Origin of the sequence: Streptomyces sp. NPDC002209 (assembly GCF_042890265.1) — a bacterium.
GTDB lineage: Bacteria > Actinomycetota > Actinomycetes > Streptomycetales > Streptomycetaceae > Streptomyces.
In genome coordinates this window covers 842,509-900,179 of the sequence record NZ_JBIARX010000001.1, presented here as the reverse complement: position 1 = coordinate 900,179, position 57,671 = coordinate 842,509, and the positions used below count along the sequence as shown (strand labels likewise).

The 57,671-nt window shown below is 72.8% G+C and carries 45 protein-coding genes and 1 pseudogene (1 of these 46 running past the window's edge); 19 read left to right on the top strand and 27 right to left on the bottom strand.

What is annotated here, in order from left to right; all coding sequences use genetic code 11:
• The 5 genes from ACFYXK_RS04160 to ACFYXK_RS04140 form a co-directional block, all read left to right on the top strand.
• On the top strand, positions 1-192 hold the final stretch of the coding sequence (locus ACFYXK_RS04160; RefSeq protein WP_389409712.1) for a bifunctional phosphatase PAP2/diacylglycerol kinase family protein. 1,293 nt of this gene lie to the left of the window's left edge; 192 of the gene's 1,485 nt are visible here — the last part of the coding sequence; its start codon lies off the left edge, out of view; the stop codon is at positions 190-192.
• A gap of 38 nt (positions 193-230) precedes the next feature.
• Positions 231-551, top strand: a complete 321-nt coding sequence (locus tag ACFYXK_RS04155) for a barnase inhibitor (RefSeq protein ID WP_389409711.1) — start codon at positions 231-233, stop codon at positions 549-551.
• A 130-nt stretch (positions 552-681) separates the two neighbouring features.
• Positions 682-2,346: an energy-dependent translational throttle protein EttA gene (ettA, locus tag ACFYXK_RS04150; protein ID WP_383513224.1), complete on the top strand. Its 1,665-nt coding sequence runs from the start codon at positions 682-684 to the stop codon at positions 2,344-2,346.
• 12 nt (positions 2,347-2,358) lie between these two features.
• A complete protein-coding gene (locus ACFYXK_RS04145) occupies positions 2,359-2,835 on the top strand; it encodes an acyl-CoA thioesterase (RefSeq protein ID WP_389409710.1) in 477 nt (158 codons plus the stop codon).
• On the top strand, positions 2,832-3,554 hold the full coding sequence (locus ACFYXK_RS04140; protein ID WP_389409709.1) for a hypothetical protein: 723 nt from the start codon (positions 2,832-2,834) through the stop codon (positions 3,552-3,554). The genes ACFYXK_RS04145 and ACFYXK_RS04140 overlap by 4 nt, the downstream gene beginning before the upstream one ends.
• Positions 3,555-3,605: 51 nt before the next feature.
• On the opposite strand, the gene ACFYXK_RS04135 is transcribed toward ACFYXK_RS04140, so the two are convergent.
• Positions 3,606-4,010, bottom strand: a complete 405-nt coding sequence (locus ACFYXK_RS04135; protein ID WP_266629170.1) for a globin — start codon at positions 4,008-4,010, stop codon at positions 3,606-3,608.
• Between the two features lie 122 nt (positions 4,011-4,132).
• On the opposite strand from ACFYXK_RS04135, the gene ACFYXK_RS04130 reads away from it, so the two are divergent.
• Positions 4,133-5,149, top strand: a complete 1,017-nt coding sequence (locus tag ACFYXK_RS04130) for a methyltransferase domain-containing protein (protein WP_389409708.1) — start codon at positions 4,133-4,135, stop codon at positions 5,147-5,149.
• A gap of 15 nt (positions 5,150-5,164) precedes the next feature.
• Here ACFYXK_RS04130 and ACFYXK_RS04125 read toward each other — a convergent pair whose 3' ends face one another.
• The 14 genes from ACFYXK_RS04125 to ACFYXK_RS04060 all read right to left on the bottom strand — a co-directional run bounded on the left by ACFYXK_RS04125 (position 5,165) and on the right by ACFYXK_RS04060 (position 24,060).
• On the bottom strand, positions 5,165-6,217 hold the full coding sequence (locus ACFYXK_RS04125) for an FHA domain-containing protein (protein WP_389409707.1): 1,053 nt from the start codon (positions 6,215-6,217) through the stop codon (positions 5,165-5,167).
• Positions 6,218-6,270: 53 nt separating this feature from the next.
• Positions 6,271-7,596 carry a VWA domain-containing protein gene (locus ACFYXK_RS04120; protein ID WP_389409706.1) on the bottom strand — a complete coding sequence of 442 codons (1,326 nt, stop codon included), beginning with the start codon at positions 7,594-7,596 and terminating at the stop codon, positions 6,271-6,273.
• Positions 7,597-7,639: 43 nt separating this feature from the next.
• Entirely contained in the window at positions 7,640-9,250 is a 1,611-nt protein-coding gene (locus ACFYXK_RS04115) for a protein phosphatase 2C domain-containing protein (protein ID WP_389409705.1), read from the bottom strand.
• A gap of 3 nt (positions 9,251-9,253) precedes the next feature.
• Positions 9,254-12,016 carry a tetratricopeptide repeat protein gene (locus ACFYXK_RS04110; RefSeq protein WP_389409704.1) on the bottom strand — a complete coding sequence of 921 codons (2,763 nt, stop codon included), beginning with the start codon at positions 12,014-12,016 and terminating at the stop codon, positions 9,254-9,256.
• Positions 12,013-13,278 carry a hypothetical protein gene (locus ACFYXK_RS04105; protein ID WP_389409703.1) on the bottom strand — a complete coding sequence of 422 codons (1,266 nt, stop codon included), beginning with the start codon at positions 13,276-13,278 and terminating at the stop codon, positions 12,013-12,015. Before ACFYXK_RS04105 ends, ACFYXK_RS04110 begins: the two co-directional genes overlap by 4 nt.
• A gap of 71 nt (positions 13,279-13,349) precedes the next feature.
• Positions 13,350-14,294 carry a glutamate ABC transporter substrate-binding protein gene (locus tag ACFYXK_RS04100; RefSeq protein WP_389409846.1) on the bottom strand — a complete coding sequence of 315 codons (945 nt, stop codon included), beginning with the start codon at positions 14,292-14,294 and terminating at the stop codon, positions 13,350-13,352.
• A 116-nt stretch (positions 14,295-14,410) separates the two neighbouring features.
• The gene (locus tag ACFYXK_RS04095; RefSeq protein WP_389409702.1) at positions 14,411-15,811 is read right to left on the bottom strand and encodes a hypothetical protein; all 1,401 of its coding nucleotides are present in this window, start codon (positions 15,809-15,811) and stop codon (positions 14,411-14,413) included.
• Positions 15,812-15,987: 176 nt separating this feature from the next.
• Positions 15,988-17,007: an N-acetylglucosamine kinase gene (locus ACFYXK_RS04090; protein ID WP_389409701.1), complete on the bottom strand. Its 1,020-nt coding sequence runs from the start codon at positions 17,005-17,007 to the stop codon at positions 15,988-15,990.
• Entirely contained in the window at positions 16,998-18,272 is a 1,275-nt protein-coding gene (locus ACFYXK_RS04085) for a 6-phospho-beta-glucosidase (protein WP_389409700.1), read from the bottom strand. Before ACFYXK_RS04085 ends, ACFYXK_RS04090 begins: the two co-directional genes overlap by 10 nt.
• Positions 18,273-18,277: 5 nt before the next feature.
• A complete protein-coding gene (locus tag ACFYXK_RS04080; protein WP_389409699.1) occupies positions 18,278-19,114 on the bottom strand; it encodes a carbohydrate ABC transporter permease in 837 nt (278 codons plus the stop codon).
• Between the two features lie 2 nt (positions 19,115-19,116).
• On the bottom strand, positions 19,117-20,091 hold the full coding sequence (locus tag ACFYXK_RS04075; RefSeq protein WP_383513198.1) for a carbohydrate ABC transporter permease: 975 nt from the start codon (positions 20,089-20,091) through the stop codon (positions 19,117-19,119).
• Positions 20,092-20,097: 6 nt separating this feature from the next.
• The gene (locus ACFYXK_RS04070) at positions 20,098-21,432 is read right to left on the bottom strand and encodes an ABC transporter substrate-binding protein (RefSeq protein WP_389409698.1); all 1,335 of its coding nucleotides are present in this window, start codon (positions 21,430-21,432) and stop codon (positions 20,098-20,100) included.
• A gap of 173 nt (positions 21,433-21,605) precedes the next feature.
• Positions 21,606-22,817 (bottom strand): ROK family protein, encoded by a 1,212-nt coding sequence (locus ACFYXK_RS04065; RefSeq protein WP_389409697.1) that lies wholly within the window; start codon positions 22,815-22,817, stop codon positions 21,606-21,608.
• Positions 22,818-22,968: 151 nt separating this feature from the next.
• On the bottom strand, positions 22,969-24,060 hold the full coding sequence (locus ACFYXK_RS04060; protein ID WP_389409696.1) for a mechanosensitive ion channel family protein: 1,092 nt from the start codon (positions 24,058-24,060) through the stop codon (positions 22,969-22,971).
• A gap of 261 nt (positions 24,061-24,321) precedes the next feature.
• Here ACFYXK_RS04060 and ACFYXK_RS04055 point away from each other — a divergent pair, with 261 nt between their 5' ends.
• On the top strand, positions 24,322-24,858 hold the full coding sequence (locus tag ACFYXK_RS04055) for an HNH endonuclease (protein ID WP_030297339.1): 537 nt from the start codon (positions 24,322-24,324) through the stop codon (positions 24,856-24,858).
• A gap of 42 nt (positions 24,859-24,900) precedes the next feature.
• On the opposite strand, the gene ACFYXK_RS04050 is transcribed toward ACFYXK_RS04055, so the two are convergent.
• Positions 24,901-27,996, bottom strand: coding sequence for a beta-N-acetylglucosaminidase domain-containing protein (locus ACFYXK_RS04050; RefSeq protein WP_389409695.1), 3,096 nt, complete (start codon positions 27,994-27,996; stop codon positions 24,901-24,903).
• 211 nt (positions 27,997-28,207) lie between these two features.
• Between ACFYXK_RS04050 and ACFYXK_RS04045 the strand changes: the two genes are divergently transcribed.
• From ACFYXK_RS04045 to ACFYXK_RS04035, 3 genes are read left to right on the top strand one after another with little or no spacing between them, the layout of a single operon-like run.
• Positions 28,208-28,435, top strand: coding sequence for a hypothetical protein (locus tag ACFYXK_RS04045; RefSeq protein WP_266667005.1), 228 nt, complete (start codon positions 28,208-28,210; stop codon positions 28,433-28,435).
• Between the two features lie 22 nt (positions 28,436-28,457).
• Entirely contained in the window at positions 28,458-30,452 is a 1,995-nt protein-coding gene (locus ACFYXK_RS04040; RefSeq protein ID WP_389409694.1) for a 4-alpha-glucanotransferase, read from the top strand.
• A 20-nt stretch (positions 30,453-30,472) separates the two neighbouring features.
• Positions 30,473-30,712, top strand: coding sequence for a hypothetical protein (locus ACFYXK_RS04035; protein ID WP_389409693.1), 240 nt, complete (start codon positions 30,473-30,475; stop codon positions 30,710-30,712).
• A gap of 200 nt (positions 30,713-30,912) precedes the next feature.
• Here ACFYXK_RS04035 and ACFYXK_RS04030 read toward each other — a convergent pair whose 3' ends face one another.
• Complete coding sequence (locus ACFYXK_RS04030; RefSeq protein WP_389409692.1) at positions 30,913-31,407, bottom strand: MarR family winged helix-turn-helix transcriptional regulator; 495 nt, start codon at positions 31,405-31,407, stop codon at positions 30,913-30,915.
• A gap of 110 nt (positions 31,408-31,517) precedes the next feature.
• Here ACFYXK_RS04030 and ACFYXK_RS04025 point away from each other — a divergent pair, with 110 nt between their 5' ends.
• The 4 genes from ACFYXK_RS04025 to ACFYXK_RS04010 all read left to right on the top strand — a co-directional run bounded on the left by ACFYXK_RS04025 (position 31,518) and on the right by ACFYXK_RS04010 (position 35,716).
• Positions 31,518-32,807, top strand: a complete 1,290-nt coding sequence (locus tag ACFYXK_RS04025; protein WP_389409691.1) for an MFS transporter — start codon at positions 31,518-31,520, stop codon at positions 32,805-32,807.
• 71 nt (positions 32,808-32,878) lie between these two features.
• Positions 32,879-33,817: an EamA family transporter gene (locus ACFYXK_RS04020; RefSeq protein WP_389409690.1), complete on the top strand. Its 939-nt coding sequence runs from the start codon at positions 32,879-32,881 to the stop codon at positions 33,815-33,817.
• Positions 33,818-33,870: 53 nt separating this feature from the next.
• Complete coding sequence (locus ACFYXK_RS04015) at positions 33,871-34,797, top strand: DMT family transporter (protein ID WP_389409689.1); 927 nt, start codon at positions 33,871-33,873, stop codon at positions 34,795-34,797.
• 10 nt (positions 34,798-34,807) lie between these two features.
• The gene (locus ACFYXK_RS04010; protein WP_389409688.1) at positions 34,808-35,716 is read left to right on the top strand and encodes a LysR family transcriptional regulator; all 909 of its coding nucleotides are present in this window, start codon (positions 34,808-34,810) and stop codon (positions 35,714-35,716) included.
• Positions 35,717-35,765: 49 nt separating this feature from the next.
• On the opposite strand, the gene pepN (ACFYXK_RS04005) is transcribed toward ACFYXK_RS04010, so the two are convergent.
• Entirely contained in the window at positions 35,766-38,345 is a 2,580-nt protein-coding gene (pepN, locus tag ACFYXK_RS04005) for an aminopeptidase N (protein WP_389409687.1), read from the bottom strand.
• A gap of 140 nt (positions 38,346-38,485) precedes the next feature.
• On the opposite strand from pepN (ACFYXK_RS04005), the gene ACFYXK_RS04000 reads away from it, so the two are divergent.
• Positions 38,486-39,007, top strand: a complete 522-nt coding sequence (locus ACFYXK_RS04000; protein WP_389409686.1) for a DUF1203 domain-containing protein — start codon at positions 38,486-38,488, stop codon at positions 39,005-39,007.
• Positions 39,008-39,073: 66 nt separating this feature from the next.
• Here the strand turns inward: ACFYXK_RS04000 and ACFYXK_RS03995 are convergent, their stop codons facing one another.
• Positions 39,074-40,102, bottom strand: a complete 1,029-nt coding sequence (locus ACFYXK_RS03995) for an aspartate-semialdehyde dehydrogenase (RefSeq protein WP_389409685.1) — start codon at positions 40,100-40,102, stop codon at positions 39,074-39,076.
• Positions 40,103-40,352: 250 nt separating this feature from the next.
• Here ACFYXK_RS03995 and ACFYXK_RS03990 point away from each other — a divergent pair, with 250 nt between their 5' ends.
• Positions 40,353-41,846 carry a M28 family metallopeptidase gene (locus tag ACFYXK_RS03990; RefSeq protein WP_389409684.1) on the top strand — a complete coding sequence of 498 codons (1,494 nt, stop codon included), beginning with the start codon at positions 40,353-40,355 and terminating at the stop codon, positions 41,844-41,846.
• Positions 41,847-41,932: 86 nt separating this feature from the next.
• Here the strand turns inward: ACFYXK_RS03990 and ACFYXK_RS03985 are convergent, their stop codons facing one another.
• The 4 genes and pseudogenes from ACFYXK_RS03985 to pepN (ACFYXK_RS03970) form a co-directional block, all read right to left on the bottom strand.
• A complete protein-coding gene (locus ACFYXK_RS03985; protein WP_389409683.1) occupies positions 41,933-45,262 on the bottom strand; it encodes a S8 family serine peptidase in 3,330 nt (1,109 codons plus the stop codon).
• A gap of 303 nt (positions 45,263-45,565) precedes the next feature.
• Positions 45,566-45,997, bottom strand: a pseudogene (locus ACFYXK_RS03980) (ABATE domain-containing protein); the annotation flags it as partial.
• Between the two features lie 68 nt (positions 45,998-46,065).
• Positions 46,066-47,025, bottom strand: coding sequence for a hypothetical protein (locus tag ACFYXK_RS03975; RefSeq protein WP_389409682.1), 960 nt, complete (start codon positions 47,023-47,025; stop codon positions 46,066-46,068).
• A 157-nt stretch (positions 47,026-47,182) separates the two neighbouring features.
• A complete protein-coding gene (pepN, locus tag ACFYXK_RS03970; RefSeq protein WP_389409681.1) occupies positions 47,183-49,768 on the bottom strand; it encodes an aminopeptidase N in 2,586 nt (861 codons plus the stop codon).
• Positions 49,769-49,892: 124 nt separating this feature from the next.
• Here pepN (ACFYXK_RS03970) and ACFYXK_RS03965 point away from each other — a divergent pair, with 124 nt between their 5' ends.
• A complete protein-coding gene (locus tag ACFYXK_RS03965; protein WP_389409680.1) occupies positions 49,893-50,540 on the top strand; it encodes a DsbA family protein in 648 nt (215 codons plus the stop codon).
• 150 nt (positions 50,541-50,690) lie between these two features.
• Here the strand turns inward: ACFYXK_RS03965 and ACFYXK_RS03960 are convergent, their stop codons facing one another.
• The 3 genes from ACFYXK_RS03960 to ACFYXK_RS03950 all read right to left on the bottom strand — a co-directional run bounded on the left by ACFYXK_RS03960 (position 50,691) and on the right by ACFYXK_RS03950 (position 54,382).
• Positions 50,691-51,347 (bottom strand): superoxide dismutase, encoded by a 657-nt coding sequence (locus ACFYXK_RS03960; protein ID WP_389409679.1) that lies wholly within the window; start codon positions 51,345-51,347, stop codon positions 50,691-50,693.
• Positions 51,348-51,531: 184 nt separating this feature from the next.
• A complete protein-coding gene (locus ACFYXK_RS03955) occupies positions 51,532-52,947 on the bottom strand; it encodes an amino acid permease (protein WP_389409678.1) in 1,416 nt (471 codons plus the stop codon).
• 79 nt (positions 52,948-53,026) lie between these two features.
• Positions 53,027-54,382: an amino acid permease gene (locus ACFYXK_RS03950; protein WP_389409845.1), complete on the bottom strand. Its 1,356-nt coding sequence runs from the start codon at positions 54,380-54,382 to the stop codon at positions 53,027-53,029.
• A gap of 345 nt (positions 54,383-54,727) precedes the next feature.
• Between ACFYXK_RS03950 and ACFYXK_RS03945 the strand changes: the two genes are divergently transcribed.
• Positions 54,728-55,309: a biotin transporter BioY gene (locus ACFYXK_RS03945; RefSeq protein ID WP_389409677.1), complete on the top strand. Its 582-nt coding sequence runs from the start codon at positions 54,728-54,730 to the stop codon at positions 55,307-55,309.
• An 84-nt stretch (positions 55,310-55,393) separates the two neighbouring features.
• Here the strand turns inward: ACFYXK_RS03945 and ACFYXK_RS03940 are convergent, their stop codons facing one another.
• Positions 55,394-56,827, bottom strand: coding sequence for an amino acid permease (locus ACFYXK_RS03940; protein ID WP_389409676.1), 1,434 nt, complete (start codon positions 56,825-56,827; stop codon positions 55,394-55,396).
• Between the two features lie 219 nt (positions 56,828-57,046).
• Between ACFYXK_RS03940 and ACFYXK_RS03935 the strand changes: the two genes are divergently transcribed.
• Complete coding sequence (locus ACFYXK_RS03935) at positions 57,047-57,532, top strand: ribose-5-phosphate isomerase (protein ID WP_389409675.1); 486 nt, start codon at positions 57,047-57,049, stop codon at positions 57,530-57,532.
• The last annotated feature ends 139 nt before the right edge of the window (positions 57,533-57,671 follow it).

The window sequence follows — 57,671 nt, the reverse complement described above, 5'->3', positions numbered from 1 at the left end:
CTGCTCGCCGCCGCGCTCACGGGCCCGCTGAGCCGTTCCCCCGTTCACACGGCCACCCGCCTGCGCAGCCTGCGCGTTGCGGAGATCCCCGCCGGCACCCCGCTGGCGTACGACGGGGAGTACGCCCACGCCCCCGCCGCGCTGGTCCTCGACACCCTCCCGAACGCCCTGACCGTCTACCGCCCCCGCTGAGGGAGCCCCCAAGGCCCCGCCTCCCCGCGCCCCGCCCCGTGACTGCCCGCCCCCCCGCGCCCCGCCCGCCACCCCCGTGCCTCCCCGCCCTCGACGACTGCCTCCGCGGCGGCTTCGGAACCCGTGACGACGGCGACTTCGTGATCGAGTGGCGCGACCACGAGGTGTCCCGGCGGGCCCTCGGCCACCCCGAGACCGCGCGCTACCTCGAAGGAGTGCTCACGCGCTGTCACCCGACGAACCGCGAGCGCGTCGCCGGCGAGCCGGCACGGGCGCGCGCCGGCTGCGGCCCCACCCTGTTCGACTTCCTGACGGAGATCTTCGAGGGGCAGGTCCCGGGCGCCCTCCGCCTCCGCTGACCTGCCCGAAGTCCCTCCGAGAGGCCGCCTGCGCCGGGGTCCCGGGGACCATACGGGTTTCCCCCGGGGGATGGACGTACGGCAAGATGGGGTGTATCTGCCCACCCATCGATCTGCCGGACGGTTTCTCTTGGCTGAGTTCATCTACACCATGCGCAAGACGCGCAAGGCGCACGGCGACAAGGTGATTCTTGATGACGTCTCCTTGAACTTCCTGCCCGGCGCGAAGATCGGTGTGGTCGGCCCGAACGGTGCCGGTAAGTCCACCGTTCTGAAGATCATGGCTGGCCTGGAGCAGCCGTCCAACGGTGACGCGTTCCTGTCGCCCGGCTTCAGCGTCGGCATCCTCATGCAGGAGCCCAAGCTCGACGAGTCGAAGACGGTCCTGGAGAACGTCCAGGACGGCGCCGCCGAGATCATGAAGAAGCTCAAGCGCTTCAACGAGGTCGCCGAGCTCATGGCGACCGACTACACCGACGCCCTCATGGACGAGATGGGCAAGCTCCAGGAGGACCTGGACCACGCCAACGCGTGGGACCTGGACGCCCAGCTGGAGCAGGCCATGGACGCCCTGGGCTGCCCGCCCGGCGACTGGGCCGTCACCACCCTCTCCGGTGGCGAGAAGCGCCGCGTGGCACTGTGCAAGCTGCTGATCGAGGCCCCGGACCTGCTCCTCCTCGACGAGCCCACCAACCACCTCGACGCCGAGTCGGTGAACTGGCTGGAGCAGCACCTCTCGAAGTACTCGGGTGCCGTCGTCGCCGTCACCCACGACCGCTACTTCCTGAACAACGTCGCCGAGTGGATCCTCGAGCTCGACCGCGGCCGCGCGCACCCCTACGAGGGCAACTACTCCACCTACCTGGAGAAGAAGGCCGCCCGCCTCAAGGTCGAGGGCCGCAAGGACGAGAAGCGCCAGAAGCGCCTCAAGGAAGAGCTGGAGTGGGTCCGCTCCAACGCCAAGGGCCGCCAGACCAAGTCCAAGGCCCGTCTCGCCCGCTACGAGGAGATGGCGGCCGAGGCGGACAAGATGCGGAAGCTGGACTTCGAGGAGATCCAGATCCCGCCGGGCCCGCGTCTGGGCTCGATCGTGGTCGAGGTCAACAACCTCTCGAAGGCGTTCGGCGACAAGGTCCTCATCGACGACCTGTCGTTCACGCTGCCGCGCAACGGCATCGTCGGCATCATCGGCCCGAACGGCGCCGGCAAGACCACGCTCTTCAAGATGATCCAGGGCCTGGAGGCGCCGGACTCCGGCTCCGTCAAGGTCGGCGAGACCGTCAAGATCAGCTACGTCGACCAGTCCCGCGCCAACATCGACCCCAAGAAGACCCTCTGGGCGGTCGTGTCGGACGAGCTGGACTACATCAACGTCGGCCAGGTCGAGATGCCGTCCCGCGCGTACGTCAGCGCCTTCGGCTTCAAGGGTCCGGACCAGCAGAAGCCGGCCGGCGTCCTGTCCGGTGGTGAGCGCAACCGCCTCAACCTGGCGCTGACGCTCAAGGAGGGCGGCAACCTGCTGCTCCTCGACGAGCCCACCAACGACCTCGACGTCGAGACCCTGTCGTCGCTCGAGAACGCGCTGCTGGAGTTCCCCGGTGCGGCCGTGGTCATCTCCCACGACCGCTGGTTCCTCGACCGCGTCGCCACGCACATCCTGGCGTACGAGGGCGAGTCCAAGTGGTACTGGTTCGAGGGCAACTTCGAGTCGTACGAGAAGAACAAGATCGAGCGTCTCGGCCCGGACGCGGCCCGTCCGCACCGTGCCACCTACAAGAAGCTCACTCGAGGCTGAGGCTGACGAGCAATGGCCAGACACCTCTACCGGTGCCCCTTGCGCTGGTCGGACATGGATGCCTTCGGGCACGTCAACAACGTCGTCTTCATCCGCTATCTGGAGGAGGCACGGATCGACTTCATGTTCCGGCTGGCGCCCGGGGAGGGCAGTGACTCCTTCACGGGCGGCTCCGTCGTGGCCCGCCACGAGATCGACTACAAGCTGCCCCTCGTGCACCGCCACGAGCCGGTCCTCATCGAGTCCTGGGTGACCCGGATCGGCGCCGCGTCCCTGACCATCGGCTACGAGGTCAAGGACGAGGCGACCGAGGACGCACCCGAGACGGTGTACGTGCGCGCCGAGACGGTGGTCGTGCCGTACAACCTCGCCGAGGGGCGGCCCCGCCGCATCACGGCCGAGGAGAGGCACTTCCTCGAGAAGTACCTCGACGAGCCGGCCAAGCAGGCCGGCAAGGCCAAGCCCGCCGAAAGGCGCCTGGCGGCATGACCGAGCAGCTGCGCTTCGCCGATTCCGGGGAGGCGGCGGACCTCGCCGCCTTCCTGGGCCGGCTGGTGCACTACGACCGCGCCGCCGCGGTCCGCCTGCAGGCGCAGGCGGGCGGCGGCGCGCTCGCCGTCTTCGGACGGCCGGCGTCCTTCGAGGTGCTGGCCATCCGCACGGTACGGCTCGCCGTGCCCGTTCCCCGGCCGCTGGACGTGACCGTGTCCGCCGGCGAGCTGCTGGAATCCGTCGACGAGGCCACCGCGGGCGCCGCCGTGCCCGGGCCGGTCACCGGCCCGCCCTGGACCGGGGTGCTCCCGCCCCGGGGCGGCTGGCGGCAGCTGCCCGGGCTGCCCGGCCCCGACGAGGTCCGGGCCGCCGTGGCGGCCTCCGTCGCCGAGTTCCGGGCCCGTGACGAGGCCCTGCCCCCGCAGCACCGGACCCGGTCCGAGCGGGACCGCATCGGCCGTGAGATCTGGTCCCGGACGCTGGGCGACACCGAGCTCCCGCTGCGCGCCGTGCATGCCGCGCAGTCCCTGGGCTTCCTGCGGCCGATCCGGTCGGCCGTGCCGAGCGGTGGCGCCCCCGCGCCCGGCGCCCCCGAGCCGGTGGCCCTGCTCGCCTCGGGCGGCTGGCTCCGGCTGCGTACCCCGTACGGCTCGATCGCGATGCGCCGCCCCGGCGGCAACGGCGGCCTGGGCGCCCTCCAGGTCCGGCCGGTCTAGGCTTCCGCTCGGGGTTCCGCGTGCGGGCGCCCGTACGCGGCCTCCTGCGGACTAGCCCGCGGTGTTGATCATCGATGCGGCGGCGTACGTCAGGTACCGCCACAGCTGCGCCTCGTGCTCCGGCGCCAGGCCCAGCTCGTCCACCGCCACGCGCATGTGCCCCAGCCACGCGTCGTGCGCCGCCGCGTCCACCTGGAACGGGGCGTGCCGCATCCGCAGGCGCGGGTGGCCGCGGTTCTCGCTGTACGTGTTCGGGCCGCCCCAGTACTGCATCAGGAAAAGGGCGAACCGCTCCTCGGCGGGGCCGAGGTCCTCCTCCGGGTACATCGGGCGCAGCAGCGGGTCCTCCGCAACCCCCTGGTAGAAGCGCCGCACCAGGCGGCGGAACGTCTCCTCGCCGCCCACCTGCTCGTAAAACGTCTGCTCCTGAAGCGTGCCCCGCGGAATCTCATTCACCCGACCATCGTCTCAGACGCCCGGACGGAGGACCGGGGACTTAGGACCACCGCCTCCCGCGACGGCCCGGGCCGCCACGGCCACCGCTCGCCTCCCGGGCCCGGCCGCAGGACAGTGGAGCCATGGGTGCACACGCCGCACGCTCCGCACGCCCCGCACACGCCGCGGACGCCGGCCACGGCGAGACGCGGGACCTGAGGGACGCTGCCCACGCCGCGCAGGTGCGGGAGCTGACCGCTGCCGGAGTGCTGCAGGATCCCGCCTGGCGCTCGGCCTTCGCGGCGGTGCCCCGGCACGTCTTCGTCCCGTACTTCTTCACCGGCCGCGGCGCCGGCCACGAGCGGCTGTGGGGCGAGGACCCGGACCCGGCCCACCGCGCCCGCTGGCTGCGCGGGGTCTACACGGACGGCCCGCTCGCCACCCGGCTGCGCGACGGCGAACTGGTCTCCTCCAGCAGCCAGCCGTCCCTGATGGCGAAGATGCTGCACGCGCTGGACGTCCGCGACGGGGACGACGTGCTGGAGATCGGGGCGGGCACCGGTTACAACGCCGCGCTGCTGTGCCACCGGCTCGGCGACGAGCACGTCACCACGGTGGACCTGGACGAGGAGATCACCGAGTCCGCGCGGGCGCACCTGGCCCGGCTCGGCTACCGGCCGACCGTGGTCACCGGGGACGGGGCGCGCGGCTGCCCCTCCCGGGCCCCGTTCGACCGGATCCTGGTGACCTGCACGCTGCCGCTGATCCCGCACGCCTGGCTCGGCCAGTGCCGGCCCGGGGCGCGCATCCTGGCCCCGCTGTCGACCGGGCTGATCGCGCTCACGGTCCGGGACGCCGGCCTCGCGGAGGGCCGCTTCCTGCGCACCCCGGCGTACTTCGTCCCGCTGCGCGGGGCCAAGGCGTCGCCGACGGCGCCCGGGCTGCCGTACGGGCTCCCGTACGAGCTGGTGGAGAACGAGCGCTTCCAGTTCATGCTCGTGCTGACGGCGGGCGCGCTGCACCCGCGCGAGGCCCTGGACCTGTGGCGCGGCGAGGGCAGGCCCGGCCGCGAGCGGTTCGGGGTGACGGTCAGCACGGAGGGCCAGTGGTCCTGGCTCGACGACCCCCAGGGCCCGTACGTATGGCCCCTGGGGGAGTAGGGCAGCAGCTCGGGATCAGCCCCGGCGGATGGTGATGGTGGTCCAGGCGCCCACGTGGACCTGGTCGCCGTCGGTGAGGGGGACCGGGACGTAGGGCTGGATCGGCTCCTCGCCGCCGTTGATGGTGGTGCCGTTGGTGGAGTTCTGGTCCACCACCGCCCAGCTGAGGTCGGGCTGCTGCACGAGCACCGCGTGCTGGTGGGAGACGCCCGGGTCCTCCGGGGGCACCGACAGGTCGATGTCCGGGGACTCGCCCGTCGAGGCGCGGCGGCGGCCGATGGTGATCTGGCCGCCGGAGAGCGGGAGATGCTGCTCCGGGGAGTACGCGGGCAGGTTGAGCCCGGCCGCCTCGGGGCCGCTGCGCTGCATCATCGCCATGAAGTACGAGCGGTCGGGGCCGATCGTCGCGCTCCACGCGCCGGTGCTCTGCGGCGGAAACGGCTGCTGCGGCTGGGGCTGCTGCGGCTGGGCCTGGTGCTGCTGAGGGTGCTGCTGAGGCTGGTGGGCCTGCTGGTACTCGTGCTGCTGCGGGTACTCCGGCTGCCGGTACTCCTGCTGCGGCGCGGGCTGCTGCCGGTACTGCTGCTGCGGCTGCGCCTGGTGCTGCTCGTGCGCCGGGGGCGGCAGCAGCCAGTCGTCCTCGCGCTGCAGCGGCTCCGCCGGCCGGTTGACCCGGGACGGCCGGGAGCCCTGGTACTCGAAGTGGTCCTGGGAGAACGGCGCCGGGGCAGGAGCCGGCGGCGCGGGAGGCGGGGGCGGAGGCGGCGGGGTCGCCCCGGCGCCGGTCCCGCCGACGGCTCCCGCATCCGTGCCGAGCGGCGCGTACGAGGTCGCCGAGCGCGTCAGGAAGTTGTACCGGCACTCCTCGCAGAACGGGGCCATGGCCTCGCGCGGGGTCCGGCACTGCGGGCAGAGCTCCGCCTGGGCGGTCGGCTCACCGGCGGTGGGAGGGTAGCCGTAGCCGTAGGAGGGCGCCGCGGGCGCACCCGTGGCGGCAGCCATGCGGTGGCCGCAGACCTCGCACCAGTCGTCGGAGGCGGACTGGTGCCCGTTCGGGCAGGTCGGCATGGCGGCTCTTCCCCCTTCAGCCTGCGTCATCGCGTCAGGTCTTCTCAGGTCTCTCAGGTCTTCTTCACTCGGACGGTCTGGATCGAACGCGTTTCGAGGGTCATCTCGTCGGCATCCGCGACCTTCGCCTTCAGCCGCACAGTACCCGCCGCGGCATCGACGACATCCACCACCTTCGCGAGCAGCTTGGCCGTGTCTGCGTTTCCGGAGGCACTGGCCAGCTGCACGGCACGGCCGAGCTTGGCCGTGGCGCCGTCGACATCGCCCAGTTTGCGGGCTTCCAGGCCCTGTTGGATAGCCTGCGCGAGTTCCGCCTGTCCCGTGTAGTGGGCGACCTGCGGGTTGATGGCGGTGGAGGCGGCCAGATCGTCCGTCCACACGGCACGGACCAGACCCTGCGCGAGCGTGGCCGGCGGTTCGCCCGGCGCGCCGGGGAGGAGCAGCGTGACCCGTGCGGCCAGCATCTCCTGGCCGACGGAGGCGGCCGGGACCCGGACGCACACGTGGTATTCGCGGGACTCGTCGCCCCACGACCCGGTCGGGTAGTCGCCGGCCCGCGGGCCCGCCCCGGTGCGGCGGTCGCTGAGGTCCTGCACGGTGGGCGCGACCTGCTTGACGTACTGGATCTCCACGCCGACCGGGGTCCACAGGCGCAGCGCGACGTCCGCGACCTCCTTGCCCATGGCGTTCTCCATCATGCGCGTGAAGTCCTCGGCGAGGTGCGCCGGATCGGCCACGATGTCGGCCGAGCCGAGCAGAGCGCTCGCGATGCCGGTGACCTCCTTGACCTCCCAGTCGGTCCCCACCCCGCGCGCGTCGCAGGTGAAGCGGCCCGCGCAGGCCTCGAGGGTGGCGCGGAGCACGGCCGGGTCCTCGTGCTCGTTGCGGCCGTCGGTGAGCAGGATGCCGTGCCGTATGGCGGCCGGGGACTGGCGCAGCAGGCCGTCGGCCAGGCGCAGCCAGGTGCCGATGGCGGTGCCGCCGCCCGGACTCAGCGACCGCAGGGCCTCCTTGGCCTGGGCGCGGGTGGCCGGGTCGGCGACGGCGAGGCGGCCCTGGCCGGGGTAGACCTCCTTGGCCACGTGCGTCCCGGCGATGACGGCGAACGCGGTGCCGTCGCGCAGGGTGTCGATCGCGGCGGCGGTGGCCTCCCGGGCGCCGCGCATCTTGTCCGGCGGATACTCCATGGACCCCGAGCAGTCCACCATGATCACGACGGCGGCCGAGCCGTGGGCGGCCGCCGCGCGGGTTGCGGTGGCTCCGCCGGTGGACGTCACCGTGACGATGGCGTGGACGTCCCTCCCGCCCTCGGGGAGGAACTCGTTCTGGTACACCTCCACGCTGAAGCGCGGGGCGCTCGGCTTGGCGAAGTTCGCCATCGGCTGGACTCCTAGGAGAGGGACGGGGGACGGGGCGGACGGATCAGCCCTGAGGGCGTACTTCCGCTTCCGTTTCCGATTCCGCTTGCGCTGGGGGCTGCTGCGGCCCGGGCGCAGCAGCCGCTGCCCCGGCGCCCGCCTCCGCCGCTCCCGGCCCGGTCGGCGCGGCGAACGGGACGACGGCGACCGTGACGTTGTCGTGCCCGCCCCCGTCGAGGGCGTGCCCCACCAGGACCTGAGCGCTGTGCAGGGGCCGGGCGGCGGCGTCCGCGGGCAGCACCTGGGCCATGTCCTGGGCGGACTCGGCGTAGTTCCACAGGCCGTCGGTGCAGACGACCACGACGCCCGCGTGGTCCGGCTTGAACGTGGCCGTGTGCGGCTCCAGGTCGTACGCGTCGGCCCCGAGCCAGCCGGTGATGGCGTGGGCGCGGACGTCGGCGTAGGCCTCGGCCTCGCCCATCAGCCCGGCCGCGACCATCTGGGCCGCCCAGGAGTCGTCCTCGGTGAGCCGACGCGGCAGGGCGTCGCGGTCGTCGGGGACCCAGTACGCGCGGCTGTCACCGACCCAGCCGATGGTCAGCAGGCCGCCGCTGACGACGGCGCCGACCAGGGTGCAGGCGGGGGCGTTCTGCGCGCCGGGGACCTCCGGGGCCAGGGCGTTCACGGCGGCGGCCGCGGCCAGGATGGCGTCGTGCATGGCCTCCTGGGGGTGGGCGCCGCGCGGGAGGGCTTCGAGCAGGGCCTCGTTGGCGGCGCCGGCCGCGGCGGCCGATGCCTCGTCGGGCCGGCTGGCGGAGGAGACGCCGTCGCAGACGATGGCCACCGTGGCGGCCGAGCCGTCGGGCAGGGCGGTGGCCGCGACCGCGAACGAGTCCTCGTTGCGGTGGTGGCGCAGCCCCCGGTCGCTGACGGCGGCGACGCTGCCGAGCTCCTCCTCGAGGTGGTCCCGCTCCCGCGGCTGGGCGTGCCCGCAGTGCTCGCAGTACCCGTCGGTGTCGACCCGTCCGGCCCGGCAGGCCACGCAGGTCTTCCCGCCGCCGTCGGCCGCGGGACCGCTGCCCTGCGCGCTGGCGGAGGCGTACGGGTCCTCGTGCCCGGGGCCGGCGGCGCCGTACGCGGCTTCGGCCGCGGCCCAGGGGGTCCCTTCGGGAGGGGTGGGGGTGCTGCCGGGCCGGTCGTGGCGGATCTCGCCGCCGGCCGCCGGATCGGGCACGCCGCCGTACGCAGGCGCGGGCGCCCCGTACGAGGACCCCTGCGGCGGTACGGGTGCGGCCCCGGCGACGGGCGGGGCGGTCGGCGGGGCGACCGGCGGTGCGGCCGGTTCCGCGACCGGCCGTGCGGCGGCAGCCGCGCCGGGCTCGGCGGCCGGCTGCGCCGGTGCGGACCACCCGACGGTGTCCCCCACCAGCGTGGGCGCCGCCCCGGCCGCGACACTGCCCCACCCGGGCGCGGGCTCCGCGAGGGCGTACCCGCCGACCGGAGCCGCCGGAGCTGCCGGAGCCGCCGGGAGCGGCGGGATCGGGAGGGTCGGATTGTCCCGGGACACGGGAGGGGGCGCGGCGGACACGGGGGAGCCGCAGACGCCGCAGAAACGGTCACCCTCCTCGAGGGGCTCCGCGCAGCTGGGGCAGCCAGACGGCCGATGCATCGACATCACTCACACCCACGTCCGGGGACGGAAACGGTTTGCCCGCTCCACCAGTTCGATCCTGTCCTCGCCCCGCTGCGCCAGCCGCGCGAGTACGCGGTACGAGCGCTCCAGGCCGAAGCGCAGGCCCCGCTCGTCCAGTTGACTGCCGAGCAGCGAGGTCCGACCGGGGTCGGAACCCCGGCTACCCGACAGTACCCAGTCCAGGGCCGAGCCCAGAACCTCGGTCGACAGCCGTTCGTGGCGCACCGCGTCCAGGCCGAACCGCTCCAGGGCCTCCACCTGCGCGGCAGCAGCCGCCAGATCCGGCAGCAGGGCCTCCTCGGGAGACCGGTCGCGCAGGCGTGCCCGTACCACCGCCACCCGTGCGGCGGTGTAGTGGATCGATGCCTCCGGCACGGACTCCAGCGTGCGCACCGCACCGGACCGGTCGCCCGCGGCGAGCTGGACGCGGGCCAGCCCGAAGGCCGCGCTCACGAATCCCGGGTCGGTGATCCAGACGAGCCGGTAGTACTCGGCGGCGTTGTCCAACTGGCCCAGGATCTCCGCGCACAGGCCCAGCGCCAGCTTCGGCGCGGGCTCGCCCGGGAAGGCGTCGTAGATGGCGTCGAAGGACAGCGCCGCTATCTCGTCGTCGCCGGTGGCCAGCGAGGCGATCCCGCGGGCCCACACCACCCGCCAGTCGTCCGGATGCCGGGCCTCCAGGTCCGTCAGGGCGCCGCAGGCCGCGGCGAGTTCGCCGAGCTCCAGGCGGGCCCGCAGCTCGCGCAGCCGCAGCTCCGCCGAGTCGGCGGGCGCCGAGCGCAGGGCGCCCAGCAGGTCACCCGGTGCGGAGGCCAGCAGTCCGGCCAGGAAGCCGGCGTTCGGGTCACCCGCGTCCACCAGCGGCACCGGCAGGGCCAGCGCCATGCCCCGGGCGTCCAGCACGGCCAGTTCGCCGGCGCGTACGGCCGGCAGGGGCACCGCCACGGGTCCGCCCGCCCCCGGCCCCGCCGCCGGGGCGGGCGGGCCGGCCGGCACCGGGGCCCGGCGCGGAGCCGGGACGCCACCTGCGGGCACCGCTCCGGCCGCCGGCCCGCCGGCCCGGTGGGTGGCCGTGGTCCCGAGCGGCGCGGAGAGGGCAGCCGCCCCCGGAGTCCCGGCGGGGGCCGCGGCCACGGCAGCCGCCGGAGCGGGCGGCGGGGCCGCCGGCCCCGGCCTGCGCCCGAGCCTGCGTCCCGCCGCGGGAGCCGGCAGCGTCCGCGCCCCGAGCCGGGACACCTCGCCCCCGGCCGCCTCGGCGAACAGCTGGGTGTCCAGCACCCGCAGCTCCGGCCCGAAGAGCGTGGAGACCTGCGGCCGCGGCCGGCCCGTCTGCAGGGCGACGACCTCCCGCAGCACGCCCGTCAGCTGGTCCGCCATCTCCTGCGCGGACGAGAACCGCCGGCCCGGATCCGGGTCGGTCGCCCGGACCAGCAGCCGGTAGAAGGACTCGTACCGCCCGAACACCTCGATGTGCTCCGGATCCGGCAGCGAATCCACGAACACGTTCGTGTAGCCCTGGAAGTCGAAGGTCAGGACGGCCAGCGTCCGCGCCACCGTGTACAGGTCGGAGGCGACCGAGGGGCCGAGCTCGGCCACCTCCGGCGCCTGGTAGCCCACCGTGCCGTAGATGGCCGACTCCTCGTCGTCCATCCGGCGCACCGCGCCCATGTCGATCAGCTTCAGCTGGTCCTGCTGCTGGATCGCGTTGTCGACCTTGAAGTCGCAGTACAGCAGGTTCCTGCTGTGCAGGTGCCCGAGCGCCTCCAGCGCCTCGATCCCGTACGCACAGGCCTGCTCCACCGGCAGCGGATCGCGGCGGCCGTCCGGCCGCCGCCGCTCGTTCGCTATCTCCTTCAGCGACTTGCCGCCGACGTACTCCATGACGATGTACCCGTCCAGCGAACCCGTCCGCTGGTCCAGGTGCTCCACGAAGTTGTAGATCCGCACGATGTTGGAGTGCTCGATCTCCGCGAGGAAGCGCCGCTCCGAGATCGCCGCGGCCATCGCGTCCTGGTCCCCGGTGTCGAGCAGGCCCTTGAGCACCACCCACCGGTCCGACACGGCCCGGTCCACCGCCAGGTACACCCAGCCCAGGCCGCCGTGCGCCAGACAGCCCGCCACCTCGTACTGGCCGTGCACGACCTCTCCCGCGCGCAGCTTGGGCACGAAGGAGTACGGGTGCCCGCACTTGGTGCAGAAGCCCTCGGTCCGGCCCGGCCGGTCCCCGCGGGCCCGGCCCACCGGAGCCCCGCAGTCCGAGCGCGAGCAGAACCGCTTGCGCTCCGGCACCTCCGGGTTCTCGAGCACCGCCGCCGAAGGGTCCGGACGCGGCACCTCCGGGACGTTGACCAGTCCGGCGCCCAGCCGGCTGCGGCCCGAGGGCCCGGTCGACGAACCCGAACTGCGCACCGACACCGAGCGGGTGGACCCGGCCCCCGACAGGGAGCGCGAGAGCCGGCCCGACACCGAGCGCCGCGAGGACGACGAACGCGAGGAGCGCGCGGAGGCCGAGGTCGACCCCGACCGGCCCGACCGGCCCGAGCCGTGAGAGCCGTGCGAGCCCTGCGAGTCGCCGTGCCGGGCCGCGCTCGTCATCCCCGTCGGCGGCGAGACCAGCTCCTCCGCACCCGCGGCGATCGCGCCGACGGGCGCCAGACCGCAGGTGTCGCAGTACAGCTCGCCGCCGCCCATGTCCTCGTACGACCCCGGGCAGCCGGGGCGAACGCACGCGGTTCCGACCAGGCTCATGCGTCCTCCCCTCCCGGCCCCTCGGGCCGGTACTGCGGCTGCGGCGGGGCCAGTGACTCGGCCGTCGCCTGTTGGTAGCGCAGCACGGCCTGCTCGGCGGCCCGCAAATCGCAGGGCGCGCTCCACAGCATCCGCCGGGCCGTGTCGTACCGCTCGATCAGCAGCGGATCCTCCGCCATCCCGTGCCGGGCCACCTTCGCCTTGTACGCGTCGAGCCGCCCGCGCAGTTCGGCCCGTACCGCCAGGGGAGCCGTCACCGCCGTCAACGATTCGCGGGCCCGGCGCAGTTCCTCCTCGGCCCGCTCCTCCAGCGACTCCAGCAGCGGCGAGAGCCGGTGCCACTGTGCCTGGCGCCGGTACTCGGCCGCCGCCGCGAGCTGCTCCTGCAGCGCCGTCGGCGGCCCGCTGACCACCGGAACCTCCGACGCCGCGATCTTCGCCAGCACCTCGCCGCGCGCGGTCCGCGCCTCCGCCAGCGTCCGGTCGGCCCGCGAGAGCACGTCCCGCAGGCTGATCAGCCGCTGCTCGGCGTCCTGCCGTACGGCCAGGACCGCCTCGATCTCCCGGCGTACGTCCTCCAGCGCGACCGCGGCCCGGTCGTAACGGGTGGTGTCCGGACGGCCGCCGCCGGGCGCGGAACTGCCCGCCACCGGCTGCCAGAACGCCAGCGGATCCGCGATCACCTGCGCCCGCAGCCCGGTCAGCTCGGCGGTGATGTCCTCCAGGTCGTCGCCCGAGGGGTGTTCACCCGGGCGGACCCCCACCGAGTGGGCCAGCGAGCGGGTGCGGTGCAGTTCGGCCGCGAGCAGGTCGATGCGGGCGGGCAGCGCCGACCACACCGAGTCGGCGGCCACCACCACGTCCAGCGAGCCCGCGTACAGCTCGTTCATCCGGGCCACCAGCTCGGCGAGCGAGAGCCGCTCCGCCAGCCCCACGCCCTCCGCACCGGCCCCGGCGATCAGCACCCCGGGCCCGCGCAGCCGCTCGGTCAGCTCGACCAGCTCCTCGCGGCCCGGCCAGCGGCGCCGCTCGCGGATCTCCCGGGCAGCGCCCAGCGCCCCGCTGTAGGCGTCGAAGTACGTCCACAGCCGGGTGATGGCGGCATCGGCCTGCGCCCACCGCTCCTTGGTGACGCCGGTCAGCCCGGCCCCTTCCAGCAGCCGGCGCCCGGCGTGGTCCTGGAGGGCGAGCAGCGAGGTCTCGACGGCCTCGTGCTCGGCGCCGAGCCGGGCCAGGGCGCGGTCGACGTCGTCCCGGTCCATCACTGCCGACTGCGCTTCCAAAGACCCCGCCTCCGCTTTCCTGACATCGGGCTCCGACTCTGCCACCTGCCTCAGCCGTCCCGGTACTTCGGCGCGGGCGGTCCGGCCACTCCGGGCAGGACGGGCTTGAGGTGCGTCACGTAAGCCTGCATCCAGGGGCTGCCGTCGCCGCCGGCGCGGTAGTTCTCCAGCACCTTGTTGACCCGGCGCACCAGGTCGGAGGCGTCCTTGTTCATGGCCACCCCGTAGAACTCCTTGGTGAACGGGGAGCCGACGAGGCGCACCGACGGGTCCTGCGCGGCCTGGCCGGCCGCGAGCGCGTTGTCCGTGATGATGCCGTCCACCTCGCCCAGCTGGAGCCGGACCAGGCAGTCGAGCTGGTTGGGCACGCTGACCGGGACCGAGCCGTACGGCTGGGCCTTGAGCGCCGCCTCGGCCGTGGAGCCCGCCGCGGTGCAGATGCGGCGGCCCTTCAGCGAGGCGTCGTACCCGGTGATCGGCGAGCCCTTGGGGGCGAGGACCTGCTGCCCGGCCTCGAAGTAGGCCGTCGAGAAGGCGACGTCCTCCAGCCGCTTGCAGTTGATCGTCATGGTCCGCACGACGACGTCGACGCGGCCGTCCTGGAGGGCGGGGATGCGCTGGCTGGTGGGGATGGCCCGGTAGATGACCGCGTTCTCGTCGCCCAGGATGTCCTTCGCGATGGCCTTGACCAGGGCGATGTCGAACCCGTCGAGGCGGCCGTCGACCGGGTTGCGGTAGCCCCACTTGAAGCTGTTCTGGTCCACGCCCGCGACGAGTTTGCCCGCCTTGCGGATCCGCTCGATGGCCGGCCCGTCCACGCCGGACGGGCGCAGGCTGGCCTCCGGGTCCTGGCAGGTGTCGGTGAGCGACCAGGGTGCAGGGGCGGCCGCCATCGAGGCGGGCTCGCGGACCACGGCCGGGTGGCCGGTGTCCGGGGCGGCATGGGCCAGCGGCAGCAGGACGGCCGCGGCCGTCACCGCGCAGGCGGCGGCCATGGCGCTCACCCCGCCCCAGCCGCGCAGCCGCCCCGCGGGCCGGCGAGGGGCGGCTGCGCCGTCGTGGCCCTCGTCGTGGCCCTCGCCGTGGGACTTCACGCGTATCCGCATCTCTGTCACCTGTACTCCGAAAGCCGGCGCCCGATGCCGAGCAGCGCCGCCGCGGCGCCGACGACCGCGAGGGCCGCCGAACCCGTCACCAAACCGCCCAGCGCGCCGAGTCCGCCCCGGGCCGCCCGGGTGAACTCCTTCTGCTCATGGGCCACTGCCTGCTCCAGGGACGCGTCCACCGTGTCGAACGAGGCCCCGCTGCTGTCCTTGTGGTCCTTGTCCCCGATGACCTGGGGCAAAGCGTCCTGGTAGTCGCCGCGCAAGTCGGTCTCCCGGGCCGCCGCGTGCCGCTGCTTCCACTGCTTGACACCGTCCGCGGCGCGGCCGACCGGCTCCCGCCCGCTGCTGTCGTCGGCGAGCTTCAGCGCCGTCGCCAGCCCGGTGTCCAGCTCCTTCATCTCGGTCGTGAAGTCGACGTCGTACTTGTCGGACTTGTTGTCCGCGGCCAGTACGGCGCCCCGCGCGATCAGCGTCAGGTTCTCACTGGCGCGTGCCTGGAGCGAGGCGATCCGCGCGTCGTTCAGCACCTTCAGCGACTCCTGCCCGTCCGATCTGGCCTGCGCCAGCTCCGACCGGGCGACCGTGTGCCCGACGGCCAGCCACATCAGCAGCACCAGCGAGGCGGCCGTCGCCGCCACGAGGCCGTGGTTGAAGACCCGGTTCGTCCGCCGGTAGTTGCGGCGCTGCGCCCACGCCAGCGCGGCGAGCGCGAGCAGCCCCGTACCGAGCGCGGCCAGCGGCAGCGAGCGGGCGTCGTCGTAGTCCGTGTAGAGGCGGCCCGTCTCCGCCTCGTACAGCCGCTGCGCGGCCGGCAGCAGCTGGGTGCTCATCTGCTCGTTGGCGTAGCGCAGATAGGCGCCGCCCAGCGGCAGGCCCTGCTTGTTCGTGGCCCGGGCCTGCTCGATCAGGCCCGTGTAGCGGGGCAGCTGCTCGCCCAGCAGCGCGATCTGCTTGCGGGAGTCCTCGTTCGCCCCGGTGTTGGCGGCCGCGCTCACCAGCAGCCTCGAGGCGTTGGAAATGTCCTTCTCGTACCGCTGGCGGACCTCCCGCGGCTCGTCGCCGCCGGCCAGGAAGCCGCTGGAGGAGGCCGTGTCCGCGTCCGCGAGGGAGCGGTAGATGCTCGCCGCGTCCGCGCTCAGCGGCTGGCTGCGGCCCACCACGTCCTCCGCGGCGCCGACCCGGCCGGAGATCTCCAGGACGGTCACCGCGCCGAACAGCAGTACCAGGGCGGCCAGGACCGCGCCGATGATCCGAAGCCGGCCGGGCTCGGTCGTCGCGGCCGCGCGCACCCGCTCCACGCCCTCCGCCCAGGCCGTGCTGCCGGGCCGGGGAGGCGCCTGCGGCGGACCCGCGGGCGGCACGGCGACGCCGCCCCCGGGCGCGGGCGCGCGTGATGTGATGGCCACCGTGACCTCCCCCTTGGTCCTCTGCTCCGCAGCAGTATGGCCGTAGTGGCGGTCAACCACAGCACCCGATGCCGGATCGTGGCATCCGCCCCCCGTGCGCGCCGACCCCACCCCTTTACCGTGAATACGACTCCACGGCCGCCACGGTTCCAGAACCGGGGCCTGCCGGGGCAGGTTCACCCGAAATGGGCACGGAGTTTTCCGTGGGCCCCGGGCGGAGCCCCGAGCGCGTCCAGCCCCAGCAGCCCGGCGCCCAGCACCGGCGGGGCCGCGACCACCGACACCCGGGCCCGCGGGGCCCGCCGTGCCAGCCCCGCCGCGATCCGCTCGTCCAACTGCCCGTGACCGGCGGTGAGCACCCCGCCGCCGAGCAGTACCGGAGCCTCCTCGTCCAGCAGGTCCAGCCGGGCCAGCGCCACCGACGCCAGCGCCACCACCTCGTCCGCCTGCCGCTCCACGATCGCCGAGGCCACCGCATCGCCCGCCGCGGCCACCGCGAACAGCACCGGCACCAGCTCGTGGGTCCGCCGCTGCGCCAGGGCCCCCAGGTGCAGCGCCTCGATCAGCTCGGCCATCGAAGCGAGCCCGAAGTGCTCCGGCAGCGCGGCCGCCAGCTCCGTCGGCCCGCCGCGGCCGTCCTCCGCCCGCGCCGCCCACCACAGGGCCTCCGCGGCCAGGCCGCCCCCGCCGCCCCAGTCCCCGGAGAGCTGCCCGAGGGCCGGGAACCGGGCCGTGCGCCCGTCGGGCAGCATCCCCACGCAGTTGATGCCGGCCCCGCACACCACCGCCACCCCGCGCGGCGGCCCGCCCCCGCGGAGCCCGGCCCGCAGGATCGCGAAGGTGTCGTTGAACACCCGGGTCGCCGCGCCCCAGCCGCGTGCGCCGATCGCCTCCGCGAGCCGACGCTCCTCCACCGGGAGATCGGCATTGGCCAGACATGCCGAGACCTGGTCGGCGTACGGCACACCGGGCCCCGGCACGGGCAGCGCCGCCGACCCGGCGGCCTCCACGACCGCCCGCGCCAGGACGTCCAGCGCCGCCTCGACACCGGTGCGCTGCGGCTGGAAGCCGCCGGAGCGCCCGGCGCCGAGGACCGTGCCGTCCGCGGCGATCAGGGCCGCGTCCGTCTTGCTGTTGCCCGCGTCGACGGCCAGGACGGCCGGCCGGGCCGGCCGGGCGGGAGGGGTCACGCCCATGCCAGGTGCTCCTTGTTGTGCGCGAGGAGCCGGTCGGTCAGCCCCTGCGCGAGGTCGAACTGGCCGACCAGCGGATGGGCCAGCAGCGCCTTGAAGACCCGCTCGCGGCCGCCCCGTACGGCCGCGTCCAGCGCCAGGTCCTCGTACGCCGTGACGTGCGCGACCAGACCGTGGTACAGCGGGTCCAGCCGGGGCACGGCCAGCGGCACCGGACCGGAGCGGTCCACCCGGGCCTGCACCTCGATCACCGCGTCGTCCGGGAGGAACGGCAGCGTCCCGTCGTTCCGCGTGTTGACCACCTGCAGCGCCGCCGGGCCCGGTCCGCCGTCGCCCAGCAGCGCCGCCGCCAGGTCCACGGCCGCCTCCGAGTAGAAGGCCCCGCCCCGCTTGGCCAGCAGCTCCGGCTTCTCGTCCAGCGCCGGATCGGCGTACAGGGCGAGCAGTTCCTGCTCCATCGCGGCGACCTCGGCGGCCCGCGAGGGCTTGTGGCCCAGCTCGCGCACCACCGCGTCGTGCGCGTAGAAGTACCGCAGGTAGTACGAGGGGACGACGCCGAGGCGGTCCAGTACCGCGCGCGGCAGGCGCAGGTCCGTGGCGACGGCCTCCCCGTGCTCGGCGAGCAGCCGCGGCAGCAGGTCCTCGCCGTCCGGGCCGCCCTTGCGCACGCCCAGCTCCCAGGTGAGGTGGTTGAGCCCCACGTGGTCCAGGTGGATGTCGGCCGGGGCCAGGTCCAGCAGCGCCGCGAACTTGCGCTGGAAGCCGATGGCGACGTTGCACAGCCCGACCGCCTTGTGCCCGGCCTGCAGCAGGGCGCGGGTGACGATCCCGACCGGGTTCGTGAAGTCGATGATCCAGGCGTCCGGGTTGGCCCGCCGGACCTGCTCGGCGATGTCCAGCACCACCGGGACCGTCCGCAGCGCCTTGGCGAGCCCGCCCGCGCCCGTGGTCTCCTGCCCGACGCAGCCGCATTCCAGCGGCCAGGTCTCGTCCTGCAGCCGGGCCGCCTGCCCGCCGATGCGCAGCTGGAGCAGCACCGCGTCGGCGCCCTCGACGCCGGCGCCGAGATCGGTGGTGGTGGTGACCCGCCCCGGATGCCCCTGCCTGGCGAAGATCCGCCGGGCCAGCGCGCCGATCAGCTCCAGCCGCTCGGTGGCGGGGTCGATGAGCACCAGCTCCCCGACCGGCAGGGTGTCGCGCAGCCGTGCGAATCCGTCGATCAACTCGGGGGTGTAGGTGGAACCGCCGCCCACCACTGCGAGTTTCATGGTCACTAGCCTTTCACTCCCGTCAGGGTGACGCCCTCGACGAACGCCTTCTGGGCGAAGAAGAAGAGGACGATCACCGGCGCCATGACCAGCACGGTCGCGGCCATGGTGAGGTTCCAGTTGGTGTGGTGCGCCCCTTTGAAGGACTCCAGCCCGTAACTGAGCGTCCAGGCGGCGGGGTTGTCCGAGGCGTAGATCTGCGGGCCGAAGTAGTCGTTCCAGGCGCAGAAGAACTGGAACAGCGCGATGGCGGCGATGCCCGGCCTGGCCATCGGCACGACGACGCGCAGCAGGGTGCGGAGCTCGCCGCAGCCGTCGACCTTGGCCGCGTCCAGGTACTCGTCGGGGATGGTCAGCAGGAACTGGCGGAGCAGGAAGATGGAGAACGCGTCGCCGAACGCCATCGGGACGATCAGCGGCCACAGGGTGCCGGACAGGTCCAGCTGCTTGGCCCAGAAGAGGTACATCGGGATGACCACCACCTGCGGCGGCAGCATCATCATGGCGATCACCAGCAGCAGCGAGAGCCGCCGCCCGCGGAAGCGGAACTTGGCCAGCGCGTACGCGACGGGCACCGAGGAGACCACGGTCAGCACTGTGCCCAGCCCCGCGTACAGCAGGGTGTTGCGCCACCAGGTCAGGAAGCCGGGGGTGTCCCAGACCTTGGCGTAGTTGCCCCACTCCCAGGTGTCGGGCACCAGGTCGCGGGTCAGTGCCTGCTGGTCGCTCATCAGGGAGGTCAGGAAGAGGAAGACGAACGGGAGGACGAAGAACAGGGCGGCCGCGACGCCGAGGGCGTGCACCCCGACCCAGTGCAGGACGGCCTTGCGGTTTCGGTGCATGTTCAGTCACCTGCTCCGATCAGCCCGCCACGGCGGCGCATCAGGAGTGCGGTGAAGGCCATGGAGAGGGCGAAGAGGACCAGCGCGACGACACACGCGGTGCCGTAGTCGAAGCGCTGGAAGCCGACGTTGTAGACGACCTGGGGGAGGGTCAGCGTGGACTTGTCGGGGTAGCCCGGCTCGAACTGCTGGCCCGAGCCGCCGATGACGCCCGCGGCGACCTTCCCCGCCACCAGGGGCTGCGTGTAGGACTGCATGGCCTGGATGACCCCGGTGACCACAGCGAACAGGATGATCGGCGAGATGTTCGGCAGGGTGATGTGCCGGAACCGCTGCCAGGCGCCGGCCCCGTCCAGCTCGGCGGCCTCGTACTGCTCCTTCGGTACGTCGAGCAGCGCGGCCATGAAGATGACCATCAGGTCGCCGATCCCCCACAGGGCGAGGAGGGTCAGCGCGGGCTTGGACCAGTCGGCGTCGGTGAACCAGCCGGGGGCGGGCAGGCCGACCCCCTCCAGCAGGGTGTTGACCGGGCCGGTTCCGGGGTTGAGCAGGAAGACGAAGCCCAGCGTCGCGGCCACCGGCGGGGCCAGGTAGGGCAGGTAGAACAGGGTCCGGAAGATCCCCGCCCCCGTCTTGATCTTCGTGACGAGCAGGCCGGTGCCGAGGCCGAAGACGACCCGGCTCACGACCATCACCACGACCAGCCACAGGGTGTTGCGCATGGCCGGCCAGAACAGCGGATAGTCCGTGAAGACGTAGCTCCAGTTGTCCAGGCCGTTGAAGGCGGGCGGGCGGAAGCCGTCGTACTTCGTGAAGGAGAAGTACACGGTGGAGACGAGCGGGTACGCGAAGAAGACGGCGAACCCGATCAGCCAGGGCGACATGAAGGCCGCGGTCCGCAGGGCGGAGCGCCGTCGTTTCGCCCGGAGGGCCGGGGCGGTGGGGAGGGTGCCTGTGCGCGGCATCGCGGCGGTCATCGGGGGCTACTTCGCCTTCGCGATGTCCGTGTCGATCTGCTGGTCGGTCTTGGCGAGGCCGGCCGGGACGTCGGCGACGTCGCCCTTCTCGACCGCGTACGCGAGGTCCTGGAAGGTCAGCTGGTAGGTGCCGCCGTCGGCCTGGGCCGGGGTGGTGTTCGACTTCGGGTGCCGGGCGATGTCGAGGAAGGTCTTGAACTCCGGGGTGACCTGGAGGTTCGGGGACTCGAGGGCGGCCAGGGTGGAGGGCACGTTGTGGATGGCGTTGGCGAACGCCACGACCGCCTCGGTGTCGGTGGTCATGTACTTCACCAGCTCCCAGGAGGCGTTCTGCTTCCTGCTGCCCGAGGCGATGCCCATGATCGTGCCGGAGAGGTAGCCCTTGCCGTAGTCGGCGGCCTGGTCGTCCGGCACCGGCAGCGGCGCGGTCCCGATCTCGAACGCGACCCCGGCCTCCTTGGCCATCGCGGCCCGCCATTCGCCGTCGATCTGCATGGCGACCTGGCCCTTGTGGAAGGGGTGCTCGGCGCTCCACTCGTCGCCGAAGGTGGCGCGGAACTTCTCGAGCTTCTCGTAGCCGCCGAGCTTGGCCACCAGGTCCTTCTGCGCGTTCAGCATGCTCGCGAAGCCCGGGTCCTTGGCCAGGTTCGACTTCCCGTCCGCGCCGAAGTACTTCGGGCTCCACTGCGCGGCCAGGCGCATGGGGGTGGTCTCGTAGCCGTGGTAGGTCGGCATGATGCCGAGCTGGTCGTACGAGTCACCGTTGGACCGGGTCAGCTTCTGCGCGACCTCGGTGAACTGGCTCCAGGTCTTCGGCGGTTCGGTGATGCCCGCGGCCTTGAAGGCGTCCTTGTTGTAGACGAGGCCGTACGCGTCGTTCAGCAGCGGCAGCGTGCACTGGTTGCCGTTGAACTGGGTGTACTCCAGCAGGGTCTTGGGGAAGACCTTCGCCTTGTCGACGCCCGACTTCTGCAGGAAGGGGTTCAGGTCGGCGAAGGCGCCGGAGTTGCAGAACTTGCCGACGCTGTCGGTGGTGAAGGAGGAGACCACGTCGGGGGCCTTGTCCCCGCCTGCCCGCAGCGCCTGGTTGATCTTGTCGTCGGTCATGTTGCCCGTGACCTTGACCTTGATGTTCGGGTGCGCCTTCTCGAACCGGGCGATGTTCTCCTCGATCGCCTTGGCCTCGCTCGGCGCGGACCAGCCGTGCCAGAAGTTGAGCGTGACCTCCTTGTTCGGGTCGTCGGCGGCCGCGTTGCCGCTCTGGCCCGTACACGCGGTGGCCAGGACGGATATCGCGGCGACGGCGGTGGCCACGGCGGTCAGACGGCGGTTTCTGGGCATGGCGGTGCTCGCTCTCTGCGGGAGGAACTTCCGGAGGGGTGCCAGGGGACGCGACGAGAGGTTTCGGGGACGCGGGTGGTGCCGGTGACGCGGGTGGTGCCGGGGAGGCGGGGGAGCCGATGGGGCCGCAGGTGCCGGTCGTACGTACGGGGGGCCGGGCCGGGCCGGGTCGGTCAGCGGCGCGAGGTGTCGAAGACCTCGTCGCGGGTGGTGGCGAGGGCGCTCTCCAGTGCGCCGCGCAGTACGGGCCGTTCGCGCACCGCGCCCGACACCAGGCGGGGCCGGGAGGGGGCGAGATCGGCGAGCTCGTCCTCGACGAGCCCGCGCAGCACGTCCCCGCCGGCGGCGGTCACCGCACCGGCGAGGACCACGATCTCGGGGTCCAGCACGGCGACCAGCGCGGCGAGACCGGTGGCCAGCGCGGTGGCGTACTGCTGCAGGAGCCGCAGGTTCGCCCCCTCGGGATGTCCGGCGGCCTGCGCCAGCAGCGCGACCGCCGCGTCGACCGGCGTCCCGGCCTCCGCCCCGGGCGGGGTCGCGATGCCCAGTGCGGCCGCCATGCCGGGAACGACCTCCACACCGGCCAGCGCCTGGTAGCCGCCGGAGTTGACCCGGGTGACCTGCCGGACCAGGGGGTGGCCCGGCACGGGCAGGAACCCGACCTCGCCCGCGCCGCCGGTCCAGCCGCGGTGCAGCCGGCCGCCGAGCACCAGGGCGGCGCCGAGGCCCTCCTCGTTCCACAGCAGGACGAAGTCCCCGTGGCCGCGGGCCGCGCCGAGCCGCTGTTCGGCGACGGCGGCGAGGTTCACGTCGTTCTCGTACCCGACCGGCATCGGCAGGGCCGCCGCCAGCTCCTCGAGGAGGGTGGGGGAGTGCCAGCCGGGCAGGTGCTCGGCGTAGCGCAGCGCCCCGGTGTGCGGGTCGAAGGATCCCGGGGTGGCGATGACGACGCGGTGGATGTCGGAGCGCGCGAGCCCGGCCTCCTTGACGGCCCCGCCGAGGGCCGAGGTGACCCGGTCGACGGCCTCGGTGCCCTCGGCGTACGGGAGCTCGTGGCTGGCGACCACCTCGCCGGTGAGATCGGCGACGGCCGCGACGATGCCGCTCGGGGTGACGTCCAGTCCGGCGACGTGGGCGGCGCGCGGGTTGACCCCGTACAGCTGGGCGCTGGGTCCGGGGCGGCCGCCGGAGGTGCCGGTGGCCACGACCAGTCCGGCGGCTTCGAGGCGGGCCAGCAGCTGGGAGGCGGTGGGCTTGGAGAGTCCGGTGAGCCGGCCGATCCGGGTGCGGGACAGCGGCCCGTGCTCCAGCAGCAGGTCCAGCGCCGCGCGGTCGTTCATGGCGCGCAGCAGGCTGGGTGTTCCAGGGGTGGTGGTGCCGGTCATGAGCGCTCTCTCCGTCGTCGGCTCACGCCGTGGCCAGGAACTGTTAGGTAAGTTTCCTATCGGCGTTTGAGCTGTGTCAATGCCGCTGCCCCCGCAGAAATGAACCTGCGGGGGCAGCGGTGTGGTGCGGGAGGAGCAAGGGGGGAGGGGGCTACTTGCTGATCCGGGGGGTGCCGGCGGCGGGCGCCGGGATCGGGGCGGTGGCCAGGGACTGCGGGGAGGTCGGGTTCGCGTGCGCCGACGGCGGCGCCACGGCGGCCGACGGGTCGGCCGGGGCCTCGTCCTCCTCGCCGTCGGCGGCCGGCAGACCGCCGATGATCCCGATACCGGCCTCGTCGAAGGCCTCCTTGATGCGCCAGCGCAGCTCGCGCTCCACGGAGAACTGCTGGCCCGGCATCGTCTTCGCGGAGATCTTCACCGTCATCGACGCCAGCAGCACCTCGTCCAGGCCCAGCACCTCCACCGGGCCCCACAGGCGCTCGTCCCACGGGGACTCCTTGGCCATGCCCTCGGCGACGTGCTTGACCACCTCGCGGACGTGGGTGAGGCTCTCCGACGGCTTGACCTGGACGGCCACGCCCGCAGTCGCCCAGCCCTGGCTGAGGTTGCCGATCCGCTTGATCTCTCCGTTGCGGACGTACCAGATCTCGCCGTTGTCCCCGCGCAGCTTGGTCACGCGCAGGCCGACCTCGACGACCTCGCCGGAGGCCACCCCCGCGTCGATCTTGTCGCCGACGCCGTACTGGTCCTCGAGGATCATGAACACGCCGGACAGGAAGTCCGTCACCAGGTTCCGCGCACCGAAACCGATGGCCACACCGGCCACACCGGCACTCGCGAGCAGCGGGCCGAGGTTGATGCCGAGCGCGCCGAGCACCATCAGCCCGGCCGTGCCGAGGATCAGGAACGAGGCGACCGAACGCAGGACCGAACCGATCGCCTCGGAGCGCTGCCGGCGGCGCTCCGCGTTGACGAGCAGCCCGCCGAGTGCCATGCCCTCAACGGCCTCGGCGCCCCGGTTCATCCGCGTTATCAGCTTGGTCAGCGACTTGCGGACCAGCGAGCGCAGGGCCGCCGCGATCACCAGGATCAGCAGGATCTTCAGGCCGAGGTACAGCCATCCGGCCCAGTTCTCCTCGATGAAGCTGGCGGCGTTCGTGACGCTCTCGTGGGCTTCCTTGACCGAAGCGGCCGGGTCCGGGTTGTCGGCTGCGAGGGGCAGCAGGGCGGCATGCCAGGGCACGACGGGAACCTCCAGGTGTAGCGGTCTGCCCGCGGAAGGGGTGTGCGGGACAGACCAACCACACTAACGGGGCATTCGTGTGACCCCGTTGCCGTGTTCGAGGGAGAGAGCAGACTCACCTGGGGATGAACCGGGTGTGGTTGAAAACACCTCGGACCCGTTACGGGCGCGTGGTGGCGCTTCGACCAGCCGTAAGGAGAGACTGGAGAGCAGATCGTCCCGGCGCGAGCCACGCGCCGCCGGCGTACAAGGAGGCAGTCCGTGCCGCACGTCCTGGTCCTCAATGCGTCGTACGAGCCGCTCGGCGTCGTACCGCTCCGCCGCGCGCTCGTCCTCGTCCTGGAGAACAAAGCTGTCTCCCTGGAGGAATCCGGCGCCTTTCTGCACAGCGCGACGAGAGTCGTCCCCGCGCCCAGCGTGGTCCGGCTCAAGCGCTTCGTGCGGGTCCCCTACCGGGGGCCCGTTCCACTCACCCGCCGCGCGCTGTTCGCCCGCGACGGCGGCCGCTGCATGTACTGCGGCGGGGTCGCCACGAGCGTCGACCACGTGATCCCGCGCAGCCGGGGCGGGCAGCACGTGTGGGACAACGTGGTCGCCGCATGCCGGCGGTGCAACCACGTCAAGGCGGACCGCCACCTGCTGGAGCTGGGCTGGCGGCTGCGGCACCAGCCGGCTCCGCCGTCCGGGCTGGCCTGGCGGATCATCGGCACGGGCCACCGGGATCCGCGCTGGATGCCGTACCTCCAGCCGTACGGAGCGGAGGACGCCCTGGACCGCATCGGCGCGGCAGCCTCCTGACTCCCGGGCCCGGGCCCGGGGCCCCGGCCTCCGGGCCGGGGGCTACGGGGCGATCGCGTAGGCCTCCACCCCGAAGAGGCTGCAGCCGAAGCGGGTTGCGCGCTTCTCACAGGTGACGCGGACGAACCGGGCCGGGGCCGGCGCGTCCAGGCGGACCGTCTCCAGGCCGCCCCGGGAAGCCGGGACCGTCGCCGCCGGCTGCCAGGTGACGCCGTCCGGGGAGGTCTCCACCCGGTACGCCGAGGGGTACGCCTCCTGCCAGTGCAGCACCAGCTTGCCGATCCGGGCCGCCGCCGGGAGCTCCGCCTGCCACCACGCGCCGTCCACCGGCTTGGACGACCAGCGCGTGGTCGCGGAGCCGTCCACCGCCGCCGAGGCCGGGAACGCCGGGGTCTCGTCGCCCGACGAAGAGGCCCGCGCCGAACGGAACAGGTCCGGCCCGCCCGTACGCGGGACCGCCCGGACGGTCAGCGTCCGGGTCTGCCCCGCGAACGTGACCGGCACCGGGTAGCTGCCCGCCGCGGTGCCCGCCGGGACGGTCACCGACACCGGGACGGTGACCTGCGTACCCCGCGGAGCCGCGGCCTCCGCGGGGAGTTTCACATCGACCCCCTGCGGCGCTGCCGCCGAGAGCGGTCCACGGACCCCGCCCGGGCTCAGCGCCGACAGCCGGCCGGGCACCACCTGCGCGGCCCCGCCGATCTCCACCTCCACGCTCTCCGGCAGCTCGAACGCGGCCGCCGGCCCGTCCGCCAGCCACGGCACCACCTGGTGCACCGCCGGAGCCGGCCCCGCCCACGACAGCCGTACCGCGTCCGCGCCGAGGCCGCCGACGTCCGCCTGCGTCCAGCCCGACGCCGAGGCCTCCGCGACCTTGCGCCAGCCCTCGCCCGGCACGTGCGCCTCCACCGCCGCACCGCGGACCCCGGGCAGCAGCGGGTCCGTCATCACGGTCACCACCGACACCGGCCGCACCGTGTCCAGCCGGACCGTGTACGACTCCGGCTCCCGGGACACCGTGCCCGGCCGGCGGGCCGCTCCCGTCCACGCGTCCGCCTCCGCCACCGCCTGCGCGAGGAAGGGGTCCAGTACGGTCTGGTCCACCCGGGCGGTGCCCGGCTCGGCCAGCGCCTTGCGGGCCGCCGACAGTTCCTGCGAGGCCTTCCACGCCGCCGCACCGTCCCCGCGGGACTGGGCCCGCAGGAGATCCACCGCCAGCTCGCCCGCCGTTCCGTACGCCGACAGCCGCGCCAGCCACGGCCCGGCCTCGGCCGACAGTCCGGGCAGCCGCGCAGGCGCCTCCCGCAGGGCCGTGAACGCCGCCCGCAGCCGGTCACCGGCCGCCTGGTCGCCCGAACCGCGGCTGCGCCAGAACTCCTCCACCAGCGGGCGCAGGTACGCAGACTCCTGGTGGCCGAGGCCCGAGGAGGCCGTGTTCCCGGCCAGCGCGGCCAGCGACCGGCGGGCGGCCTGGTCCGGCCCGGCCAGGTCGGACACCGCCGCCGCCCAGGACTCGCCCGGCCGGTAGCCGTTCGCGTTCCACGCGAAGTCGGCCGCCGTGAACAGCGGGATCCGCGCCAGGGTGCCCTGCTGCATCGCATTGGCCAGCAGGGCCGCGGAGCCGCCCGCCACCGCCGGCTCCCGGCCCGTGTACGGACCGAGGAAGACCCGGCCCGGGTCCCAGTCGTTGACCGGGTAGTTGTCCATGGTGACGAGCGGGTGCTGCCCGAAGGCGCTGCGCGCCCCGTCGAGTTCCTTGCCGGTGATCGAGCGCGGCACCACGCCCACGCCCGTCCAGGCGACCTCCACCCGCCGGTCGAGCCGGCTCGCCAGCGCGGTCCGGTACGCGGTCGCGCCCTTCTGGTGGTACTCCGTCGGCATCAGGGACAGCGGCGCCGCGCCCGGATGCCGCGCGGCGAGGTGCGCCGCCAGCTCGTCCGCGACCTCCGCGTGCGCCTTCGCGGCCGCCGCCGGGCCCGTCCCGTAGCGCACCCGGTCCGCCCGGCAGCCCCACTCGGTGTAGCTGACGTCCTGGAACTGCACCTGGAACGCCCGGAAGCCCAGGTCCCACATCGCGTCCAGCTTGCGCGCCAGCGCCGCCCGGTCGGCGGCCGAGGCCAGGCACATCGACTGCCCCGGAGCCACCGCCCAGGCCAGCACCACCCGGTTGGCGCGGGCCCGCTCGGCCAGCGCCCGGAACTCCGCCTGCTGCGCCGCCGGGTAGTCCTCGCGCCAGCCGGTCGTGCGGTACGGGTCGTCGCCGGGCGCGAGCAGCAGCCGGTTCTGCTTGGTCCGGCCCATGAAGTCCAGCTGCGCGAGCCGCTGGTCCTGCGTCCACGGCTGCCCGTAGAACCCCTCGGTGATCCCGCGTACGGGCGCGGTCGGCCAGTCCCGCACCACCACCCCCGCCACCTTCCCGCCGCCCGCCCCGACCGGGGCCAGCAGCTGGCGCAGCGTCTGCGCCGCGTGGAACAGCCCGTCCTCACCCACGCCGGCCAGCGCGATCGTGTCCCGGCCCGCGGCCTTGCCGACGGCCAGCCGGTAGCCCCCGTTCGGCAGCTCCACCGCCCCGGCCGCCGGGGCCGCGCCCAGCGCCCGCAGGGCCTCCTGCGCGTCGGGGCCCTGCAGCCGTACGACGGTGCCCCGTTCCGGCAGCGGCGCCCCGGGAGCCGGTTCGTGCAGGGTCCGTACGCCCGCCGCGCGCAGGGCGGTGCGTACCAGCCCGACCGCGTACGGATCGGCGTCCGGCGCCGCCACCAGCACGGCCTCGGCGCCCAGCGGGACCTCGCGCGCCGCGTCGGCGGTCATCGACTGCGGCCGCGGCCACACGGCCGGCCCCTCGGCGGCCGCTCGCGGAGCGTCGGAGCCGGGGTCGAACGCGGGCCCAGGAGCCAGCCCCGTCGCGGGGTCGGATCCCGGCGCGGCGGCGGCCCCGGCGGCAGGCCCGCCAGCAGGTCCGTTCGCATGTCCGGCCGCGGTCCCGGCGGCAGGTCCGGCGGCAGGGTCCGGTCCCGGGAGGGCCGGCGCGCTCGGCGCCGCGAACGCGGCGGGCGGACCGGCGAACACCCCGCCGCCCAGCAGCGTCCCGATGACCGCCACCGCCGCCGCCGTCGCCCGCTTCCTGCCCCTGAGCTGCACGGAGCCTCCCCGTCCCGAGTCGTCACCCGCCCGTACGAATGACCCCGAGCCCACCACCCGTGCGGCCGGAGTGTCAATGCGGGCGGGCGTTCTGACCTGGATACGCAGGAATTGCGGCGCTGTCCGCGGGGTATGGCTGCGATGTTCCCGGCGGTGTTCCATGACTCCTGACCCACCCTCACACCTCTTACGGACAAAGGAGCAACAGCGCGTGAACACCGCAACCGGCACCCCGCACACCCCCGCCGCCCCGCCCCACACCCCGCTGCTCGCCCACCTGCCCGCGCAGGCCGGGCCCGCCGAAGGACCCCTCACCAGCGAGCCCCCGCTCGCCGGTGCCGCCCACGCGCCGCTGACCAGCGAGCCCCCGCTCACCGACGAGGCCCCGCTGACGAGCGAGCCGACCCCACCCGCCGCGGCCGCTGCCGCAGGCGACTAGACACAGGGACACAGGTATTCACATGGACGACCTCGCCCGGCTCGCGGCCCTGCACGGCATCGCCACCACCTACCGGCCCGCCGAGGACGTCACCGTCCGGGTCCCGGAGGCCACCGTCAAGGCCCTCCTCGCGTTGCTGGGGGGCGTCGCCGGCGACGCCGAGGACGTCCGGGTGCGCGCCGAGGACGCCGTACGGGAGGCGGCCGAGCGGCTGCTGCCGCCGACGGTGGTGCTCTGGCAGGGGGAACCCGTGGCGCCGGAGCCCGCCGGGCTGCCGCCGGGCACCCGGGTGCGGGTGGCCGCCGAGGAGACGGGGGAGGAACTCGCGTGGGGCCCCGGACTGCCGCTCGGCGTCCACCGGCTCACCGCCGAGACCCCCGACGGCCGCACCGGCGCCGCCACCCTGATCGTGGCCCCGGAGCGGGCCCCGGCCGCGCCCGAGCGGGCCCACGGGCTGCTCGTCCAGCTGTACTCCCTGCTCTCCGAGCACTCCTGGGGGATGGGCGACCTCGGCGACCTGGCCGCGCTCGCCCGCTGGGCCGGCCGCACCCACGGCGTCGGGTTCATCCAGGTCAACCCGCTGCACGCGGCGGTGCCCGGGACCCCGACGGACCCCTCCCCGTACCGGCCCTCCACGCGGCGCTTCCCCGACCCGGTGCACCTGCGGATCGAGGACGTCCCCGAGTACGCCGACTGCCCGGACGCGGGCGCCCTCGCCGAACTCGCCGCCCGGGGCGGCGAACTGCGCCGCGAGGTGCTGGAGAAGGGGGCCCTGATCGACCGGGACGCCGTCTGGGCCCTCAAGCGCGCCGCCCTGGAACTGCTGTACGCGGTCCCGCGCACGCCCGAACGGGACGCCGCCTACCGGGAGTTCTGCGCCGAGCAGGGCGAGGCGCTGGACCGGCACGCCGCGTGGTGCGCCGGGCACGCCGGCGACGACCTGAGAAGCGGGGCCGACTTCCACCGCTGGCTGGTCTGGCTGACGGTCACCCAGCTCGCCGCGGCCCAGAACGCCGCCCGCGAGGCCGGGATGGCGATCGGCATCGTGCACGACCTGGCCGTCGGCGTGCACCCGAACGGCTCGGACACCTCCGGCCCGCCCCTCTACGCGAACGGCGTGTGCGTCGGCGCCCCGCCGGACGCCTTCAACGCGCGCGGCCAGGACTGGGGGCTGCCGCCGTGGCGGCCCGACCGGCTGGAGGCCACCGGGTACGCGCCGCTGCGGGCCCTGCTGCGCGGGGTGTTCCGCTATGCCGGCGCCCTGCGCATCGACCACGTGATGGGCCTGTTCCGGCTCTGGTGGATCCCGGAGGGCGCCCCGCCCGCCGACGGCGCGTACGTCTCGTACGACGGCGAGGCGATGCTCGCGGTCCTGGTGCTGGAGGCCCACCGGGCCGGGGCCCTGGTCATCGGCGAGGACCTCGGGACGGTGGAGCCGCGGGTCCGCCGGGCACTGGCCCGGCGCGGGGTGCTCGGCACCTCCGTGCTGTGGTTCGAGCGGGACTGGGCGGGCGACGGGCAGCCGCTCGCCCCGGAGGCGTGGCGGGCCGACTGCCTGGCCACCGCCACCACCCACGACCTGCCGCCCACCGCCGCCAAGCTGGCCGGCGGCCATGTGGAACTGCGCGACCGGCTCGGCCTGCTGACCCGCCCGCTGGAGCAGGAGCGCGCCGAGGACGCCGCGGACACCGCGCAGTGGCTGGACGTCCTGGAGGGGCTCGGCCTGGACACCAAGGGCGAGGAGGCCGCCGTGCGGGCCCTGTACGGCTTCCTGCTGCGCACCCCGGCCCGGCTCGTCGGCGTGTGGCTGCCGGACGCGGTCGGCGACCGGCGGCCGCAGAACCTGCCGGGAACCTGGGACCAGTACCCCAATTGGCGGCTGCCGGTCGCCGACGCCGCGGGACGGCCGCTGACCCTGGAGGCGCTGGCCGCCTCGCCCCGGGCGAACGCCCTGCTGGGCGCGGTGCGGGAGGGGGCGCGTGCCCGTACGGCACCCCCGGGCGCGCGCCTCGTTTAGGTGTTCGCTACGTTTGCACCGTGGACAAGAAGAACGCTCTGCGCGCCGGCGCCGTCACGGCCGGATCGACGCTGATGATGCTGCTGATGACGTCTCCCGCGCTCGCGGTGACCCATGACGACGGCGACGACCCGGGCCCGGGCCTGAGCATTGCCCAGACCCTGGGCCTGTACGTGGCCACGCCGATCGTGCTGTTCCTGATCATCGCGGGCCTCGTGATGGTCCTCGACAAGTCGGACAGGCCGCAGACGCAGGGCTGAACCGCGGGGGCAGTGCCCCTCACAGACTTCCGGGGCGCCGGGGGTCCGCACACCGATGCCGTTCCGGCGCCGGTGCGGACCCCCGGCGCCCCGTTGTGCGTTCCGGACGCCTGCCGGGCGCTCTCGCTGCGCGCCGGTGCTGTGACCCGGTGACCAGGTGACCCGGTGACCAGGTGGACCTTCCCGGGTCACGACACCCCCTAGACGCCGGCCAGCAGTTTGCGGAGCAGGCCGGTCAGGACGGTGACCTCCTCGTCGCCCAGCCCGGTGAGCGCGGCGCGCTGCACCTCCAGGCCGGCGGCGACGGCCTCGTCGATGAGGGCGAGCCCGCGGTCGGTGATCGTCACCTGCAGTCCGCGCCGGTCGTGCGGATCGGGCTTGCGGCAGAGCAGTCCGGCCTTCTCCAGCTTGTCCAGGCGCCCGGTCATGCCGCCCGTCGTGAGCATGAGCGTGGCCGACAGCTGGCGCGGCGAGAGCGTGTACGGGGCGCCGGAGCGGCGCAGCGTGGCGACGACGTCGAACTCGCCGCGCGAGATCCCGTAGCCGGCGTAGGCCTTCTCCATCGCATCACCCATGGCCCGGGCGATCCGGTAGATGCGGCCGAAGACGGCCATGGGGGCGGTTTCCAGGTCGGGCCGTACTGCAGCCCACTGGTCGATGATCGCGTCGACGGCGTCCTTGTTGGCCTCGGTCATGCGCGCAGTATCCGGCCTTCCTCTGTTCGTTCGCAAGAAAGTTGCTTGACGGAAAGTAGCTTAGGAGTAAGCTACTTTCCAGCAACCTACTTGGGGGAGGAGCCGTGGCCATGGCCAAGGAAGCAAGGGTGACGGGGGAGCGGTCCCTGCTCGTCGGCGTCGGTGTCAGCGCGGTCGGGATCGGCATGTACGTCCCGTTCTCGCTCGTGTTCTTCCACCACGTCACCGGCCTCTCCTTCACCCTCGTCGGCGCGGTCATGACCGCCACCGGCCTGGCCGGACTGGCGTTCATGCCGCTGGCCGGCTCGGCCGTCGACCGGTTCGGCGCCCGGCGGATCGTCCTGGCCCTCTACGCGCTGCGGGCACTCGGCTTCGCGCTCTACCCGTTCGCCGACTCGCTGCCCGCCTTCGCCGCCGTCGCGCTCGTCACCGCGCTGGCCGACCGTTCCTTCCCCGCCGTCCAGCAGTCGCTGATCGGGGAGGTGGCGCGCGGCGCCGCCCGGGACCGGCTCCAGGCCTCCCTGCGGGCCCTGCAGAACGCCGGGATGGGCGCCGGAGCCCTGATCGTCTCCGGAGTGCTGGCGCTGTGGGGGACGGCCGCCTTCACGTACACCGCCTGGGGCAACGCGCTCGCCTTCGCGCTCGCCGGACTGCTCGTGCGCCGGGTCCGCCCGGTGCGGGACGGGCAGGGCGCCTCGGCTGAGCGGCCGCCCGCCGGATACCGGACGGTCCTGCGCGACCGGCCCTTCCTCGCGCTGACCGCCGCCAACTTCCTGACCGCACTGGGCTACGCGGCCCTGTCCGTCCTCTTCCCGCTCTACATCGCCACCTGGCTGCACGGGCCCGACTCCCTCACCGGAGCCGCGTTCACCGTCAACACCGCCCTGTGCGCCGGGATCGGCGTGCTCGTCGCCGGCCGGGTCCGCCGCTCGGGAGCCCGCCGCACCCGCTCGGCCGCCCTCGGCGCACTGCTCTTCGCCGCCGCCTTCGTCGGGCAGATCGTGCTCGGCACCCTGCGCCCCGGGCCGAGGGCGAGCCTGGTCGCCCTGCTGGCCATCGTCGTCGTCTACACGCTCGGCGAGCTGGTCCACAGCCCGTCCGGCGGGGCCCTGTCGGTCTCCGCCGCCCCGGCAGCCGTACGCGGCCGCTACCTCGCCACCTACCAGCTGTCCTACTCGCTGGCCACCGCGCTGGCCCCGTCCCTCTTCACCGCCCTGCTCTCGGTGGACGGCCGCCTGCCCTGGGCCGTCCTGGCCGCCGCCGCGGCCGGCGCCGCCCTGGCGCTGGTCCGGCTCGAGCGGTGGCTGCCGATCGAGGCCGTGTACGCGGAGCAGCCCGTCGCGGTCGCCGCCGGCGGCGCGCGGACCCCGGCCGCCCGGACGCAGGCCCCGGTCGCCTGAGCCGCCCGTCGCCGGTCCGGCTCCGCCCCGCCCCGCCCCGAGTTCCTCACCCGTCCGAGGAGTCATCCGTCATGAACCGTCTCGCCACCGTCGCCCTGACCGCCCTCGCCCCGGTCTCCTGGGGCTCCACCTACGCCGTGACCACCGAACTGCTCCCGCCCGACCGGCCCCTGTTCACCGCGGTGATGCGGGCCCTGCCCGCCGGACTGCTGCTCACGGCCCTGTCCCGCAGACTCCCGAGCGGGCAGTGGTGGTGGAAGTCCGCCGTCCTGGGCACGCTCAACATCGGCGCCTTCTTCCCGCTGCTGTTCCTCTCCGCCTACCGGCTGCCCGGCGGGGTGGCGGCCGTACTCGGCTCCGCCGGCCCGCTGTTCGTCGTCGGCCTCGCCGCCCTCGTCCTGGGGGAGCGGGCACGGCTGCGGACCGTCCTCGCCGCCGTCGTGGGGGCGTTCGGCGTGAGCATGGTCGTCCTGACCGCCGAGGCCCGGCTGGACCTCGTCGGCATCCTCGCCGGTGTCGTCTCCTCCGCCTCCATGGCCGCGGGCACGGTCATGACCAAGCGCTGGGGGCGCCCGGACGGGGTCGGCCCGCTGGCCGTGGCCGGCTGGCAGCTCACCGCGGGCGGGCTGGTCATCATTCCCGTCGCGGCCCTCGTCGAGGGGGCGCCGCCCGCGCTCGACGGCAACGCCCTCCTCGGCTACGGCTACATGATGCTGATCAACACCGGTATCGCGTACTGGCTCTGGTTCCGCGGCATCGGCCGGCTCACCGCCACCTCGGTCACCCTGCTCGGCCCGCTCTCCCCGCTCAGCGCGGCCGTCATCGGCTGGGCGGCCCTCGGGCAGGCGCTCTCGCCCGTACAGCTGGTGGGCATGGCGATCGCCTTCGGCGCCACCGTCGCGGGCCAGCTGTTCGCCGCGGCCTCCGCCCCCGCCGAATCGTTCAGTTCTGCTGAAGAGAATGATCGAAACATTTCGATGGACCTGACGGATGGCCCGGTGCGACGGTAGACCCGCGTCGGACGGACAGACCGTCGGACCAGCACCCGAGGGGGAGATACACCGTGGCCGTCATGGACCGGGTCCGTACCGTTGCGCAGCACACGCCGGGCATCCAGGTGAAGAAGGGGTCCGCCGGACTCGGCGTACTCCTCGCCCTGGTCGCCACGGTGGTCTGGTCCGGCAGCTTCGTCGCCACCCGGGGGATGGCCGACTCCGTCCCGCCCGTCCAGGCCGTGTTCTGGCGCTGGATCATCGCCGCCCTCGCCGTCGCCCCGTTCGGGGCCCGGCAGGCCTGGCGGCAGCGGGAACTGATCCGCAGGCACCTCGGCTTCATCGCCCTCGCCTCGCTGTTCGGCGTGGCCCTCTACAACACGCTCGTGCACCAGGCCGGACTGACCACCTCCGCCTCCAACATGGGCATGATCATGGCCGCCTCGCCGGTCGTCATGGCGCTGTACGCCCGCCTCGGCGGCGAACGGCTCGGCGCCCGCCGCGCCTTCGGACTGCTGCTCGCCGCGTTCGGGGTGCTGCTGCTCGTCGGGGACGGCTCGCCCGGCTTCGACTTCGGGGCCGGCGACCTGTGGATGTTCGCCGCCGCCCTGTCGTTCGCCACGTACAGCGCGCTGCTGCGGCGCAAGCCCGCCGAACTCGGCGGACTGGCCTTCCTGATCACCACCTTCGTGCTCGGCGCGCTGATGCTGGCCCCCGCGTACGCCGTGTCCGTCACCGTCCAGGGCGGCTTCGAGGTCACCGCGGGCACCGGCGGCATGCTGCTCTACGTCGGCGTCATGTCCTCCGCGGTCGCCTTCTTCGCCTGGAACAAGGCCGTCTCGCTCATCGGCGCGGCCCGGGCCGGAGTCGTCTACTACCTCCAGCCGGTGTGCGTCGCCGGCCTGGGCCTGCTGCTGCTCGGCGAGCGGACGGGCCCGGCACAGCTGCTGTGCATGGCGCTGATCCTCGGCGGCGTGAGCCTGGGAGCCCGCCGGTAGGTTCGGTCCCATGACCGAGTGGGACATCAAGAAGCTGCGCATCCTGCGGACCCTGGCCGACCGGGGGACCGTGACCGCGACGGCCGAGGCGCTGCACATGACGCCCTCGGCCGTTTCGCAGCAGCTGACCAATCTCGCGCGGCAGCTGGGGGTTCCGCTGCTGGAGGCGCAGGGGCGCCGGGTCCGGCTCACGGATGCCGCGCACCTCGTACTGCGCCATGCGGAGGCGGTGTTCGCGCAGCTGGAGCGGGCGGACGCCGAACTGGCCGGGTACCTGGCCGGGGACGCGGGGGAGGTCCGGATCGGGGCGTTCTCCACGGCCGTGCCGGTGCTGGTGGTCCCGGCGGTGGCGGCGCTGCGGCGGAGCCACCCGGGGGTGGAGGTGCGGGTACGGGAGACCGAGGCGGCGGAGTCGTACGAGCTGCTGTCGGCCGGGGCGGTCGACCTGGCCCTCTCGCTGGCGGCGCACGCCCCGACCGCCCGGGACCCGCGGTTCACCCGGCTGACGCTGATGGAGGACCCGCTCGACGTGGCGCTGCCGCCGGGGCACCCGCTGGCGGCGGCGCCGGTCCTGCGGCTGGCGGACCTGTCCGGCGACCCGTGGATCTACGGGGGCAGCGGGCCGTGGCAGGAGATCGCCCGCAACGCCTGCGAGGCGGCCGGCTTCGTCCCGGAACAGGCGCACTCGGCATCCGGCTGGACCGCGATCCTGGCGATGGTGGAGGCCGGGATGGGCGTGGCGCTGGTCCCGCGCATGGTGTCGAGCCGGGCCTCGGGGGTGACGGTGCGGGTCCTGGCCCACGACCGCCCGACCCGCCACGTCATCGCGGCCACGCGCCGGGGCTCGGAATCCGCGCCGGCGGTCGCGCACGCACTGGCCGCTCTCCGCGAAGCCGCCGCGGCCCGCCGGGGCGGCTGATCCGGGCCCGGCCGAACGGGTTCGGCCGGGCCCGGATCAGGGGGTGCGGTCAGGCGGAGGCCGCGTCCGCGGCCTGGGCCTTCAGGGCGCGTTCCACGCCCGAGCGGGACTCCGAGACCAGGCGGCGCAGGGCCGCGTTCGGCTCCGCCGAGGCCAGCCACGCGTCCGTCGCGGCCAGGGTCTCCGGGGAGACCTGCAGCGACGGGTACAGGCCCACCGCGATCTGCTGGGCGATCTCGTGGCTGCGGTTCTCCCAGATCCCCTTGACCACCGCGAAGTACTTCTCGGTGTACGGGGCCAGCAGCTCGCGCTGGTCGGTCTGGACGAAGCCGCCGATCACGGCCTCCTGCACCGCGTTCGGCAGGTCCGCCGAGTCCACCACCGAGGCCCACGCCTCGGCCTTGGCCTGCGCCGTCGGACGCGCGGCCCGCGCGGTGGCGGCGTGGCGCTCGCCCGCCGCCGTGGCGTCGCGCTCCAGCTCCGCCGCGATGGCCGGCTCGTCCAGCACGCCCGTGGCGACCAGGCGCTCCAGGAACGCCCACCGCAGCTCGGTGTCGACGACCAGGCCCTCGATCTCCGCCGCACCGTCCAGCAGCGCGGACAGGTACGTCAGCTGCCCCTCGGTGCGGGCCGTCGCCGCGAACGCGCGGGCCCACGCCAGCTGGTGGTCGCTGCCCGGCTCGGCGCCGCGCAGGTGCTCCAGGGTCGCCTCGGTCCAGGTCGCCAGGCCCTGCTCGCGCCACGCCGGGTCGGCGTAGAGGTCGACGGCCAGCTTCACCTGCCGGTGCAGCGACTGGACGACGCCGATGTCCGACTCCTTGCCGATGCCCGACAGGACGAGGGCGAGGTAGTCGCGCGTGGCCAGCTCGCCGTCACGGGTCATGTCCCACGCCGAGGCCCAGCACAGCGCCCGCGGCAGCGACTCGGTGAAGTCGCCCAGGTGCGCGGTGACGTTGGCGAGGGAGACCTCGTCCAGGCGCACCTTGGCGTACGACAGGTCGTCGTCGTTGAGCAGGACGACCGCCGGACGGGCCCGGCCGACCAGCTCCGGCACCTCCGTCAGCTCGCCGTCGATGTCCAGCTCGATCCGGTCCGTACGGACGAGCTTGCCGCCGTCCAGGTCGTACAGGCCGATCGCGATCCGGTGCGGCCGCAGCGTCGGCTCGCCCTTGGCGCCCGCGGGCAGCGCCGGGGCCTCCTGGCGGACCGCGAACGCGGTGATGTTCCCGGCCGCGTCCGTCTCGATCGCGGGGCGCAGGATGTTGATGCCGGCCGTCTCCAGCCACGCCTTCGACCAGGTGGTCAGGTCGCGGCCCGAGGTCTCCTCGAGGGCGCCCAGCAGGTCCGACAGGCGCGTGTTCCCGAACGCGTGCGCCTTGAAGTACGCCTGCACGCCCTTGAAGAAGGCCTCCGTGCCCACGTAGGCGACGAGCTGCTTGAGCACCGAGGCGCCCTTGGCGTACGTGATGCCGTCGAAGTTGACCAGGACGTCGTCCAGGTCACGGATGTCGGCCATGATCGGGTGCGTGGACGGCAGCTGGTCCTGCCGGTACGCCCAGGTCTTCATCGAGTTGGCGAAGCTCGTCCAGGCATGCGGCCACTTCGTGCCCTCGGCGTACGCCTGGCAGGCGATCGAGGTGTACGTCGCGAACGACTCGTTCAGCCACAGGTCGTTCCACCACTCCATGGTGACCAGGTCGCCGAACCACATGTGCGCGAGCTCGTGGAGGATCGTCTCGGCGCGGCCCTCGTACGCCGCGTCCGTCACCTTCGAGCGGAAGACGTACTGGTCGCGGATGGTGACCGCGCCCGCGTTCTCCATCGCGCCCGCGTTGAACTCCGGGACGAAGAGCTGGTCGTACTTGGCGAACGGGTAGTCGTACGCGAACTTCTCCTGGAACCAGGCGAAGCCCTGCCGCGTGACGTCGAAGATCGCGTCGGCGTCCAGGAACTCGGCGAGCGACGGCCGGCAGTAGATGCCGAGCGGCACCGACTGGCCGTTCGGGCCCTCGTACGAGCTGTGCACCGCGTGGTACGGGCCGACGATCAGCGCCGTGATGTACGTGGAGATGCGCGGCGTCGGCTCGAAGCGCCAGACGTTGTCCTTGACGTCCGCGGGCTCCGGCGTCGGAGAGTTCGAGATGACCGTCCAGCCCTCGGGGGCCGTCACGGTGAACCGGAACGTCGCCTTCAGGTCGGGCTGCTCGAAGCTGGCGAACACGCGCCGCGCGTCCGGCACCTCGAACTGGGTGTACAGGTAGGCCTGCTGGTCGACCGGGTCGACGAAGCGGTGCAGGCCCTCGCCCGTGTTGGTGTACGCGCAGTCCGCGACGACCTTCAGCTCGTTGGCCCCCGCCGCGAGGCCCTTCAGCGCGATGCGCGAGTCCCGGAAGACCTCGGCCACGTCCAGCGACGTGCCGTTCAGGACGACCTCGTGCACGGCCGGAGCGACCAGGTCGATGAAGGTCTCCGCGCCCGCCTCGGCGGACTGGAAGCGCACGGTGGTCACGGAGGGGTACGTGCCGCCCTCCTGCGCCCCGCTCAGGTCGAGGTCGATCTCGTACGAGTCGACGCTGAGCAGCTTCGCCCGCTGCTGAGCCTCTTCACGGGTCAGATTCGTGCCAGGCACGCGTTCATCTCCTTCGATGGTGACGTTGCCCCGCCATCCTTCCACGAGGGCAGACCAGCTGCCCCGGAGTAATCCACGGGCGAAACGCGACGTCCGATTTCCGCCAGCTTCGCCAGGTCCGGGCGCGCACCCTGGACGGCATGACCACGCAACCGGCGCCCCGACCGGCGCTCCACGCCGTACGCCCCCTCGCCCCCGCCGCCCTCGCCGGCCTGCGCGTCCGTGACGACGCCGGCCGGCCCTGCCTGCCCTACGAGGACCCCGAGGGCGGAGCCCCGCTGCGCTGCTGCCTGCGCCGCAGCCGCCCCGGGGAGCGGATCGCCCTCGTCTCGTACGCGCCGCTGCGCCGCTGGGCCGCCGAGAACGGCGCCGACCCGGGCGCGTACGACGAGCAGGGCCCGGTGTTCATCCACGCCGCCGACTGCGGCGGCCCTGCCGGGACCCCCGGATACCCCTTCGCCCAACCCGGCGCCCTGCGCACGGCGCGCCGCTACGACGCCCGGGGCCACATCCTCGGCGGCCGCGCCCTGTCCCTCGGCGAGGACCCGGACGCAGCGCTGGAGGAGGAACTGGCGGAGGCCTTCGCCGACCCGGAGGTGGCCCTCGTGCACGTCCGCGCCACCGAGTTCGGCTGCTTCCTGTTCGAGGCCCGCAGGCCCTGACGGCCGGCGGGAACGCGCAAAGGGGCGGCACCGACCGGTGCCGCCCCTTTGCGTGTGACCGGAGGCTCAGCCGCGCAGTTCCTCGGCGACGAGCTCGGCGATCTGGACCGCGTTCAGGGCCGCGCCCTTGCGCAGGTTGTCGTTCGAGAGGAACAGCGCGAGGCCGTTCTCGACCGTCTCGTCGACGCGGATGCGGCCGACGTACGAGGCGTCCTTGCCCGCCGCCTGCAGGGGGGTCGGGATCTCCGAGAGCTCGACGCCCGGGGCGTCCTTGAGGAGCTCGTAGGCGCGCTCGACGCTGATCGGGTTCGCGAAGCGGGCGTTGACCTGCAGGGAGTGGCCGGAGAAGACGGGCACGCGCACGCAGGTGCCGGAGACCTTGAGCTCCGGGATCTCCAGGATCTTGCGGGACTCGTTGCGGAGCTTCTGCTCCTCGTCGGTCTCGAAGGAGCCGTCGTCGACGATCGAGCCCGCGAGCGGGACCACGTTGTACGCGATGGGGCGCTTGTAGACGGCCGGCTCCGGGAAGTCCACGGCGCCACCGTCGAAGGTCAGCTGGTCGGCGGCCTCGGACACGGCGCAGGCCTGGCCCTTGAGCTCGGCGACGCCGGCCAGGCCCGAGCCGGAGACGGCCTGGTAGGTGGTGGCGACCATCGAGGTCAGGCCGGCCTCGTCGTGCAGCGGGCGCAGCACCGGCATCGCGGCCATGGTGGTGCAGTTCGGGTTCGCGATGATGCCCTTGGGGCGGTTCTTGATCGCGTGCGGGTTGACCTCGGAGACGACGAGCGGCACGTCGGGGTCGCGGCGCCAGGCGGAGGAGTTGTCGATCACGACGGCGCCCTGGGAGGCGACCTTCTCGGCGAGGGTCTTGGAGGTGGCGCCGCCCGCGGAGAACAGGACGATGTCCAGGCCGGAGTAGTCGGCCGTGGAGGCGTCCTCGATGGTGATCTCCTTGCCCTCCCACTCGAGGGTCGAGCCCGCGGAGCGGGCCGAGGCGAACAGCCGCAGCTCGTCCACCGGGAACTTGCGCTCGGCGAGGATGCCGCGCATGACTGCGCCGACCTGACCGGTGGCTCCGACGATTCCGACCCTCACGGTGACTCCTTCTGCTACGTACGACGCGGGCGCGTGAAGCCATCATGCGTTCGACCCCACGAGGCTTGTCCAATCCATTGTCCGAGGAACGGACGGTGTCCCCGGTGTGAACCCGCGTGACACGTTCGTGGCGGCTGTGTTGCACCCCCGCTGAGCGCCCGTTTTGCCAGGTCACGGCCGGTTACGGTCTGGTCGGTCGCGTCCGGTATCCGGACGGGCCGTCCGCACACCGAACTCGGGGAGAACCGCCGTGCGTGCCATCCGCCACCGCCACCGCCACCACCGCCGGTCCATACCGGCGCTCGCCGCCCTCGCGGCCGCCGCCGTGGCCGCACCCGTCCTGCTGACCGCCACCCCGGCGGCCGCCCACCCGCACGAGGGCAGGCTGGCCGGGGAACTGGTGGCGGAGGTCACCGCCCGCGGCGCCTACCGCCACCTGGCGAAGTTCCAGCAGATCGCCGACGCCAACGGCGGCAACCGCGCCGCCGGCACGCCCGGCCACGCCGCCTCGGCCGCCTATGTCCACGACACCCTCGCGAAGGCCGGGTACCAGGTCGCGTACCAGGACTTCGAGATACACGAGGCGCACACGAAGACGGAGAAGACCACCGTCCTCGGCGGCGAACCGCGGGAGCTGGCCACCGCCGCCTTCACCTTCACGAAGTCGACCCCGGCCGGCGGGCTGACCGCCCCGATCGCCCTCGCCCGGGTCGACGAGACCCCGGGCTGCGACGCCGCCGACTATCCGGCCGGGGCCTTCGCCGGAAAGATCGCCCTGGTCAAGCGGGGTGCCTGCACCTTCGTCGAGAAGCAGAAAGCCGCCGCGGCGGCCGGCGCGCTCGGCGTGATCGTCTACAACCACAGCGGTACCACCCCGGTCCGGGGCGGGTTCTCCTCGCCCGCCGAGGGGATCATCCCGAGCGCCGGGATCACCCTCGCCGACGGCGAGGCACTGGCCGCGGCCGCGGCCGGGGGAGAAGTGACCGTACGCCTGGACCTGGACCAGGAGCACGTGAAGAAGACCACCCGCAACGTGATCGCCGAGACCAGGGGCGGCCGCTCCGACCGTGTCGTGGCGGTCGGAAGCCACCTGGACTCGGTCCCCGAGGGCCCGGGCATCAACGACAACGGCTCCGGCTCGGCCGGCCTGCTGGAGGTGGCGCTCAAGCTCGCGGAAGAGGGCGCCAACAAGAAGGGGAAGGGGCCCGCCAACAAGGTCCGCTTCGCCTGGTGGTCGGCGGAGGAGCTCGGCCTGCTGGGATCGGAGCACTACGTGGCGCAGCTGTCGGAGAAGCAGAGGAAGGACATCGCCCTCTACCTGAACTTCGACATGATCGCCTCGCCGAACCCGGTCCAGTTCGTCTACGACGGCGACGACTCGGACAAGACCGGCGAAGGCGCCGGGCCGGCCGGCTCGGCGCAGATCGAGGCGCTCATCAACGGCTTCCTCGACCGCAAGGGCAAGCCCCACGAGGGCAGCGACTTCGACGGCCGGTCCGACTACGGCCCGTTCATCGCGAACGGCATCCCGGCCGGCGGCACCTTCACCGGCGCCGAGGGCATCAAGACCGCCGAGCAGGCCCGGCGTCACGGCGGCACGGCCGGGGCCCCGTACGACCCGCACTACCACGGGGCGGGCGACACCCTGAAGAACCTGGACCTGAAGGCCTTCGACACCAACCTGGACGTCATCGCCCACGCGGTCGGCACCTACGCCCAGGACCTGAGCTCGCTGGGCAGGTAGCCCGCGTCCGCGGGAGCGGAAAGCCCGAAGGGGCGGTGCTCGTCAGAGCACCGCCCCTTCAGTGTGGATCCGTGGATCCGGAGGTACTACGGGGTGACCTTCTCGATCTGGACGCTGCCGGTGCCGGCGGCGGTGCCGCGGGCGTTGAGCAGCTTGACCTCGCCGAAGAACTGACGGCCCTCGGGGGCCGGGGCGGCGGCGAGGACGTTCGCCGTGACCGTCGCCGAGGCGCCGTTGGCCAGGTTCACCGCGGCACCCTCGTCGACCTGGACGGAGCCCAGGGCGGACGAGAAGTACACGTCGCGGTAGTTGTACGTGGTGGACCCGGACGGAACGGCGTAGCCGTCCACCTGGATGGTGTAGGTGCCGGCGGCCGGGTTGAGCAGGGTCACGGCCTCCTCGGAGTCGCCGTCGGCGGAGGAGCCGACCTTCACGCCGTCCTTGAGGACGGTGAGGTCGAGGTCGGCACCGGTGTCGGAGACACCGCCGATGGCCACGTCCAGGCGGGAAACGCCCTCACCGATGGTGACGGTGCTCGTCTGGGACTCGCCGTTCGCGATGGTCGGCTTGGCGACCTTCGCGGAGCCGAGCGGGCCGCCCTGGAGCTTGCCGCCCGAGATGGCGGCGGCGTCGTTCTTGATCGTCCACTGGACCGGGGCCGGGGTGCCCTGCTTCACCTCGGGCAGGACCTTGACCGCCGGGTCGAAGGCCGCGCCGAGGACGGAGACGTCCAGCTTGAACGGGTTGTCGAGCAGCGGCGACGTACGGCGCGACTCGACCTCGATCTCCCAGACGCCCGGCTGCGGGTTCTCGTACGAACGCAGGTCGGGGCGGCACTTGTTGGCCGGGTTGTCGTAGTTCGGGTAGCACATGGTGGTCGCGCTGTCCTCGACGCCCACACCGTACGGGTGGATCGAGATGAAGCGCGTCTGGCTGCCCGCCGCGAGACCGCCGAGGGCGACCTCGAGGGACTTCGCGCCCTGCGGCACGGTGACGAAGTACGACTTGTGGCTGTTGCGCTGGACGGAGGAGGTGTCCGACAGCGTGAACGACGGCTTCGCCAGCGGGGTGGAGGCGACGACCGTGGTCAGGATCTGCTTGTCGATGCCCTCGGTGGTCTCGTCGTCCAGCTGCAGGATGCCGCTGTGGACGCCGGCCGACTTGGGCTGGGCCTCGACCTTGATGGTGACCGGCTTGTTCAGCGGCAGCGTGACGTAGTCGTAGCCGCCGACGACCTTGAACGTGCCGTCGTTGTTGCGCCAGCTCAGGTTGTGACGCGTGCCGTACTTGACGCCCGTGGTGCGGGTGACGACGACGTCGTAGACCTTCTTCTGGCCGACCTTGAGGCCGCCCTCGCGGTCGTAGAGGCCGGTGCCGAAGCCCGGGGTCTTCAGGAACTGGTCGATCGCGGTGTCGACCGGCGCCTTGACGGTGAACTCGTTCGCCTTGGCACCGCGCTGGATGGACTCCCAGGCACCGTTGATGTCGATCAGACCCGCGCCCTGGGCGTGCGCCGGGACGTCGTCGATCTTCTTCGCGGTGCTGGTGAGCGCGACGCGCAGGCTCGCCGGGGTGAGCGCGATGTGCTGCTGCTTCGCGGCCGAGATCAGCAGGGCGCTGGCGCCCGCCGCCTGCGGCGAGGACATCGAGGTGCCCTGCAGCATCGAGTAGCCGGCCGGCAGGTTGTAGCCGGCCTCCTTCACCGGTCCGCCGGGCAGCCAGGTCTGCGTGGTGTTGATGGCCGCGCCGGGGGCGGTGATGGTCGGCGTGAAGCCGCCGTCCTCACGCGGACCGCGCGAGGAGAACGGGAACATGTTGTACTTCTTGGTCACGCCGGAGCCGTAGTTGGCGGCCCAGGTCTCCTTGGAGACCGCGGCACCCACGGAGATGACCTTGTCCGCGAGACCGGGGTCGCCGATGGTGTTGACACCGGGGCCCTCGTTGCCCGCCGAGATGACGAGCTGGACACCGTAGGTGTCGATGAGGTTCCTGTAGAGCTCGGCGCGGGCGTTGTTGCCGTCGTTCAGCGCCGGCAGGCCGCCGATGGACATGTTGACGATGTCCACGCCGCGGTTGACGACGAGGTCGATCATGCCCTCGGTCAGCGCGACGTTGGTGCAGCCGCCGGACCAGGAGCAGGCGCGCGAGGAGACGATCTTCGCGCCGGGCGCCTCGCCGTTCATCTTGCCGCCGAAGAGGCTGTTGGCGGCGGTGATGCCGGCGACGTGCGTGCCGTGCTCGGACTCGATGATGCCGATGTTGACGAAGTCGGCCTTCTTGCCGACCCAGTCCCCGCCGAGCGGGTCCATCGGGACGTCCTTGCGGATCTGGATCACGAACGGGATGCGCTCGGCGACGTCGGTCGCCGGGTTGTCCGTGCCGAAGTAGCCGATCTGGTAGCCGTCCTTGTACGGCTTCATCGGCTCGTTGTTCGTGAAGTCGCCGTCCTGGTCGGTGTCGACGCGGACGGTGCCGGCGGCGGCGTCGTAGAGCATGCCGAACCGGTCGGTGGTGTCCCCGTCCCGGTTGACGTCGCCCTTCATGTCACCGGTGGCGGTGATCGACTCGCTGAACCGGCTCCACTGGTACGAACCCTCCGGGGCCTTCCAGCTCTGGCCGCCCGCGCTGAAGGTGCCGCCCGTGGCCGTGACCGGGGTGATCTGCGCGCGCCAGGTGGCGTCGTTGTCGGTGATCGGGTCGGTCGCGGTGACCCAGTCGACGATCTTGCGCTCGCCCGTGGTGGTCTTCTGGAGCGCCGGGTGGCCGAGGTCGACGCCCGAGTCCAGGATGCCGATGGTCACGCCGCGGCCGTCGGCCTGCGGGTTCTTGGCGACGAAGTCCACCGCGCCGGTCTCGAAGGACGGGTTGTACGGGTTCTTCGCGGGGGTGTTCTTGTCCGGCCCCGGGTAGGTCTCGGAGGCGGTCTTCTTCGCCGAGCTCGATTCCTTGCCGCCGTCGGGGCGCGGGTCCGACAGCTGGATCTCGTGCTTGAGGTCCATGGCGTGCACGGAGGACAGCTTGGCGGCGGCCTTCAGCGCGGCCTCGGCCTTGCCGGTGGGCAGCGTGGCCCGCACGTAGCCGAGCTTGTCGTCGGTCTTGCCGACCGAGGCGCCCTGCACCGCGGTGAGCTGGTCCGCGACCTGCTTGGTCTGGCCGGGGGCGGTGGCCACCATGACGGTGACGGTCGCGTCGCCCTTGGCCTTGGCCTCCTGCAGCAGCTCGGCGTCCGCCGAACCGAGCTTCTGGTCGGCGGACTTGACGGCCGGGCCGCTGCCCGGGGTGCCGGTCGCGGGGCCGGTGGCCGCGAACACGGGCATCGCGCCCGCCGTCGCGAGCGCGGCGACCAGACCGGCCGCGGCCGCGACGCGTGCAACGCGTCTGGCCCCGGATATGGAGCTGGGGGATTCGAGGGTCATCAGCATCCCTGGATAAGTGAAAGATACGGTCCGGATTTCGGTGCCGGATGACCGGTCAGCTTTGCGCAAGTGACAGCTCTTTGGGGAGCGTTGTCTTGACCGAGACCTGACATGGCGGACTCCCGCCAGCTCAGGGGATGTGCCATCAAGGCCGTACCGGGGCGTACCCGTGCGAATCACAGGGGTTGAAGAGTTGCTTTGTCGACTTCCCGACCTCTTGGCGGAGGTGGGACGGTGCCCGGTCTCAGACCGGGTGTGACAACTTCGGGCTTCTCAGCGCTCGCGCGTGCGCGCGTAGTGCTCGCGGAGCCGCTCGGGCGCCGAGACCAGCAGCTCCAGGTAGTCGCGGGCGGCCGTCCAGGCCGGACCCCAGGTCGGGTCGTCGAACTCGGCCCGCTCGCCCGGACCTTCGGCGGTCAGGGTGACCCGGATCCGCCCGTGCTCCAGGACGGCGTCGATCAGGGCGCGCGCACTCGCGTCGGCCGGGTCCGCGACGGCCCGGGCCAGCGCCTCGCGGGCGGTCATCAGGTGGACGAGGGTCGCGGCGTCGGCGCGGAAGCGGTCGGCCAGCCCGGTGGTGCGCAGCCAGACCGCGAGCCCCTCGACCCGGGTCAGCCCGAAGGCCCCGGCGAAGAGGTCGGCGGGCCCGCCGTCCTGGGTCCAGCGCGTGTTCAGCAGGTCCAGGGCGATCGGTCCGCCCTTCAGCGGGCGCGGGTCCGCCGCCTCTGTCGCCATCCCACCGCTCCTCCGTGCACGCCTGCAGATCCGCCGAGCGTACGTGACCGGCCGGCGCCGGCCGCCCTTCACCGGGGGAGTACGACCAGGTAGGCGGCGGGCTCGCGGTCGGCGGACGCCGTCAGGGCGGTCCGGACGACCGCGGCCTGCTGCTCGGGCCAGTCGCGGAGCTTGCGCGGGGTGATGTGCAGGACGGTCACCCCGAGCCGCTCCAGGGTCTCCCGCTTGCGGACGGCCTCCGAGAACTGCTCGTCCTCGCCCTGCCGGGGCGCACGGGTGTCGATCTCCACGGCGACGGCCTGCTCGGGCCAGAACGCGTCGACCCCGCCGACGTGCGGGCCGCCGGGCAGGCGCAGGTCCACGTTCCAGACCGGCTCGGGCAGCTCGTATCCCCGTACGAGCTGGTACAGCCGGTCCTCGGCGATGGCCCGGCCCTCGGCGAGCAGGGACTCGACGGCGTCGACCACGTGGGGGCGGTTCAGCAGCCGGGCCACCGTCAGCTCCCGTACGACGGCGGCGGGCTCGCAGTGCCCGCCGCGGACGGCCTCGCTCAGCAGGCGGCGCACGGTGCCCGCGTCGGAGAGCTGGGCGACGGCGTCGGCCAGGGCTCGGGCCACGGGCGCGACGGGCAGAGAGGTCACCTGCTGCGCGCGGGGCGGGGTGTGCGACCGCACGATCCGTACGGTGCCGACGGAGCGGAGCCGGCGGGTGTGGGGCACCAGTACGTCGATCTGCGCGAGGGCCGTCAGGGCGGGCGCGGAGCCGAACCGGTACAGCGCGAGGGCCGCCAGCCCGGTGATCATGGCTTCGCCGCCGCGGCGGCCCGCGTACAGCAGGGCCGCGTGCAGGCGCTCCTCGCTGGTCGCGGCGCCCGGGTGGAGCAGGAACACCCCCGGCAGGATCTCCTGCCAGGGCCGTGCGGCGGCGTCGGAGGCGCTCACGCCGTGCTCGCGGAGCTGGGCGAGGCTCAGCACGCGGGGGCGGCTGCCGGTGAGGTGGGCGAGGGGGAGGGGTGCGTTGTGGTTCATGCGGCGGAGATTCCCGCTCGCCCCGGCCCCGCTAACCCCTGTTACGTTCCCGTCGACAAATCCGGACAAGCCCGCACTAAAGTACGGCCGTTCGAAAGCCGATACCGCCGTTCGCTTCCGTCGGCGGGGCCGAGGTCCGGCCCCGCCGACGGGTGCGTCAGACCGAGGCGGCCGCCGCGTCGCAGGCCTGCGCGCGCAGGGCGCGGGCCAGGTCGTCACGGGCCTCCAGCACCAGGCGGCGCAGCGCCGGCGGAGCCGACTCGTGGGCCGACAGCCAGGCGTCCGTCGCGGCCAGCGTGGCCGGCGAGTCCTCCAGCGACGGGTACAGCCCCTTCACCACGTGCATGCCGATCTGGATCGAACGCTCCGCCCAGATCCGCTCGATCACCTCGAAGTAGCGCTCCGCGTAAGGCGCCAGCAGCGCCCGCTGCGAGGACTGCTGCATACCGGCGATCGTCGCCTCCACCAGCGCGTTCGACAGCGCGTCGGATTCGACCACCGCCACCCACGCCTGGTCCTTGACCGCCTCCGAGGGTCGCGCCGCCAGGCACCGCACCTGGTGCCGCTTGCCCGACGCGGTGTCGTCCCGCACCAGTTCCGCAGCCAGCGCGGCCTCGTCCACGGCTCCGTGCGCGGCGAGCGGCAGCAGGAAGTCCCACCGCAGCTCCTGGTCCACGTCCAGCCCGTCGATCCGCGCCGAGCCGTCCAGCAGCCCCAGCAGCAGCTGGAAGTCGCCCTCCGTCGCCGCGCTAGCGGCGAAGAAGCGGGCCCAGGTCAGCTGGTGCTCCGAAGCGGGCTCCGCCCGCCGCAGCTCCTGCAGCGCGACCGCCGACAGCACCCGGCCGCCCTGCTCGCGCCAGTCGGCCGCCGCGTAGTGCGTGACCGCGGTCAGCGCCTGCGCGTGCACCATCTGCAGCACGCCGACGTCGCTCTCGCGCCCGGCGTGGGCCAGCACCAGCGAGACGAAGTCGCGCGCCGGCATCAGCCCGTCCCGCGTCAGGTTCCACAGCGCCGACCAGCACAGCGCCCGCGCCAGCGGATCCGCGACGTCCCCCAGCCGCACCCGCAGGGTCTCCAGCGAGCCCTCGTCGAAGCGCATCTTGCAGTAGGTGAGGTCCTCGTCGTTGACGAGCACCAGGTCGGGCCGCTCCTGCCCGGCCAGCTCCGCCACGACCGTCCTGACCCCCGCCACGTCCGCCTCGGCCTGCGCGTAGCGCACCAGCGAGCCGTCCTCCAGCCGGTACAGGCCGACCGCGACCCGGTGGGGGCGGCCCGCCGACGGAGTCGGCTGACCGGGCAGGGCCTCGCCCTCCTGGACCACCGCCAGCTCGGTCACCCGGCCGCCCGCGTCGTACGTCACCACCGGCGTCAGCACGTTCACGCCGGCCGTCTGCAGCCACGCCCGCGACCACTCGGCCATGTCCCGCCCGGAGACCTCCCCGAGGACCGCCAGCAGGTCGTCCAGCGTGGTGTTCCCGTACGCGTTGGCCTTGAAGTAGCGCCGGGCGCCCTCGAGGAACGCGTCGCGCCCCACGTACGCCACCAGCTGCTTGAGGACCGCCGCGCCCTTGGCGTACGTGATGCCGTCGAAGTTGAGCTTCGCGTCCTCCAGGTCACGGATGTCGGCCGTGATCGGGTGCGTGGAGGGCAGCTGGTCGGCCCGGTACGCCCACGCCTTGCGGCTGTTGGCGAAGGTCACCCACGCCTGGTCGAAGCGGGTCGCCTCCACCTGCGAGAAGGAGCCCATGAAGTCCGCGAAGGACTCCTTCAGCCACAGGTCGTCCCACCACTTCATGGTGACGAGGTCGCCGAACCACATGTGGGCCATCTCGTGCAGGATCGTGTTGCAGCGGCGCTCGTACGCGGCCCGCGTCACCTTCCCGCGGAAGATGTACTCCTCGCGGAAGGTCACCATCCCCGGGTTCTCCATCGCGCCCAGGTTGTACTCGGGCACGAAGGCCTGGTCGTACTTCCCGAAGGGGTACGGGTAGTCGAAGTGCTCGTGGAAGAAGTCGAAGCCCTGCTTGGTGACCAGGAAGACGTCGTCGGCGTCGAAGTGCTTCGCCAGCCCCTTGCGGCACATCGCGCCCAGCGGGATCGTCAGGTCCCCGCGCGTGTAGGTGTCCGTCACGTAGTGGTACGGGCCCGCCACCACGCACGTGATGTACGTGGAGATCGGCGCGGTCTCGGCGAACCGCCGGGTCAGGCCCTCGCGGGACTCCTCGGCGCCGTTGCTCCAGACCTGCCAGCCCTCCGGCGCGGTCACCTCGAAGCGGTAGGGCGCCTTCAGGTCGGGCTGTTCGAAGTTCGCGTACACCCGCCGGGCGTCGGCCGGCTCGTACTGCGTGTAGAGGTAGACCTCGCCGTCCTCCGGGTCCACGAAGCGGTGCATGCCCTCGCCCGTGCGGCTGTACGCGCAGTTCGCGTCCACCACGAGGACGTTCTCGGAGGCCAGGTCGGCCAGGGCGATCCGCACCCCGTCGAAGACGGCGGCCGGGTCCAGTGCGCGCCCGTTGAGTGTGACGGAGTTCACCGACGGGGCGACGAGGTCCGCGAAGGTGGCCGAGCCGGGGGCCGCGGCCCGGAAGCGGATCGTGGTCACCGAGCGGAAGGTCCGCGGCCCCTCGGCCGGTTCGGCCTCGTCCACGGCGGACCGCAGGTCGAGGACCACCTCGTACCCGTCGACGGACAGCAGCTCGGCCCGCTCGCGGGCCTCGTCACGGGACAGATTCTCTCCGGGCACGTGCACTCCTTCGTGCGTGATCGCGATACCTGATCGAATCCTCCCACGGGGGAATGCGGAGGGTCCTGGCCTGGTTGGCGAGGGGGAACAGGACCCGCGGTACCCAAGCGACACGAGGAGAGACATGGCCGACACCCAGGTGCGAGAGAAGACCCCGGTCGACTTCTGGTTCGACCCGCTCTGCCCCTGGGCCTGGATGACGTCCCGCTGGATGCTGGAGGTCGAGAAGGTCCGCGACGTCGAGGTGCGCTGGCACGTGATGAGCCTCGCCGTCCTCAACGAGAACAAGCTCGACGAACTGCCCGAGCACTACCGCGAGATCCTCGGCCCCAAGGGCTGGGCGCCGGTCCGCGTGGTCATCGCGGCCCAGCAGAAGCACGGTGACGAGATCACCGGCAAGCTCTACACCGCGCTCGGCACCCGGATCCACAACGAGGACAAGGGTGCGACCCGCGAGGTCATCGCCGAGGCCCTGGAGGAGGTCGGCCTGCCGGCCGAGCTGCTCGCCTACGCCGACTCGGACGAGTACGACCAGGTGCTGCGCGACTCCCACAACAACGGCATCGACCGCGTCGGCCAGGAGGTCGGCACCCCGGTGATCTCCGTGCCCGGCGCCGAGGGCGACGAGGTGGCCTTCTTCGGGCCGGTCGTCACCCCCACCCCGCGCGGCGAGGCCGCGGCCCGGCTGTGGGACGGCACCCTGCTGGTCGCCTCCACCCCCGGCTTCTACGAGATCAAGCGCACCCGCACCAAGGGCCCGTCCTTCGAGTAGGCCTGCTGTCGCACACACGGAAGACCCCCGCAAGTCACGTCCTTGCGGGGGTCTTCCGTTGGACGCCCCCACGCGAAGGTTGAGAAGACGATCACGAGGCTGGGGGCACCTCCCGGCCGAAGGCTGGGGGAGGGCTCGGTGGGGCCGTGATCAGCCCTTGGCGGGGATCAGCAGCGGGGTGTTCGCCTTGGCGTCGGCGTAGCGCCCGGCCACGTCCTGCCAGTTGACGACGTTCCACATGGCCTCGATGAAGTCCACCTTCTGGTTCTTGTACTGCAGGTAGAAGGCGTGCTCCCAGGCGTCGAAGACCAGGATCGGGGTGCTGGCCACGCCCACGTTGCCCTGGTGGTCGTAGACCTGCTCGACGACCAGGCGGCCGCTGACCGGCTCGTACGCGAGCACGCCCCAGCCGGAGCCCTGCGTGGCGGAGGACGCGAACGTCAGCTGCTTCTTGAACTTGGCGAAGGAGCCGAAGGACTCGGTGATGGCGTCCGCGAGCTCGCCGACGCCGTCCGCGGCGGTGGGCTCGCCGCCGCCCTCACCGGTCTTCGGGCTGGCCATGTTGTGCCAGTAGATGCTGTGCAGGATGTGGCCGGAGAGGTGGAACGCGAGGTTCTTCTCGAGGCCGTTGAGCGCGCCCCAGTTCTCCTTGTCGCGGGCCTCCGCCAGCTGCTCCAGCGTGTTGTTGGCGCCCGTGACGTAGGCCGCGTGGTGCTTGTCGTGGTGCAGCTCGATGATCTGCGGGTTGATCACCGGCTCGAGCGCCGCGTAGTCGTACGGAAGCTCAGGAAGCGTGTAGATGGCCATGCGTGTTATCCGGTCCCCTCAGCGTGCCAACTGCTTATTGCAATCAATGCGCAACTGCACGCTAGCAGTATCTATTCCGGTGATCACGTAAGGGTCACCTGACCTCGCCGGGTGTGCCCCGGGTACGACGAAGGCGCTCCCCGTGCCGGTGGCAAGGGGAGCGCCTTCGTCGTGTGAGGGCCGGTCAGGCCCGGGTCGCGGCCCGGCGCTGCATCACGTAGCCGGTCGCCGCGAGGGCGAGGGTGAGGCCGCCGGTGAACACCACCTGGACCCGGGTGTCCTCGCCGAGGGCCATCAGGACCAGGACCCCGGCCACTCCGGCCAGCGCCACCCAGGTCAGGTACGGGAAGCCCCACATCTTCACGACCAGCTTCCCGGGCGCCTCCCGCTCCAGCCGGCGCCGCAGCACGAACTGCGAGACGGCGATGAAGCCCCAGACGACGAGGATGACGCCGCCGACCATGTTCAGCAGCCAGGCGAACAGGGTGTCCGGGTACCAGTACGACAGCAGCACGGTGACGAAGCCGAAGCCGCAGGAGGCGAGCACGGCGCGGCGCGGCACCCGGCCGCTGACCTTGCCCAGCGCCTTGGGGCCCTGGCCGCGGGAGACGAGCGAGTGGGCCATCCGCGAGGAGCCGTAGACGTTGGCGTTCATCGCCGACAGCAGCGCGATCAGGATGACCACGTTCATGATCTCGCCGGCGGCGGGGATGCCCAGGTGGTCCAGGGTGGCCGCGTACGGGCCCTCGTCGGTCACCGCCGGGTCGTTCCACGGCAGCAGCGTGACGATGACCAGCATCGAGCCGACGTAGACGATCGCGATCCGCCACATGGTGGTCTTCACGGCCCGGGCCACGCCCTTGACGGGGTCGTCGGACTCGGCGGCCGCGATGGTCACCGTCTCCAGGCCGCCGTACGCGACGACCGAGGCCAGCAGCCCGACCAGCAGGCCGTCCGTGCCGTTCGGCAGGAACCCGCCGTCGTGCACCAGGTTGGCGGCGCCCGGGGAGGAGGTGCCGGGCAGCAGGCCCAGGACGGCCAGCACGCCCAGGCCCAGGAACAGCGCGATCGCACCGATCTTGAGGGCGGCGAACCAGAACTCGAACTCGCCGAAGTGGGAGACGGCGGCCAGGTTGGTGCCGCAGAACAGGGCCATGAAGGCCAGCACCCACATCCAGGACGGGGTGCCGGGGAACCAGCCGGTCATGATGTGCGCCGCGCCGATCGCCTCGATGGCCACGCCCACGCACAGCAGCGTCCAGAACATCCAGCCGGCCGTGAACCCGGCCCAGGGGCCGATCGCCCGGTCCGCGTGCACGGAGAAGGAGCCGGAGGCGGGGTTCGCGGCGGACATCTCGCCGAGCATCCGCATCACGAACATCACGAGCAGGCCGGACACGGCGTACGCGATCACGATCGAGGGACCGGCGGCGGCGATGCCGGCGCCGGAGCCGACGAAGAGGCCGGCGCCGATGACCCCGCCGAGGGCGATCATCGAGAGGTGGCGCTGCTTGAGGCCGTTGCCGAGGGGGGATCCGCCGTCGGCCGGCGCTGCCGTGCCGTGCCGCTGCTCCGGGGGTGTGATGGTGCTCTGACTCATGGGGCCATACTGCCCACCGTCCGATTATCGAACGTTTCCTGTCCAATATCCGGACGGTGGGCAGGCGGGCTCGACGGCGTCAGGCCCGGCGTGCCCGGATCTCCCGCACCCACGCCACCACCAGGACGGCCGCGGCCGCGCCGGTGGACCACAGCAGCTGCGGCCGCGCCGAGTCGTCGAACAGCATCAGCACCAGCACCGCCGCCATGCCGAGCAGCGCCGCCCACGTCAGGTACGGGAAGCACCACATCCGCAGCGTGAGGCGCTCCGGCATGTCCCGCTCCAGTGCGCGGCGCAGCTTCAGCTGCGAGACCGCGATCAGCGCCCACACGAACAGCAGCACCGCGCCGACCGCGTTGAGCATGTAGAGGAAGACCGTGTCCGGCCACAGCAGGTTCAGCACCACCGACACGAAGCCGAAGGCGACCGAGGCGAACACGGCCCGGCGCGGCACTCCGCCGCCGGACACCTTCAGCAGCGCCCGGGGCGCCTCGCCGCGCTCGGCCAGCGAGAAGACCATGCGGGAGGAGCCGTACAGGTTGGCGTTGAGCGCGGACAGCAGCGCCACGAACACCACGATGTTCATGATCTGACCGGCCGCCGGGATCCCGATGGAGTCCAGCACCGCGACGTACGGGCTCTCGCCCGGCTTCAGGGAGTCCCACGGCAGCAGGGTGACGATGACCACCATCGAGCCGACGTAGAAGAAGAGGATGCGCCACACGGCGCTGCGCACCGCGCGGGCCACGGACTTGGCCGGGTCGTCGGACTCGGCGGCCGCGATGGTGACGACCTCCAGGCCGCCGAAGGCGAAGATGACGGCGAGCATGCCGGCGACCACTCCGCCGAAGCCCTCGGGGAAGAAGCCGCCTCGGCCGGTCAGGTTGGCCGTGCCGATGGGGTCGGTGTCCGGGAGCAGCCCGAAGATCGCGAGGGTGCCGAGGATCAGGAACAGCACGATCGCGCCGACCTTGAGGGCCGCGAACCAGAACTCGAACTCGCCGAAGTTCTTCACGGCGGCCAGGTTGCTCACGGTGAAGACCACCATGAAGATCAGCACCCAGACCCACTGGTCGACCGAGGGCAGCCAGCCGTTCGCGATCTTCGCCGCGCCGGTGGCCTCCACGGCCAGCACCACGACCAGCAGGAACCAGTAGAGCCAGCCCGCGGAGAAACCGGCCCAGCGGCCCAGCGCCCGCTCCGCGTACACGGAGAACGAGCCGGAGGCGGGCATCGCCGCCGACATCTCGCCGAGCGCGCGCATCACCAGCATGGCGAGGGCGCCCGCCAGCAGGTACGAGCAGATGATCGCGGGGCCGGCGATGCCGATGCCGGCGCCGGATCCGACGAACAGCCCGGCGCCGATCACGCCGCCGAGACCGAGCATGGTCAGGTGGCGCTGCTTGAGGCTGTGGCTGAGGGGTTCCGCCGGCATCTCGGTCCCGGAAGGAGGGGTGGGTCCGGTGGGCGGTGCGGTGGGCAAGCGGTCGCGCATGAGTGGGTGCTCGTACTCTCGTGCTCGGCAGCGGCGGTGGGGGCTCCGCAGAGGATTGGCGGGACCCTACAGTCTCGCCGGACGGCGCCCCTCCGTGCAAAACGGACGTGTTGTCTGAATCTGGCTCGTGACGCGGATCACTGCCGCGCAGGTGTGAACCGGCCTCTTTGTGCACTCCCCACCAAACCGGTGAGTAGGGCTTTGTCCCGGCCGGCGGCGAGGGGGCGCCCGGCCGCGCACTAGCGTCGGTGATCGTCCCGTCACCCTCACTCCGCGGAGCCTCCGATGAGCACTGCTTCCGTCTCCTTCCGCCCCGGCGTCGTCCTCGCCGACCTGCTGCCCGCGAGCCGTGTCCGCGACATCGCGCTCGTCGTCGGCGGAGCCGCGCTCACCGGTCTGGCCGCGCAGGTGTCCGTGCCCGTCCCCGGCTCCCCGGTCCCGGTCACCGGCCAGACCTTCGCGGCCCTGCTGGTGGGCACCGCCTTCGGTGCCCGACGCGGCTTCCTCTCGCTCGCCCTGTACGCGCTCGTCGGCATGGCGGGCGTGCCGTGGTTCGCGGGCGGCACGTCCGGCGCGGGCGGCGCCTCCTTCGGCTACGTGCTCGGCATGCTGCTCGCCGCCACCGTCGTGGGCGCGCTGGCCCGCCGCGGCGCCGACCGCTCGGTCCTGCGTACGGCCGCCACGATGGCGCTGGGCTCCGCCCTGATCTACGCGGTGGGCGTGCCGTACCTGGCGCTGTCCACCGGCATGTCCTTCGGCGCGGCCGTCGCGGCGGGTCTGACCCCGTTCCTGATCGGCGACGCGCTCAAGGCGGCGCTGGCGATGGGTCTGCTGCCCGCCACCTGGAAGCTGGTCGGCCGCAAGTAGCCCCCGTACGGCAAGCGCTGCAAGCACGGCAGCCCCGGACCACGCGAAGTGGTCCGGGGCTGCCGTGCTTGCGGGCATGCCCGCCTAGACGCGCTCGGCAGCCTTGCGGCGCATGTCGCGCACCACGCCGATGACCAGCACGACGGCGGCGACCAGCAGCGACAGCATGACCGTCTCGCGGTTGTCCTTGTCGTAGACCATGTAGGCCAGGACGAAGGTGATCATCGCGGCGGTGGCCCACGTCAGGTACGGGAAGAGCCACATCTTGACCGTCAGCTTGTCCGGCGCCTCGCGGACGAGGATCTTGCGCATCCGCAGCTGGGTCAGGCAGATGACCAGCCACACGAAGAGCGCGATCGCACCCGAGGAGTTCAGCAGGAAGCTGAAGACCGTGTCCGGGGAGGAGTAGTTGAAGTAGACCGCGGCGAAGCCGAAGACGACCGAGCCCAGGATCGCGGCCATGGGCACGCCCCGCTTGTTGACCTTGGCGAAGATCTTGGGCGCGTCACCGCGCTCGCCCAGCGAGAAGGCCATGCGGGAGGCCGTGTACATGCCCGAGTTCAGGCAGGACAGAACGGCGGTCAGGACGATCACGTTCATGATCTGGCCGGCGTGCGCGATGCCGATGGAGTCCAGGGCGGCGACGTACGAGCCCTTGTCGACGATCGACTTGTCGTTCCACGGCAGCAGGGTGAGGACGATGAAGATCGAGCCCAGGTAGAAGACGCCGATACGCCAGATCACCGAGTTGGTGGCCTTGGTGACCGCGCGGCGCGGGTCCTCGGACTCGCCGGCCGCCAGGGTGACGATCTCGCTGCCCATGAAGGAGAAGACGACCATCAGCACACCGGTGAGGATGGAGCCCCAGCCGTTCGGCATGAAGCCGCCGGCGTCGGTGAGGTGCGCGAAGCCCGCACCCGGGTTGTCCGAACCGGGCAGCACGCCGAAGACGGCGAGCATGCCGACGATCACGAAGGCGCCGATGGCGACGACCTTGATGCCCGCGAACCAGAACTCGAACTCGCCGTAGGAGGCGACCGAGCCGAGGTTGGTGACCGTCAGGACCACCATCACGATCAGGGCCCAGCCCCACTGCGGGACGGCCGGGACCCAGCCCTCGAGGATCTTCGCACCGGCGGTCGCCTCCACGGCGAGCACGACGACCCAGAAGAACCAGTACAGCCAGCCGATGGAGAAGCCGGCCCAGCGGCCGAGCGCGCGGTCGGCGTACGCGGAGAAGGAGCCCGAGTTCGGGCTGGCGGCGGCCATCTCGCCCAGCATCCGCATCACGAAGACGACCATCGCGCCGACGAGGAGGTACGAGATCAGGATGGCGGGGCCGGCCTTGGCGATGCCGCCACCGGAGCCGACGAAGAGGCCGGCGCCAATGACGCCGCCGATGGCGATCATGGACAGGTGGCGGTTCTTGAGACCGGCCTTCAGACCGTCGGAGGGCTGACCGTCACCGTTGTTTCCGGTGGGGTTGCCTTCCTTCTGAAGGGTCGTCGTGGAGCTCATGGACGGATCCTTAGGTTCTCGGGTTGCGAGCCCCGGCATTCAAACCTGAGATGAACGCAGGGCGGAAGACCCCAATCCGGATCGTTGCGTAGGGACGAACGTCCAGGACCTCGGTCCCCCCTGTCCCATCTGCGTTCTTTGGGTTTACTTGAGCTTTAGAAGTGACTTACGCGACACCCCTCCGCGGGCCTTGAGGGTCGCTCGTGCCACACTCGTCCCATGCGCGTGTACCTCGGATCCGACCATGCCGGCTTTGAGCTCAAGAACCACCTGGTGGACTGGCTCAAGAACAACGGCCACGAGCCCGTCGACTGCGGGCCCCACATCTACGACGCGGTGGACGACTACCCGCCGTTCTGCCTGCGAGCCGCGGAGAAGACCGCCGCGGACGCCGACGGCCTCGGCATCGTGATCGGCGGCTCCGGCAACGGGGAGCAGATCGCCGCGAACAAGGTCAAGGGCGTCCGCGCCATCCTGGCCTGGAGCGTCGAGACCGCGAAGCTCGGCCGCGAGCACAACAACGCCAACGTGATCTCCGTCGGCGGCCGCATGCACACCCAGGACGAGGCCGTCAGCTTCATCGAGGCCTTCCTGGCGACCCCGTACTCCGGCGAGGAGCGCCACACCCGCCGCATCGAGATGCTCTCCGCGTACGAGACCACCGGCGAGCTCCCCCCGATCCCGGCCCACCACCCGCAGGGCTGATCTTCCGCTTCGCCGGGGGGGGGCGGCGCCCCCCCCCCCCCCGGGGGGTGTGGGGGCCCCCCCCCGGGGGACCCCCGCGCGCCCCCCCGCCCCCCGGGGCGCGCGACCACCCCCCCCCCCCCCCCCCCCCCCCCCCACG

Excerpts from the sequence above, each read along its gene's own strand:
- ACFYXK_RS04145 (WP_389409710.1), top strand. The coding sequence starts at position 2,359 with ATGGCCAGACACCTCTACCGGTGCCCCTTGCGCTGGTCGGACATGGAT.
- ACFYXK_RS04140 (WP_389409709.1), top strand. The coding sequence starts at position 2,832 with ATGACCGAGCAGCTGCGCTTCGCCGATTCCGGGGAGGCGGCGGACCTC.
- ACFYXK_RS04130 (WP_389409708.1), top strand. The coding sequence starts at position 4,133 with ATGGGTGCACACGCCGCACGCTCCGCACGCCCCGCACACGCCGCGGAC.
- ACFYXK_RS04125 (WP_389409707.1), bottom strand. The coding sequence starts at position 6,217 with ATGCCGACCTGCCCGAACGGGCACCAGTCCGCCTCCGACGACTGGTGC.
- ACFYXK_RS04120 (WP_389409706.1), bottom strand. The coding sequence starts at position 7,596 with ATGGCGAACTTCGCCAAGCCGAGCGCCCCGCGCTTCAGCGTGGAGGTG.
- ACFYXK_RS04115 (WP_389409705.1), bottom strand. The coding sequence starts at position 9,250 with ATGTCGATGCATCGGCCGTCTGGCTGCCCCAGCTGCGCGGAGCCCCTC.
- ACFYXK_RS04110 (WP_389409704.1), bottom strand. The coding sequence starts at position 12,016 with ATGAGCCTGGTCGGAACCGCGTGCGTTCGCCCCGGCTGCCCGGGGTCG.
- ACFYXK_RS04105 (WP_389409703.1), bottom strand. The coding sequence starts at position 13,278 with ATGGACCGGGACGACGTCGACCGCGCCCTGGCCCGGCTCGGCGCCGAG.
- ACFYXK_RS04100 (WP_389409846.1), bottom strand. The coding sequence starts at position 14,294 with ATGGCCGCCGCCTGCGCGGTGACGGCCGCGGCCGTCCTGCTGCCGCTG.
- ACFYXK_RS04090 (WP_389409701.1), bottom strand. The coding sequence starts at position 17,007 with ATGGGCGTGACCCCTCCCGCCCGGCCGGCCCGGCCGGCCGTCCTGGCC.
- ACFYXK_RS04085 (WP_389409700.1), bottom strand. The coding sequence starts at position 18,272 with ATGAAACTCGCAGTGGTGGGCGGCGGTTCCACCTACACCCCCGAGTTG.
- ACFYXK_RS04080 (WP_389409699.1), bottom strand. The coding sequence starts at position 19,114 with ATGCACCGAAACCGCAAGGCCGTCCTGCACTGGGTCGGGGTGCACGCC.
- ACFYXK_RS04075 (WP_383513198.1), bottom strand. The coding sequence starts at position 20,091 with ATGACCGCCGCGATGCCGCGCACAGGCACCCTCCCCACCGCCCCGGCC.
- ACFYXK_RS04070 (WP_389409698.1), bottom strand. The coding sequence starts at position 21,432 with ATGCCCAGAAACCGCCGTCTGACCGCCGTGGCCACCGCCGTCGCCGCG.
- ACFYXK_RS04065 (WP_389409697.1), bottom strand. The coding sequence starts at position 22,817 with ATGACCGGCACCACCACCCCTGGAACACCCAGCCTGCTGCGCGCCATG.
- ACFYXK_RS04040 (WP_389409694.1), top strand. The coding sequence starts at position 28,458 with ATGGACGACCTCGCCCGGCTCGCGGCCCTGCACGGCATCGCCACCACC.
- ACFYXK_RS04030 (WP_389409692.1), bottom strand. The coding sequence starts at position 31,407 with ATGACCGAGGCCAACAAGGACGCCGTCGACGCGATCATCGACCAGTGG.
- ACFYXK_RS04025 (WP_389409691.1), top strand. The coding sequence starts at position 31,518 with ATGGCCAAGGAAGCAAGGGTGACGGGGGAGCGGTCCCTGCTCGTCGGC.
- ACFYXK_RS04020 (WP_389409690.1), top strand. The coding sequence starts at position 32,879 with ATGAACCGTCTCGCCACCGTCGCCCTGACCGCCCTCGCCCCGGTCTCC.
- ACFYXK_RS04010 (WP_389409688.1), top strand. The coding sequence starts at position 34,808 with ATGACCGAGTGGGACATCAAGAAGCTGCGCATCCTGCGGACCCTGGCC.
- ACFYXK_RS04000 (WP_389409686.1), top strand. The coding sequence starts at position 38,486 with ATGACCACGCAACCGGCGCCCCGACCGGCGCTCCACGCCGTACGCCCC.
- ACFYXK_RS03985 (WP_389409683.1), bottom strand. The coding sequence starts at position 45,262 with ATGACCCTCGAATCCCCCAGCTCCATATCCGGGGCCAGACGCGTTGCA.
- ACFYXK_RS03975 (WP_389409682.1), bottom strand. The coding sequence starts at position 47,025 with ATGAACCACAACGCACCCCTCCCCCTCGCCCACCTCACCGGCAGCCGC.
- ACFYXK_RS03965 (WP_389409680.1), top strand. The coding sequence starts at position 49,893 with ATGGCCGACACCCAGGTGCGAGAGAAGACCCCGGTCGACTTCTGGTTC.
- ACFYXK_RS03960 (WP_389409679.1), bottom strand. The coding sequence starts at position 51,347 with ATGGCCATCTACACGCTTCCTGAGCTTCCGTACGACTACGCGGCGCTC.
- ACFYXK_RS03955 (WP_389409678.1), bottom strand. The coding sequence starts at position 52,947 with ATGAGTCAGAGCACCATCACACCCCCGGAGCAGCGGCACGGCACGGCA.
- ACFYXK_RS03950 (WP_389409845.1), bottom strand. The coding sequence starts at position 54,382 with ATGCCGGCGGAACCCCTCAGCCACAGCCTCAAGCAGCGCCACCTGACC.
- ACFYXK_RS03945 (WP_389409677.1), top strand. The coding sequence starts at position 54,728 with ATGAGCACTGCTTCCGTCTCCTTCCGCCCCGGCGTCGTCCTCGCCGAC.
- ACFYXK_RS03940 (WP_389409676.1), bottom strand. The coding sequence starts at position 56,827 with ATGAGCTCCACGACGACCCTTCAGAAGGAAGGCAACCCCACCGGAAAC.
- ACFYXK_RS03935 (WP_389409675.1), top strand. The coding sequence starts at position 57,047 with ATGCGCGTGTACCTCGGATCCGACCATGCCGGCTTTGAGCTCAAGAAC.